This is a genomic window from Paenibacillus sp. JNUCC-31 (assembly GCF_014844075.1).
Taxonomy (GTDB): Bacteria; Bacillota; Bacilli; order Paenibacillales; family Paenibacillaceae; genus Paenibacillus.
Window position 1 is genome coordinate 2,191,513 of the sequence record NZ_CP062165.1, and the last position, 56,793, is coordinate 2,248,305.

The 56,793-nt window shown below is 46.9% G+C and carries 55 protein-coding genes, 15 tRNA genes and 2 rRNA genes (2 of these 72 cut by a window edge); 11 read left to right on the forward strand and 61 right to left on the reverse strand.

The window, feature by feature from the left end; all coding sequences use genetic code 11:
- The 5 genes in view from JNUCC31_RS09445 to JNUCC31_RS09465 are tightly spaced (at most 34 nt apart) and all read right to left on the reverse strand, a layout consistent with a single transcriptional unit that may run on beyond the window.
- Positions 1–272: the 5' end (the start) of a PspA/IM30 family protein gene (locus JNUCC31_RS09445; RefSeq protein ID WP_192270717.1), read on the reverse strand. It extends 436 nt beyond the left edge of the window; only the first 272 of its 708 coding nucleotides appear in the window; it begins with the start codon at positions 270–272; its stop codon lies beyond the left edge, outside the window.
- A 1-nt stretch (position 273) separates the two neighbouring features.
- Positions 274–774 (reverse strand): PspC domain-containing protein, encoded by a 501-nt coding sequence (locus JNUCC31_RS09450; RefSeq protein ID WP_192270718.1) that lies wholly within the window; start codon positions 772–774, stop codon positions 274–276.
- Between the two features lie 17 nt (positions 775–791).
- A complete protein-coding gene (locus tag JNUCC31_RS09455) occupies positions 792–1,028 on the reverse strand; it encodes a PspC domain-containing protein (RefSeq protein WP_062324036.1) in 237 nt (78 codons plus the stop codon).
- A gap of 4 nt (positions 1,029–1,032) precedes the next feature.
- Positions 1,033–1,704, reverse strand: a complete 672-nt coding sequence (locus JNUCC31_RS09460; RefSeq protein ID WP_192270719.1) for a PspA/IM30 family protein — start codon at positions 1,702–1,704, stop codon at positions 1,033–1,035.
- Between the two features lie 34 nt (positions 1,705–1,738).
- Entirely contained in the window at positions 1,739–2,047 is a 309-nt protein-coding gene (locus JNUCC31_RS09465; protein WP_192270720.1) for a LiaF transmembrane domain-containing protein, read from the reverse strand.
- Between the two features lie 517 nt (positions 2,048–2,564).
- On the opposite strand from JNUCC31_RS09465, the gene JNUCC31_RS09470 reads away from it, so the two are divergent.
- Positions 2,565–4,922 carry a helix-turn-helix domain-containing protein gene (locus JNUCC31_RS09470; protein WP_228469595.1) on the forward strand — a complete coding sequence of 786 codons (2,358 nt, stop codon included), beginning with the start codon at positions 2,565–2,567 and terminating at the stop codon, positions 4,920–4,922.
- A gap of 163 nt (positions 4,923–5,085) precedes the next feature.
- On the opposite strand, the gene JNUCC31_RS09475 is transcribed toward JNUCC31_RS09470, so the two are convergent.
- The 19 genes from JNUCC31_RS09475 to JNUCC31_RS09565 form a co-directional block, all read right to left on the reverse strand.
- On the reverse strand, positions 5,086–6,012 hold the full coding sequence (locus JNUCC31_RS09475) for a class I SAM-dependent methyltransferase (RefSeq protein ID WP_192270722.1): 927 nt from the start codon (positions 6,010–6,012) through the stop codon (positions 5,086–5,088).
- 248 nt (positions 6,013–6,260) lie between these two features.
- Positions 6,261–6,339: transfer RNA gene (locus JNUCC31_RS09480), tRNA-Leu, on the reverse strand.
- An 8-nt stretch (positions 6,340–6,347) separates the two neighbouring features.
- Positions 6,348–6,421, reverse strand: a tRNA-Cys gene (locus tag JNUCC31_RS09485).
- A gap of 6 nt (positions 6,422–6,427) precedes the next feature.
- A tRNA-Gly gene (locus tag JNUCC31_RS09490) sits at positions 6,428–6,502 on the reverse strand.
- Between the two features lie 4 nt (positions 6,503–6,506).
- Positions 6,507–6,581: transfer RNA gene (locus JNUCC31_RS09495), tRNA-Gln, on the reverse strand.
- 13 nt (positions 6,582–6,594) lie between these two features.
- Positions 6,595–6,667: transfer RNA gene (locus tag JNUCC31_RS09500), tRNA-His, on the reverse strand.
- Between the two features lie 28 nt (positions 6,668–6,695).
- Positions 6,696–6,769, reverse strand: a tRNA-Trp gene (locus tag JNUCC31_RS09505).
- Between the two features lie 7 nt (positions 6,770–6,776).
- Positions 6,777–6,862: transfer RNA gene (locus JNUCC31_RS09510), tRNA-Tyr, on the reverse strand.
- Positions 6,863–6,871: 9 nt separating this feature from the next.
- Positions 6,872–6,947 (reverse strand) — tRNA-Thr (locus tag JNUCC31_RS09515).
- Positions 6,948–6,967: 20 nt separating this feature from the next.
- Positions 6,968–7,043: transfer RNA gene (locus JNUCC31_RS09520), tRNA-Phe, on the reverse strand.
- Positions 7,044–7,135: 92 nt separating this feature from the next.
- Positions 7,136–7,213: transfer RNA gene (locus JNUCC31_RS09525), tRNA-Asp, on the reverse strand.
- Positions 7,214–7,240: 27 nt separating this feature from the next.
- Positions 7,241–7,314 (reverse strand) — tRNA-Met (locus JNUCC31_RS09530).
- Positions 7,315–7,334: 20 nt separating this feature from the next.
- Positions 7,335–7,410, reverse strand: a tRNA-Val gene (locus tag JNUCC31_RS09535).
- A 67-nt stretch (positions 7,411–7,477) separates the two neighbouring features.
- Positions 7,478–7,549: transfer RNA gene (locus JNUCC31_RS09540), tRNA-Glu, on the reverse strand.
- A gap of 6 nt (positions 7,550–7,555) precedes the next feature.
- Positions 7,556–7,647 (reverse strand) — tRNA-Ser (locus tag JNUCC31_RS09545).
- Positions 7,648–7,650: 3 nt separating this feature from the next.
- A tRNA-Asn gene (locus tag JNUCC31_RS09550) sits at positions 7,651–7,726 on the reverse strand.
- Between the two features lie 66 nt (positions 7,727–7,792).
- Positions 7,793–10,840, reverse strand: a 23S ribosomal RNA gene (locus JNUCC31_RS09555).
- A 338-nt stretch (positions 10,841–11,178) separates the two neighbouring features.
- Positions 11,179–12,726: ribosomal RNA gene (locus JNUCC31_RS09560) — 16S ribosomal RNA — on the reverse strand.
- The 16S and 23S rRNA genes sit together here with 15 tRNA genes alongside, the layout of an rRNA operon.
- A gap of 458 nt (positions 12,727–13,184) precedes the next feature.
- Positions 13,185–14,069: a nucleotidyltransferase-like protein gene (locus JNUCC31_RS09565; RefSeq protein WP_228469596.1), complete on the reverse strand. Its 885-nt coding sequence runs from the start codon at positions 14,067–14,069 to the stop codon at positions 13,185–13,187.
- A 122-nt stretch (positions 14,070–14,191) separates the two neighbouring features.
- Here JNUCC31_RS09565 and JNUCC31_RS09570 point away from each other — a divergent pair, with 122 nt between their 5' ends.
- Positions 14,192–14,596: a YgzB family protein gene (locus JNUCC31_RS09570; protein WP_192270723.1), complete on the forward strand. Its 405-nt coding sequence runs from the start codon at positions 14,192–14,194 to the stop codon at positions 14,594–14,596.
- A gap of 371 nt (positions 14,597–14,967) precedes the next feature.
- Here the strand turns inward: JNUCC31_RS09570 and JNUCC31_RS09575 are convergent, their stop codons facing one another.
- The 17 genes from JNUCC31_RS09575 to uptA all read right to left on the reverse strand — a co-directional run bounded on the left by JNUCC31_RS09575 (position 14,968) and on the right by uptA (position 28,628).
- Positions 14,968–16,698, reverse strand: coding sequence for a glycosyl hydrolase family 18 protein (locus tag JNUCC31_RS09575; protein WP_192270725.1), 1,731 nt, complete (start codon positions 16,696–16,698; stop codon positions 14,968–14,970).
- A 141-nt stretch (positions 16,699–16,839) separates the two neighbouring features.
- On the reverse strand, positions 16,840–17,262 hold the full coding sequence (gene perR / locus JNUCC31_RS09580) for a peroxide-responsive transcriptional repressor PerR (protein WP_024631328.1): 423 nt from the start codon (positions 17,260–17,262) through the stop codon (positions 16,840–16,842).
- A 174-nt stretch (positions 17,263–17,436) separates the two neighbouring features.
- Complete coding sequence (locus tag JNUCC31_RS09585) at positions 17,437–18,837, reverse strand: DUF4097 family beta strand repeat-containing protein (RefSeq protein ID WP_192270727.1); 1,401 nt, start codon at positions 18,835–18,837, stop codon at positions 17,437–17,439.
- Between the two features lie 26 nt (positions 18,838–18,863).
- On the reverse strand, positions 18,864–19,457 hold the full coding sequence (locus JNUCC31_RS09590; RefSeq protein ID WP_192270729.1) for a hypothetical protein: 594 nt from the start codon (positions 19,455–19,457) through the stop codon (positions 18,864–18,866).
- 146 nt (positions 19,458–19,603) lie between these two features.
- A complete protein-coding gene (locus tag JNUCC31_RS09595) occupies positions 19,604–20,314 on the reverse strand; it encodes an MgtC/SapB family protein (protein WP_192270731.1) in 711 nt (236 codons plus the stop codon).
- 146 nt (positions 20,315–20,460) lie between these two features.
- Positions 20,461–20,931, reverse strand: coding sequence for a GNAT family N-acetyltransferase (locus JNUCC31_RS09600; protein WP_192270733.1), 471 nt, complete (start codon positions 20,929–20,931; stop codon positions 20,461–20,463).
- A gap of 127 nt (positions 20,932–21,058) precedes the next feature.
- On the reverse strand, positions 21,059–22,498 hold the full coding sequence (gene gatB / locus JNUCC31_RS09605) for an Asp-tRNA(Asn)/Glu-tRNA(Gln) amidotransferase subunit GatB (RefSeq protein WP_192270735.1): 1,440 nt from the start codon (positions 22,496–22,498) through the stop codon (positions 21,059–21,061).
- Positions 22,499–22,524: 26 nt separating this feature from the next.
- Positions 22,525–23,982, reverse strand: a complete 1,458-nt coding sequence (gene gatA / locus JNUCC31_RS09610; RefSeq protein WP_192270737.1) for an Asp-tRNA(Asn)/Glu-tRNA(Gln) amidotransferase subunit GatA — start codon at positions 23,980–23,982, stop codon at positions 22,525–22,527.
- Positions 23,983–24,009: 27 nt separating this feature from the next.
- On the reverse strand, positions 24,010–24,297 hold the full coding sequence (gene gatC, locus JNUCC31_RS09615; protein ID WP_192270739.1) for an Asp-tRNA(Asn)/Glu-tRNA(Gln) amidotransferase subunit GatC: 288 nt from the start codon (positions 24,295–24,297) through the stop codon (positions 24,010–24,012).
- 230 nt (positions 24,298–24,527) lie between these two features.
- Positions 24,528–24,911 carry an ATPase gene (locus tag JNUCC31_RS09620; RefSeq protein WP_192270741.1) on the reverse strand — a complete coding sequence of 128 codons (384 nt, stop codon included), beginning with the start codon at positions 24,909–24,911 and terminating at the stop codon, positions 24,528–24,530.
- Between the two features lie 129 nt (positions 24,912–25,040).
- Positions 25,041–25,274 (reverse strand): hypothetical protein, encoded by a 234-nt coding sequence (locus JNUCC31_RS09625; protein ID WP_192270743.1) that lies wholly within the window; start codon positions 25,272–25,274, stop codon positions 25,041–25,043.
- Entirely contained in the window at positions 25,267–25,602 is a 336-nt protein-coding gene (locus JNUCC31_RS09630) for a DUF5345 family protein (protein ID WP_192270745.1), read from the reverse strand. Before JNUCC31_RS09630 ends, JNUCC31_RS09625 begins: the two co-directional genes overlap by 8 nt.
- A complete protein-coding gene (sigY, locus tag JNUCC31_RS09635) occupies positions 25,589–26,131 on the reverse strand; it encodes an RNA polymerase sigma factor SigY (RefSeq protein ID WP_192270747.1) in 543 nt (180 codons plus the stop codon). Before sigY ends, JNUCC31_RS09630 begins: the two co-directional genes overlap by 14 nt.
- Before the next feature lie 108 nt (positions 26,132–26,239).
- Positions 26,240–26,491 carry a hypothetical protein gene (locus tag JNUCC31_RS09640; protein ID WP_192270749.1) on the reverse strand — a complete coding sequence of 84 codons (252 nt, stop codon included), beginning with the start codon at positions 26,489–26,491 and terminating at the stop codon, positions 26,240–26,242.
- A gap of 311 nt (positions 26,492–26,802) precedes the next feature.
- Positions 26,803–27,435, reverse strand: coding sequence for an MBL fold metallo-hydrolase (locus JNUCC31_RS09645; RefSeq protein ID WP_192270751.1), 633 nt, complete (start codon positions 27,433–27,435; stop codon positions 26,803–26,805).
- Positions 27,436–27,441: 6 nt separating this feature from the next.
- Positions 27,442–28,011, reverse strand: a complete 570-nt coding sequence (locus tag JNUCC31_RS09650; RefSeq protein ID WP_192270753.1) for a thioredoxin family protein — start codon at positions 28,009–28,011, stop codon at positions 27,442–27,444.
- 2 nt (positions 28,012–28,013) lie between these two features.
- Positions 28,014–28,628: an undecaprenyl phosphate transporter UptA gene (gene uptA, locus JNUCC31_RS09655; RefSeq protein WP_192270755.1), complete on the reverse strand. Its 615-nt coding sequence runs from the start codon at positions 28,626–28,628 to the stop codon at positions 28,014–28,016.
- Positions 28,629–28,788: 160 nt separating this feature from the next.
- On the opposite strand from uptA, the gene JNUCC31_RS09660 reads away from it, so the two are divergent.
- A complete protein-coding gene (locus tag JNUCC31_RS09660) occupies positions 28,789–29,136 on the forward strand; it encodes a dehydrogenase (RefSeq protein ID WP_192270757.1) in 348 nt (115 codons plus the stop codon).
- 121 nt (positions 29,137–29,257) lie between these two features.
- On the opposite strand, the gene JNUCC31_RS33235 is transcribed toward JNUCC31_RS09660, so the two are convergent.
- From JNUCC31_RS33235 to yyaC, 5 genes are all read right to left on the reverse strand, one after another.
- Positions 29,258–30,613, reverse strand: coding sequence for an O-antigen ligase family protein (locus tag JNUCC31_RS33235; RefSeq protein WP_323374369.1), 1,356 nt, complete (start codon positions 30,611–30,613; stop codon positions 29,258–29,260).
- Between the two features lie 1,195 nt (positions 30,614–31,808).
- Positions 31,809–33,095: a class I SAM-dependent methyltransferase gene (locus JNUCC31_RS09670; RefSeq protein ID WP_228469597.1), complete on the reverse strand. Its 1,287-nt coding sequence runs from the start codon at positions 33,093–33,095 to the stop codon at positions 31,809–31,811.
- A gap of 88 nt (positions 33,096–33,183) precedes the next feature.
- Positions 33,184–33,873 (reverse strand): DUF6483 family protein, encoded by a 690-nt coding sequence (locus JNUCC31_RS09675; RefSeq protein ID WP_192270763.1) that lies wholly within the window; start codon positions 33,871–33,873, stop codon positions 33,184–33,186.
- 242 nt (positions 33,874–34,115) lie between these two features.
- Positions 34,116–34,907, reverse strand: a complete 792-nt coding sequence (locus JNUCC31_RS09680; RefSeq protein WP_192270765.1) for an alpha/beta fold hydrolase — start codon at positions 34,905–34,907, stop codon at positions 34,116–34,118.
- A gap of 83 nt (positions 34,908–34,990) precedes the next feature.
- On the reverse strand, positions 34,991–35,527 hold the full coding sequence (gene yyaC / locus JNUCC31_RS09685; protein ID WP_228469598.1) for a spore protease YyaC: 537 nt from the start codon (positions 35,525–35,527) through the stop codon (positions 34,991–34,993).
- 160 nt (positions 35,528–35,687) lie between these two features.
- On the opposite strand from yyaC, the gene JNUCC31_RS09690 reads away from it, so the two are divergent.
- The gene (locus JNUCC31_RS09690; RefSeq protein ID WP_062325819.1) at positions 35,688–35,912 is read left to right on the forward strand and encodes a DUF1128 domain-containing protein; all 225 of its coding nucleotides are present in this window, start codon (positions 35,688–35,690) and stop codon (positions 35,910–35,912) included.
- A gap of 192 nt (positions 35,913–36,104) precedes the next feature.
- Here the strand turns inward: JNUCC31_RS09690 and JNUCC31_RS09695 are convergent, their stop codons facing one another.
- A complete protein-coding gene (locus JNUCC31_RS09695) occupies positions 36,105–36,830 on the reverse strand; it encodes a pirin family protein (protein ID WP_192270767.1) in 726 nt (241 codons plus the stop codon).
- Positions 36,831–36,973: 143 nt separating this feature from the next.
- Positions 36,974–37,993, reverse strand: coding sequence for an asparaginase (locus JNUCC31_RS09700; RefSeq protein ID WP_192270769.1), 1,020 nt, complete (start codon positions 37,991–37,993; stop codon positions 36,974–36,976).
- 180 nt (positions 37,994–38,173) lie between these two features.
- On the opposite strand from JNUCC31_RS09700, the gene JNUCC31_RS09705 reads away from it, so the two are divergent.
- From JNUCC31_RS09705 to JNUCC31_RS09720, 4 genes are all read left to right on the forward strand, one after another.
- Entirely contained in the window at positions 38,174–38,869 is a 696-nt protein-coding gene (locus JNUCC31_RS09705; RefSeq protein ID WP_192270771.1) for a phosphatase PAP2 family protein, read from the forward strand.
- A gap of 134 nt (positions 38,870–39,003) precedes the next feature.
- Positions 39,004–39,261: a GlsB/YeaQ/YmgE family stress response membrane protein gene (locus JNUCC31_RS09710; protein WP_053778976.1), complete on the forward strand. Its 258-nt coding sequence runs from the start codon at positions 39,004–39,006 to the stop codon at positions 39,259–39,261.
- 65 nt (positions 39,262–39,326) lie between these two features.
- On the forward strand, positions 39,327–39,734 hold the full coding sequence (locus tag JNUCC31_RS09715; RefSeq protein WP_192270774.1) for a YtxH domain-containing protein: 408 nt from the start codon (positions 39,327–39,329) through the stop codon (positions 39,732–39,734).
- Between the two features lie 94 nt (positions 39,735–39,828).
- On the forward strand, positions 39,829–40,179 hold the full coding sequence (locus tag JNUCC31_RS09720; RefSeq protein ID WP_379386122.1) for a DUF5665 domain-containing protein: 351 nt from the start codon (positions 39,829–39,831) through the stop codon (positions 40,177–40,179).
- A 24-nt stretch (positions 40,180–40,203) separates the two neighbouring features.
- Here the strand turns inward: JNUCC31_RS09720 and JNUCC31_RS09725 are convergent, their stop codons facing one another.
- The 11 genes from JNUCC31_RS09725 to JNUCC31_RS09775 form a co-directional block, all read right to left on the reverse strand.
- The gene (locus JNUCC31_RS09725; RefSeq protein WP_192272906.1) at positions 40,204–41,253 is read right to left on the reverse strand and encodes a magnesium transporter CorA family protein; all 1,050 of its coding nucleotides are present in this window, start codon (positions 41,251–41,253) and stop codon (positions 40,204–40,206) included.
- A gap of 104 nt (positions 41,254–41,357) precedes the next feature.
- Positions 41,358–42,131, reverse strand: a complete 774-nt coding sequence (locus JNUCC31_RS09730; RefSeq protein ID WP_062325832.1) for a sigma-70 family RNA polymerase sigma factor — start codon at positions 42,129–42,131, stop codon at positions 41,358–41,360.
- Positions 42,128–42,580, reverse strand: a complete 453-nt coding sequence (gene rsbW / locus JNUCC31_RS09735; protein WP_062325833.1) for an anti-sigma B factor RsbW — start codon at positions 42,578–42,580, stop codon at positions 42,128–42,130. The genes JNUCC31_RS09730 and rsbW overlap by 4 nt, the downstream gene beginning before the upstream one ends.
- A gap of 18 nt (positions 42,581–42,598) precedes the next feature.
- Positions 42,599–42,937 carry an STAS domain-containing protein gene (locus JNUCC31_RS09740; RefSeq protein ID WP_192270778.1) on the reverse strand — a complete coding sequence of 113 codons (339 nt, stop codon included), beginning with the start codon at positions 42,935–42,937 and terminating at the stop codon, positions 42,599–42,601.
- Positions 42,938–43,023: 86 nt separating this feature from the next.
- Positions 43,024–44,697, reverse strand: coding sequence for a response regulator (locus JNUCC31_RS09745; protein ID WP_192270780.1), 1,674 nt, complete (start codon positions 44,695–44,697; stop codon positions 43,024–43,026).
- A 16-nt stretch (positions 44,698–44,713) separates the two neighbouring features.
- Positions 44,714–45,586 carry a CheR family methyltransferase gene (locus JNUCC31_RS09750; RefSeq protein ID WP_192270782.1) on the reverse strand — a complete coding sequence of 291 codons (873 nt, stop codon included), beginning with the start codon at positions 45,584–45,586 and terminating at the stop codon, positions 44,714–44,716.
- A gap of 70 nt (positions 45,587–45,656) precedes the next feature.
- On the reverse strand, positions 45,657–49,382 hold the full coding sequence (locus tag JNUCC31_RS09755) for a response regulator (protein WP_192270784.1): 3,726 nt from the start codon (positions 49,380–49,382) through the stop codon (positions 45,657–45,659).
- Positions 49,379–50,548, reverse strand: a complete 1,170-nt coding sequence (locus JNUCC31_RS09760; protein WP_192270786.1) for a PP2C family protein-serine/threonine phosphatase — start codon at positions 50,546–50,548, stop codon at positions 49,379–49,381. Before JNUCC31_RS09760 ends, JNUCC31_RS09755 begins: the two co-directional genes overlap by 4 nt.
- A gap of 343 nt (positions 50,549–50,891) precedes the next feature.
- On the reverse strand, positions 50,892–51,236 hold the full coding sequence (locus JNUCC31_RS09765) for a YflT domain-containing protein (RefSeq protein WP_192270789.1): 345 nt from the start codon (positions 51,234–51,236) through the stop codon (positions 50,892–50,894).
- Between the two features lie 95 nt (positions 51,237–51,331).
- Positions 51,332–51,916 carry a hypothetical protein gene (locus tag JNUCC31_RS09770; RefSeq protein WP_228469599.1) on the reverse strand — a complete coding sequence of 195 codons (585 nt, stop codon included), beginning with the start codon at positions 51,914–51,916 and terminating at the stop codon, positions 51,332–51,334.
- A 15-nt stretch (positions 51,917–51,931) separates the two neighbouring features.
- The gene (locus tag JNUCC31_RS09775; RefSeq protein WP_192270793.1) at positions 51,932–52,444 is read right to left on the reverse strand and encodes a DUF948 domain-containing protein; all 513 of its coding nucleotides are present in this window, start codon (positions 52,442–52,444) and stop codon (positions 51,932–51,934) included.
- A 222-nt stretch (positions 52,445–52,666) separates the two neighbouring features.
- On the opposite strand from JNUCC31_RS09775, the gene JNUCC31_RS09780 reads away from it, so the two are divergent.
- Together JNUCC31_RS09780 and JNUCC31_RS09785 are read left to right on the forward strand one after the other, a co-directional pair.
- A complete protein-coding gene (locus JNUCC31_RS09780) occupies positions 52,667–52,831 on the forward strand; it encodes a DUF1328 domain-containing protein (protein ID WP_017692264.1) in 165 nt (54 codons plus the stop codon).
- Between the two features lie 404 nt (positions 52,832–53,235).
- Complete coding sequence (locus tag JNUCC31_RS09785; protein WP_192270795.1) at positions 53,236–53,706, forward strand: hypothetical protein; 471 nt, start codon at positions 53,236–53,238, stop codon at positions 53,704–53,706.
- Positions 53,707–53,803: 97 nt separating this feature from the next.
- Here JNUCC31_RS09785 and JNUCC31_RS09790 read toward each other — a convergent pair whose 3' ends face one another.
- Complete coding sequence (locus JNUCC31_RS09790) at positions 53,804–54,691, reverse strand: cation diffusion facilitator family transporter (RefSeq protein WP_062325852.1); 888 nt, start codon at positions 54,689–54,691, stop codon at positions 53,804–53,806.
- A gap of 292 nt (positions 54,692–54,983) precedes the next feature.
- Here JNUCC31_RS09790 and JNUCC31_RS09795 point away from each other — a divergent pair, with 292 nt between their 5' ends.
- On the forward strand, positions 54,984–55,172 hold the full coding sequence (locus JNUCC31_RS09795) for a hypothetical protein (RefSeq protein ID WP_062325854.1): 189 nt from the start codon (positions 54,984–54,986) through the stop codon (positions 55,170–55,172).
- 169 nt (positions 55,173–55,341) lie between these two features.
- On the opposite strand, the gene JNUCC31_RS09800 is transcribed toward JNUCC31_RS09795, so the two are convergent.
- Positions 55,342–56,793 carry the 3' portion of an ABC-F family ATP-binding cassette domain-containing protein gene (locus tag JNUCC31_RS09800; RefSeq protein ID WP_192270797.1) on the reverse strand. 174 nt of this gene lie beyond the right edge of the window, so 1,452 of the gene's 1,626 nt are visible here — the last part of the coding sequence; the start codon falls outside the window, past its right edge; the stop codon is at positions 55,342–55,344.

Genomic DNA, 56,793 nt, shown 5'->3' on the forward strand with positions numbered 1-56,793 from the left:
AGCAATTTGCGTGCCACTTCTTCCTGACCATTAGCAAGTGCAGCTTCTGCTTGGGATTCACGTTGTACCGATGTACGTTCTGCCTCGTCCAGACGTTGTTTCATGCGACGCTCGTTCGCCATTTGTTTGGCAACCGTTACCTCAGCCTCATGAATTTCAGCCTCCATATCACGCAGGTACTGGTTCAACATTACAATCGGGTCTTCCACTTTATCCAACATATCGTTTACCGACGCTTTAGTCATATCCTTAATCCGTTTAAATACTCCCATTTTACTTTTCTCCCTTCTCGTAACGAGATAATTTTTGGCGAAGCTCTTCAACTTCTTTTTTCAATGCTTTTTTCTCAATATCTTTCATCATGGAATCCAGTTCACTTTCTTGCTGTGAGCCTGTTCCAAAGGCGTTGTTGTTATAAGAACGTGGACCAGGCTGAGGTCTGTTGTTATATCCTGGGCCGGGACCAAAGTTTCCAGGACCTTGATTAGGGTTGTTTTGAAAAGGACCTCTTGGCGGCTCGTGATCAAAGTTATTGTATCCTCTGCCAGCGCCAGGACCCGGGCCATAGCCGTATGGATCATAAGGTGGATATGGCTCTTTCGGTACCACCAATGCTGCGATAAAGTAGATTAACAACGACGTGCCGCCAGTTACGAAGATACTGATAACAAAGATGATACGCAGCAAGGTTGAATCCATGCCGATCGACTCGGATATCCCACCACATAATCCTGTCAGCATCCGGTCACGCGTTGAGCGGTATAATTTGCTCATCTGCTTGCTCCTTTCGTTTACTTGTATCCTCTTACGTGATCCGCACCATAAGCATATGGATCAGCGTGATAGGATTCTTTTGGCACGACCAATGCAGCGATGAAGTAGATCAGCAATGATGTACCTCCCGTAGCGAAAATACTGATGAAGAAAATGATACGCAGCAGCGTGGAACTAAATCCGAGATTTTCAGAAATGCCGCCGATCAACCCCGTCAGCATACGATTACGCGATGAGCGGTAAAGTTTATTCATTCGTCTACTCCTTTCTGTCATTGTTAAGTTTTTGCTTCAGTCGCTCCAGTTCTTTGTCCAGCGCAGAGGATGACATGGTGCCAGATGTTCCTGCCCCATCCTGACTCATACGTCGCAAATCCCGAAGACTTTGTGCCTCATATTCGAGATCAGATACCTGATCGTCCAGCCGGTTGAACATACGAGGTACATTCTGACCGTTGTAATGACCTCTCTGATTCATTCGTTGCTGCAATTGGATCGTTTGCATACGAGCATAGTAGTATTGACGTTTGCTGTATACATTTTGATACTCCACTTTCAGTTGGTCGATCTGTTCATCTAGTTCCTGTAATGCTGCATTGCTTTGTGCGTACAATTCATTGTATTGCTCCATTTTTTCCTCGTGGAGAATTTTCTCCTGTAAAGCAAGTTTGGCCAAATGCTCCTCGCCTGCTTTCAAAGCCATGGAAGCCTGTTCTTCCCGTTTGTGTACCATACCTGCTGCCTGATCCGCTTGTTGTTTCATTTGTCTGGTATGGCTTGCATATTGATGACGAAGCTTCTCGGCTTCACCGATGTCTTGGCGGGTCGAGACCAGAAACTGATCAATCAGTTTGACTGGGTCCTGACTTTGCTCCAAATGTTCATTTAAAGTAGCTACGGTAATATCCCGCATTCGACGAAATACACTCATTTTAATCTGTCCTCCTTTTCATGATCGTGAAAGCTTAGTAACGGCCACGACGACTTCGATTATTACTTAACATGGAGAATCCGAAGATGATTAACCCGATTGCGATGATCGGTCCGATCAACCAGGCCAGTTTGCCAAGCAGGGAGAGGATACCGATGAAAAGAACAATCCATCCAAGCAGTACATTTCCTCGTTTAACTCCGTAGTATCCAAGTGCAATCATCAGGACCGGAATCAGATAACCCATTAAGTGTCCCAGTAGCGGAGTTAACTTTCCGAAGAGGAGAAGTGCACCCAGCGCAATCAGTACAACCGCCCAGCCATTTCCTTTATTCCATCTCATAATTGTTGTTCACCACCCTTTCGGTTCGTTAATTTTGGTTTGATTGTTTGTTCGTTTGTTTCTTGTTTAACCTTATGTCCTTATTCTAGGGGAAACTGCGACTTTTCAAAACAGACCGTGGACGGTTTTTCATCCTAGACTCAGGTCGGGGATCAGGTTGGACCTTTGACTATCCCTGGATCAGACCGTTGACCACTGCACGGAAATAAAGGCCTTAGCTGTGTCTTTTCCCCCTTCCTCAAGCCCAGTTCACCCCGTATGATATGACGTCCATACCTCTTATCTACGTTATCCCCCCGACTGACGTTTCCCAGTACACCATCCATAAAAGCCAAAAAGAATTGAAATACAATCGGGCATGTTCTTCACCTTAATTTTCAACTGGACATTTATTACTTTTTTATCCAAATAAACAAAATTTAGATTGTTCTATATGTAAGCGTTTACTAAAATAGGAAGTGTGACTACTTCAAATGTCAGGAGTGAACCTGTGCGATCATTCAGCTATTTACATAAAATGATAGTCTTCGGAATCTTGTTAAGTACCCTTCCCATTCTGTTAACGGGAATCGCAGCTTTTATCTATTCTTCAAAACAATCGGAGCTGCATCGTGCTCAAGCCAATAAACAACTGTTAATCCAAATGCAAACCAATGTGGAGCATAAACTTGCAACCGTAAGCTATATGCTCGATCAGGCCGTTCGATCACCGGACACGCTCCATTCGCTAACTTCTTCATCATCATCGGCCCAAGGCATCGGGCCTTTGTTTGCTGAAAAGTTACAGACCGAATTCAAGAATATGAGGTCATGGGAGCCTCTAATGGATATTACACTCGTTAATCAGACCCAGGATTGGCTTATCGATCATGCTGGCCTATACCTTAATACTGATTTTCCCTTAACTCTTCCCATGAAGGACTTGTTATCGAACACGCTCACTTCCGGCTGGCAGCTCACCCCCTCCTCCATTTTTAACAACGAGGAGCGCATAATGAACTCAGGATGCATCTATCATATTGCACTTGCCAGATCGATACCCAATGTAGATGCTTCTTCCGATGCGGCTCTAATTGCTGGAATTCCTGCATGTTCACTGCAAAAACCACTGGAAGAGGATTCTCTGGACAGTTCTGCCGCTGGACTTATCATTCTGAATCGTGAACAACGTATTATGGTTCATCCCGATCCCAGTTATATTGGACAGCCTCTGGCCACAGCAGGAATATGGGACAACGATTCGAGGGACAACTTTAGTGAATTGTTATCTATGCGTGCGTTAGCTGCCTCTTCAGGTCAACGTGAGGTACGTATTGCAGACACTGATTACTCGTTGTCCTATACGCACTCTTCTCTAAAAGGATGGACCTATATTCTCATTTCGCCTACAAACATCCTTACCCATGAGTATGTTCAGATCGGGTTACACACCATGTATATCAGCGTTGCTATGCTACTTCTTTCACTGTTGCTATCATGGATCGGATCGAGGCGAATGCACATCCCAATTCGTCAACTTCTTATACAACTTGGTGACAAACGATGGTCCAAAGGTCATTATAAAACCATTTCTATATTTCATATGGATGAATTCGAGCAAATCAGAGCTGGCGTTTCACAACTGTCGGCATCCCAATCTCAGCTTGAAAACAAATTAAATCAATATAAGTTGCAGATTCATACTCATTTTCTAATCAACCTGCTTCTGGGCAAAAATGCACCAGCCACTATTCATGATTCACTGGGGGAATATGGATATGAATCACATCTTAAAGAATGGCAACAAATAGCCGTTGTGACAGTGCAGGCAGATCTCTTGAATCACACCAAATATAATGCCAAGGATCGGGATCTTCTGCTATTCGCCATTCAAAATATACTGGAGGAGAGCATACTTGCTGAACAACAGCTGCTCCCTGTTGTATATGAACACGCCGTCGTCACGATCCTCGGTACCTCTGAACAAGATCATGTTCGTTTTTCAAAGCAACTGTATACGTTAACAGAACAACTACAACATCAGATCAGGGAGATCCTTAACCTTCAAGTAAGCATTGGATTTAGTCAGCCCCATACCTCCCTATTGCAAATACCGCAGGCCTATACAGAGGCCCTTGAAGCGCTCAAGCATCGCATGAAACTGGGCACAGGCATTATCTTTCAATTTGAAGCAATTGATCATCGTACACCCACTTGGTCACTGCATTATCCCGAATCACTGGAATATAAGCTCATACAGGCTATCCAAAGCGCAGATGAAGCATACTCCGCCTCTCTTCTCCACCAGTTGCTTCAAGTACTGTTTGGCGTAGAATGTACACCAGAAGAATATCAGGTAGCGCTTAACCGATTGCTGACACATATTTTGCAGATAATGCAGGAATCTGGTATACGACTGGGACAGATCTCCCAAGGCCATGGATCAATTTTCAATGAACTTCATGCTCTACAGTACGCTGCCGAGGTAGAACAATGGTTTAACGACCATATTATCAACCCGATCATTCTCATATTAAAGGAAAGACAGTATGCCCAATATCAACATATATCCGAGAAAATGATAGCCATGGTTCAACAAGAGTACGATAAAGATCTGACGTTGGAGGAGTGCGCATCAAGACTTCACTACAATGCAAACTATCTAAGTAGTGTATTCCGTAAAGAGACAGGCTGTGCATTCAGTGAGTATCTGACGAAGTACCGCTTCAGTATGGCTAAAAAGTGGCTGGATGAAAGCGACCTAACGGTTAAGGATATCGCCGCACGCCTTTGTTATAATAACCCCCAGAACTTTATTCGTTCTTTCCGAAAATGGGAAGGGATTACGCCTGGACAATACAGAGAGCGTAAGCAAAAAGCTGATCTGTGTCCTTGAAGAAGTAAACAGGACTTTTGGGGATGAAGTAAACGTGGTCTATTTATAGAAGAAGTTAATGTTGCTTAGCGAAAGAACGTTGTTCTATATATAACCATCAAAAAGGGAGCAGTATAATTGCTCCCTTTTCACTTCATCTATAATGTTTATTACAGCATATGATTTACTGCTCTTGGGTACGTACAACTTTCATATTCGGTTGCTCCAATTGAATCAGAATTTTACCGAACTTCCCTCCGCGTGAGAATGTAACCACACCCTCCTTGTAAGTGTCTCTTACATATTCCTCAGCCAGGGCAAGAGAACCTTCACCCGTTGGCAGTTCGTGCGTGCTAAGCCATTCCTGTAGCTTATCAACAACTTCCTCAACAGACATCTCAATATAACTTGTTTCTTTGGTGATTAAGGTGGTATAAGAATAATCTTTCAGGTATAGCAGCTGTTGTATATATCCCATATCTCCCGCGTTATATGCTGGGTAGACACCCAGTACCTCTTTAAGATCATCTATTAGTGAGTGCTCTCTCGCTCCGGCCATCGTGCTAATATAAACATATTTTCGGGCAGTGCTGATCGCCTGTTCAATCGTTTCCCAATTCGACATCGCCGGGCACATGGATGCAAATGCGAAGTCATATTTCTTTTCCCAGTTCTTTTCCTGAATCGATATATCCTCGAACCGTTCTGACACAATATCTATACTGGATTGTAAGGACGGTGGAATCGTCTCTTTCATTAATGAATTGAGCAGTTTCGATGGTTCTACAGCTGTAACCGTTGCTCCTCTGTTTGCAAAGGGGATGGTAAAGATACCTGAGGCTGCTCCAATGTCCAATATCGATAAATCATTAAGATCTACTCCCTGATTTTCAATCCATCCTATAATGCGTTCAGATCTTTGCTTTCCCTGTTCAGTAAACGACTGTTGATGATATTCCCTGGCCCATCGTTCAAATGCTTCTTCTTTGTCCGGTGAGGAACTCTTCTGTTTGTATTGTGATTCTGTCGACTGATTCTTCCACGCTTCCTCCCATGCAGCCAGATCGAATAAAATTTCAGCATACTTGGATACTTCTTTTTCCTCAGACACGTGCTTCACTCCTTTTCTTTAATAAGCATAGAATTAAACAATAACGTTTAATAAACTCAAAACAAAGAACTTCAGGGAGCTCTAATATCTTTAATAAATCTAAACAAAGACTTTACTTATCTACAATATACCTAATCAGACTATACGTCAATATATAAGAAAATGCACCTTTGTAACACAAACGGAAACGAAATAACCAAAAAAATAGACCTACAAATTGCAGAAGCAATCTGTAGGTCTATTAGATATACCGGCGAGAGGACTCGAACCTCCACGGTTTCCCACTCGATTTTGAGTCGAGCGCGTCTGCCATTCCGCCACGCCGGCATATATACTGGAGGCGCCACCCAGATTCGAACTGGGGATAAAGCTTTTGCAGAGCTGTGCCTTACCACTTGGCTATGGCGCCATATTTTGGAGCGGACGACGGGAATCGAACCCGCGACCCTCGCCTTGGCAAGGCGATGCTCTACCGCTGAGCCACGTCCGCATAATGGCTGGGGATATAGGATTTGAACCTATGCATGACGGAGTCAAAGTCCGTTGCCTTACCGCTTGGCTAATCCCCAAAAAAAACAAAGGGGCGATCGAGGGGAATTGAACCCCCGAATGCCGGATCCACAAACCGGTGCGTTAACCACTTCGCCACGATCGCCATAATACGGTATGTTCTAAAAATTAATTGGCAGGGGCAGCAGGAATTGAACCCACACCAACGGTTTTGGAGACCGTTGTTCTACCTTTAAACTATGCCCCTATAAAACTGGTGGAGGATGATGGATTCGAACCACCGAACCCGTACGGGAGCAGATTTACAGTCTGATGCGTTTGGCCACTTCGCTAATCCTCCAGGATTACATGGTGCCGGCGAGAGGACTTGAACCCCCAACCTACTGATTACAAGTCAGTTGCTCTACCAGTTGAGCTACACCGGCGTATGAAGTTGTAGTTATAATGGTGGCTCGGGACGGAATCGAACCGCCGACACGAGGATTTTCAGTCCTCTGCTCTACCGACTGAGCTACCGAGCCATAATAAAGTTTAATCCTGAAACGTTACACTTTATCTAGGGCGTCGGCCATATATCAGATCTAGTGAACAGCTTCCTCATGTAGAGCAAAAATGGCGGAACCGACGGGATTCGAACCCGCGATCTCCTGCGTGACAGGCAGGCATGTTAGGCCAACTACACCACGGTTCCAGATCACTTTCTTGAAAGAAAGTATAATTGCGGGGGCAGGATTTGAACCTGCGGCCTTCGGGTTATGAGCCCGACGAGCTACCGGGCTGCTCCACCCCGCGTCGTTATTTAAAAAGCTATATGGTGGAGGCTGAGGGGATCGAACCCCCGACCCTCTGCTTGTAAGGCAGATGCTCTCCCAGCTGAGCTAAGCCTCCGAACAACACATTTATGATCTTATCATAAAACTGCTGTGAAAATCAACTTCTTTTTTGAAGTTAAATATGACCCGTAGGGGATTCGAACCCCTGTTACCTCCGTGAAAGGGAGGTGTCTTAACCCCTTGACCAACGGGCCTTACTATGGCGGAGAGAGAGGGATTCGAACCCTCGAGACGCTTGTGGCGCCTACACGATTTCCAATCGTGCTCCTTCGGCCAACTCGGACACCTCTCCATATGGCTCCCCGAACAGGGCTCGAACCTGTGACAACTCGATTAACAGTCGAGTGCTCTACCAACTGAGCTATCAGGGAATATGCTTCAGAGATTATTCTCTGAAAACTAGATCCGAAACGAAACCTGCGATTACAACCTGCAATTTGGATAAGCCCTCGACCGATTAGTACTGGTCAGCTCCATGCATTGCTGCACTTCCACCCCCAGCCTATCTACCTCGTCGTCTTCAAGGGGTCTTACATACTGGGAAATCTCATCTTGAGGGGGGCTTCACGCTTAGATGCTTTCAGCGCTTATCCCTTCCGTACATAGCTACCCAGCGGTGCTCCTGGCGGAACAACTGGTACACCAGCGGTACGTCCATCCCGGTCCTCTCGTACTAAGGACAGCTCCTCTCAAATTTCCTACGCCCACGACAGATAGGGACCGAACTGTCTCACGACGTTCTGAACCCAGCTCGCGTACCGCTTTAATGGGCGAACAGCCCAACCCTTGGGACCTACTTCAGCCCCAGGATGCGATGAGCCGACATCGAGGTGCCAAACCTCCCCGTCGATGTGGACTCTTGGGGGAGATAAGCCTGTTATCCCCAGGGTAGCTTTTATCCGTTGAGCGATGGCCCTTCCATGCGGTACCACCGGATCACTAAGCCCGACTTTCGTCCCTGCTCGACTTGTAGGTCTCGCAGTCAAGCTCCCTTATGCCTTTGCACTCTTCGAATGATTTCCAACCATTCTGAGGGAACCTTTGGGCGCCTCCGTTACTCTTTAGGAGGCGACCGCCCCAGTCAAACTGCCCACCTGACACTGTCCCCGCACCGGATTACGGTACCAGGTTAGAACCTAGATACGATCAGGGTGGTATCCCAACGGTGCCTCCACGCAAGCTGGCGCTCACGTTTCAAAGGCTCCCACCTATCCTGTACAGATCGTACCCAAATTCAATATCAAGCTGCAGTAAAGCTCCATGGGGTCTTTCCGTCTTGTCGCGGGTAACCTGCATCTTCACAGGTATTAAAATTTCACCGGATCTCTCGTTGAGACAGCGCCCAAGTCGTTACGCCATTCGTGCGGGTCAGAATTTACCTGACAAGGAATTTCGCTACCTTAGGACCGTTATAGTTACGGCCGCCGTTTACTGGGGCTTCGGTTCACAGCTTCGGATTGCTCCTAACCGCTCCCCTTAACCTTCCAGCACCGGGCAGGCGTCAGCCCGTATACTTCGCCTTACGGCTTCGCACAGACCTGTGTTTTTGCTAAACAGTCGCTTGGGCCTTTTCACTGCGGCCCCTCGTGCTATTCACACTACCGGGGCACCCCTTCTCCCGAAGTTACGGGGTCATTTTGCCGAGTTCCTTAACGAGAGTTCTTCCGCGCGCCTTAGAATTCTCTTCTCGCCTACCTGTGTCGGTTTGCGGTACGGGCACCATCACCTGGCTAGAGGCTTTTCTTGGCAGTGTGAGATCATGACCTTCGCTACTATAATTTTCGCTCCCCATCACAGTCCAGCCTTAACGATGTGCGGATTTGCCTACACATCAGCCTCACTGCTTAGACGGACATCCATCAGTCCGCGTCACTACCCTGCTGCGTCCCCCCATTGCTCATAACGGCTTACGGTGGTACAGGAATTTCGACCTGTTGTCCTTCGACTACGCCTTTCGGCCTCGCCTTAGGTCCCGACTTACCCTGAGCGGACGAGCCTTCCTCAGGAACCCTTAGGCTTTCGGCGGATCAGATTCTCACTGATCTTTTCGTTACTCATACCGGCATTCTCACTTGTATAATGTCCAGCGCTCCTTACGGTACACCTTCAACCCTTATACAACGCTCCCCTACCCCTGGATCGACTTCACTCCAGCTTCGAAGTCCTGTGTTTATCCCCTGGGAAGCATTTGGTCATCCAAGATATCATCTCTTGTCAGACAAAAATGTCCTTGTGGTAAACACCGCCTCAAAGAAGCAGTGAAGTCGATCCAAGCCATAGCTTCGGTGGTGTGTTTAGCCCCGTTACATTTTCGGCGCAGAGTCACTCGACCAGTGAGCTATTACGCACTCTTTCAATGGTGGCTGCTTCTAAGCCAACATCCTGGTTGTCTGTGCAACTCCACATCCTTTCCCACTTAACACACACTTGGGGACCTTAGCTGATGGTCTGGGCTGTTTCCCTTTTGACAATGGATCTTAGCACTCACTGTCTGACTCCCGGAAGTAAGTCTATGGCATTCGGAGTTTGACTGAGCTTGGTAACCCTTGCGGGCCCCGCACCCAATCAGTGCTCTACCTCCACGACTCTGTTTTCCGAGGCTAGCCCTAAAGCTATTTCGGGGAGAACCAGCTATCTCCGAGTTCGATTGGAATTTCTCCGCTACCCCCACCTCATCCCCGCACTTTTCAACGTGCGTGGGTTCGGGCCTCCAGTGCGTGTTACCGCACCTTCACCCTGGACAGGGGTAGATCACCCGGTTTCGGGTCTACGTCCACGTACTACATCGCCCTATTCAGACTCGCTTTCGCTGCGGCTCCGGCTCTTCACCTTAACCTTGCACGGGAACGTAACTCGCCGGTTCATTCTACAAAAGGCACGCCATCACCCCTAAAACGGGCTCTGACTTTTTGTAAGCACACGGTTTCAGGTTCTATTTCACTCCCCTTCCGGGGTGCTTTTCACCTTTCCCTCACGGTACTGCTTCACTATCGGTCGCTAGGAAGTATTTAGCCTTGGCAGATGGTCCTGCCGGATTCATACGGGGTTTCACGTGCCCCGCACTACTCGGGATCCGTCTCGGAGGGAACCAACTTTCAATTACAGGGCTTTTACCTTCTTTGGCGGGCCTTTCCAGACCTCTTCGTTTAACCGGTTCCTTTGTAACTCCATGTGAGACGTCCCACAACCCCAGAGAGCAAGCTCTCTGGTTTGGGCTTCTCCGCGTTCGCTCGCCGCTACTGACGGAATCACTATTGTTTTCTCTTCCTCAGGGTACTTAGATGTTTCAGTTCCCCTGGTATGCCTCTACACAACCTATGTATTCAGTTGTGAGTAACTGGAAATTACCCCAGCTGGGTTTCCCCATTCGGACACCCCCGGATCAAAGCTTGCTTACAGCTCCCCGAGGCAGTTTCGTTGTTCGCCACGTCCTTCATCGGCTCCTAGCGCCTAGGCATCCTCCGTGTGCTCTTAGTAGCTTAACCATATCGCTCGTGTTCGAGCTGTCGCTCCACTTGTTTTGGACTGCGTCCAAAGCCAAAAGTCGCTCCATTTCGATCACTCGCTCATGCAATCTACCGTTTTTATTGAAACTTGTTTACACAAGTTCAGCTAAAAAGGAATGTTCTAATTCGCATTTTTCGTTTCGATATCTAGTTTTCAAAGAACAAGCTCCATGCAAAGCAAGCTGTTTGAGAGTTTGAGCTCTCAAAACTGAGCAACGAGTGAGTGAAAAGCTTTACGAAGTAAAGCTCGCTTCGGAAGCATGCTTCCTGAAGACTTGTATTTGAATGTTTCCGTTACAGGAAACGATTCTCCATAGAAAGGAGGTGATCCAGCCGCACCTTCCGATACGGCTACCTTGTTACGACTTCACCCCAATCATCTATCCCACCTTCGGCGGCTGGCTCCTTGCGGTTACCCCACCGACTTCGGGTGTTATAAACTCTCGTGGTGTGACGGGCGGTGTGTACAAGACCCGGGAACGTATTCACCGCGGCATGCTGATCCGCGATTACTAGCAATTCCGACTTCATGCAGGCGAGTTGCAGCCTGCAATCCGAACTGAGACCGGCTTTTTAGGATTCGTTCCACCTCGCGGCTTCACAGCCCGTTGTACCGGCCATTGTAGTACGTGTGTAGCCCAGGTCATAAGGGGCATGATGATTTGACGTCATCCCCACCTTCCTCCGGTTTGTCACCGGCAGTCACCTTAGAGTGCCCACCCGAAGTGCTGGCAACTAAGATCAAGGGTTGCGCTCGTTGCGGGACTTAACCCAACATCTCACGACACGAGCTGACGACAACCATGCACCACCTGTCTCCTCTGTCCCGAAGGAAAGGTACATCTCTGTACCGGTCAGAGGGATGTCAAGACCTGGTAAGGTTCTTCGCGTTGCTTCGAATTAAACCACATACTCCACTGCTTGTGCGGGTCCCCGTCAATTCCTTTGAGTTTCAGTCTTGCGACCGTACTCCCAGGCGGAGTGCTTAATGTGTTAACTTCGGCACCAAGGTATCGAAACCCCTAACACCTAGCACTCATCGTTTACGGCGTGGACTACCAGGGTATCTAATCCTGTTTGCTCCCACGCTTTCGCGCCTCAGCGTCAGTTACAGCCCAGAGAGTCGCCTTCGCCACTGGTGTTCCTCCACATATCTACGCATTTCACCGCTACACGTGGAATTCCACTCTCCTCTTCTGCACTCAAGTCACCCAGTTTCCAGTGCGATCCGGGGTTGAGCCCCGGGATTAAACACCAGACTTAAATGACCGCCTGCGCGCGCTTTACGCCCAATAATTCCGGACAACGCTTGCCCCCTACGTATTACCGCGGCTGCTGGCACGTAGTTAGCCGGGGCTTTCTTCTCAGGTACCGTCACTTGAGAGCAGTTACTCTCCCAAGCGTTCTTCCCTGGCAACAGAGCTTTACGATCCGAAAACCTTCATCACTCACGCGGCATTGCTCCGTCAGGCTTTCGCCCATTGCGGAAGATTCCCTACTGCTGCCTCCCGTAGGAGTCTGGGCCGTGTCTCAGTCCCAGTGTGGCCGATCACCCTCTCAGGTCGGCTACGCATCGTCGCCTTGGTGAGCCGTTACCCCACCAACTAGCTAATGCGCCGCAGGCCCATCCCCAAGTGACAGATTGCTCCGTCTTTCCAGTTCTCTTCAGGCGAAGAAAACAACTATTCGGTATTAGCTACCGTTTCCGGTAGTTGTCCCAAACTTGAGGGCAGGTTGCCTACGTGTTACTCACCCGTCCGCCGCTAACCATCTGAGAAGCAAGCTTCTCATCAAGTCCGCTCGACTTGCATGTATTAGGCATGCCGCCAGCGTTCGTCCTGAGCCAGGATCAAACTCTCCAATAAAGTATTGAAAAGAGCGATTAGCTCATTTTGAATCTGACGAGATTAAAATCTCATTTGCGCATTGAAATCATACGGTCCGAAGACATGTACCGATTTCTCAGCGTCGATCTTGCAAGCAAGATCGTTACTCACTCGTTGTTCAGTTTTCAAAGATCAAACATCAATTCGTTGCTGTTTTTCGCATCACTGTGTTTTCAGCGGCGACTTTTATAATATATCATGCTTCGTTTGTTTTCGTCAAGAACTTTTTTTTAATTCTTTTGTTAAAGCTTTAAGTTCTTCACTTTTCCTCTGCAGAATTTATCGTTTGTTGGCGACTAGCTCGTTTGAGGAACGAAATATAATGTATCATATATCCCGAGTCAGAGTCAACATCTTTTAATAAATTATTAAACAAACAAAAAAGGAAGGTTTCCCCTCCCTCTTTCAAGCAATATAATGGCACACTTCATGACTGCTTACGTCTCAATCCAATAACGGATCTCCCGTCCATCTCCTCCGATAAAGGATGGCCATCCTGCCGATTCTTTTACTATAGAACGAAACACCAGCTTGCGAAGGATAAGCGGCAGATCTTCCCGTACAAATCTTAACTGAGAGTGATGAACGAGTTCTTCCATGCTCCACGGTTCCCTCCGACTTCCTAACACACGAAGGAGCAATCCGGAGCAATCGTTCATTTTGGACATCACCGAGAATTCGCAAGCAAGAAGTACGAGCTCGACTCTTTGTTCCAGTGTCTCCGAACTAACCGTAAGTTCCTGGTAGAGTTTCCATAAGGCACGGTCCAAACTCTGAACATGGGTCCAGACAGCATGGTCCGGGTATATCCCCCGTTCAATCAGTACGATTCTCGCCCAGTTCCCCAGAGCCTCAAGAACATTATAATAAGCATCTACAACGTGGCCCTCTTGAATGTAGCGTTTGGCCTCTACATACATTCTCAAGAAACTGGCAAATTCATGTAGCAATTTCTGCTCCCGCAAATCGGTTCCAAAAACAGTTAGTTCCTCTCGCAAATTGCTCAAGGCGCTATCCGCTTCCCAGATAATCTCGCCTTCAATCAGACACTGTAAAATGTTATTGTTATCTCCTGTGATTACATTGTGCTGCAGCTCATTACGGCTTACATAGATCATTTGATAACGAAGATCACCATATTTGTAGTGTCCAACCTGTGATGACATCCATTGGTCGGTATTATGCACAACAAGTACGAGCAATTCAAAATCCTGGATTAGGGAGCCGTGGAATCGATCTCCCGGGTGGGAATAAGCGATAGCCCCAACTGCCCCTGTCTCTTCCGACTGTTCGGACAAAAAAGCAAGGTTCTTTAGTTCCACGATTCCCTCCATACAATTCATGGCAGATAAGCGCCAAGTCAGTTATAATGTAATTCTACATGCAGACTGAAGTTTCCTTCTTTTCCAGGTCCAATACTACTCATACGATAGGAGCATTTTTCATGATTTTCAAATCAGCAAAAATTAATGCTTTTCGCACTTGGGGACTCCTGCTTACCATGCTAGGCATGGGCCTAATGGTACTGGGAACTGCCGGAATTGTGTTCTGGGGGCATGCAGGCAAAGTATTTGCTGCTGTGGGACTTGTCATTGGACTGATTGCCATGATGGCCAGTCTGGCCATTTATTTCTGGGCTGGAATGCTCTCCACAAGCGCGGTACAAGTGGACTGTCCGGAATGCGGCAAGTTAACCAAAATGCTCGGCAAGACGGATCGTTGTATGTTCTGTCATACCATCCTCACCCTGGATCCGAATCAGGCCAATACAAACGGTCCACAACTGAAAGCGCCTTCTACTTCAGCTTCTCCTTCTGACACAGACCACGGAGTGAGTTCCAACGGCTAGATATTCTTTAATCCAAAACTCAATAGAGAGCAAAAAAAGGCCCGGTATCTCTACCGGACCTTTTTGACTTGGCCTATAAGCCTCATCCTTGTTACTGAGATGCTAGTTAAGATACTAAGTTAAGTTAAAAGTCCAACGGCTCTTTCTGAAAACTAGATATCGAGACGATAAATGCAATTTATAACATTCCTATTAAGAAATGAGTACTTGTTTCGGTTCAAGTAACCGATGAACAATGATCCGAAAATGAACTTGTGTCAAAACAAACAAATCGATATAAGGTAGATTGCGTAAGCGAGTGATCGAAATGGAACGACTTTTGGATTTGCGCAAGCAAACCCTGGGGAAGAGACAGCTGGAACACGAGTGAATTATTTCTGAAGTCCGGCCTGTTTCAGCGTATCCCAAGCCGAAGCATTGGCAAAACTCCGATTCCATGCAGCTACACCGCCCAATTTCAAGGAATCAATCAAATCAACACGAGCCTGAAGAGAAACAGCATCTTCTATCCAAATTTTCTTGGTGGCTCCATCCTCGGCATATTCCACATAATTCTGCCCGCTTTCTTTATCCAAGACAGGTTTGAGCTTCTTCTCTTTGATCAGTTCTGCAATGGTGTTCATGCCTACCGCTTTGGACGACACTTTCACTTCTCCCTGGTCATTGGCCTCTTCTGTCCAGATTCGAGTATACAGCGGCACAGCCATAATCAATTTGTTCGCTGGTACTTCATCCTCATCCAGAATTTTTCTCATCGAAGACTCGGTCCACGGAAGCGAGGCAACCGAACCGGCCTTTGGACTTGCGGCCCAGTGCTCGTCATACGCCATAACGACAATATAATCGGCAAAAGCCCCCAGCGAGCGACGATCGAGGAAAGCAGACCACATCTCACTGTTCGATTTTGGAGTCACATCCACCGAAACCATCAAACCATGAATACGCGCCATTGCCTTAATTTCACGCACAAATTGAGTGATATTGGGTCCATCATCTGTGTAGACGTTCTCAAAATCGATATTAATCCCATCCAATTGATACGTTTGAGCGTATTCCAGCATCTGTTCAATAATATGCGTACGCGTCTTGTAGGAAGCCACGGCTTCTTTCGTGACATCCGGGTCAAAGCTGTTATCCATCAATCCCCACACTTCCATGCCGGAACGGTGAGCCCAGTTGACATATGCTTTATCTCCCTTGCCTTTTACGTTACCTTGTCCATCAGTAATATGGAACCACGTAGGGCTGACCACATTAACTCCAGGCATTTTGTCGATCGAACCCACATCAGGCTGCCGATTATATACCGCTTCCCAAACCAGATTCACGGGTTTATTCTGCCACTTTTTCTCCGCTGCGGTCAAAGTGAATTTGGGCTTGTCCAGTTCCTTTTTCTCCGTAAGGGCCACATATTTATTATCCACATATCCGGCATAACCATTATCCAATTGTACAAAGCTCTGGCCATCCCCCGTTTGCCATACCCTTACACGTGTGTCCTGCTCCATATCGGCAAGGATAGGGGAGGATTCTCCACCTCGCTTGTATAACGGGATCGTTTTGTCTGCCTTTGTAGACAAGGTATCAATCTCTGCATACTGAATATTGTCTCCTCCACGCATCAGTAGTACAGCACCCGTTGTAGCATCTTCCTGTGTCACGAGGCCGTATACTTCTTTCAGAGGTTTAAGTGGAATATAGGCTTCTCCCCCTATCACCTCCGGTTTAACTGTCATGGGATAATCCCGATGATTAAGTTCCGCCTTCGTACTTCCTTCCTTCATATGGAGCACTCGCTGCGGGGTAGCGATAATGATATCCCCCGTGTCTGCTTCATAACGTATTCCGGAATCAACCGCATCTTGCAGTACCGTTACAGGCAGCTTGAGCTGATCTCCCGTCCCTGAAGCTTCACCATCCATCAATTGTCCGTCCACAAAAATAGGTTGATTCATCCCGATCCAATCGGGGTCCTCGTGAATCTGATTAAGCCAAACATTCGTTATTAGCCAATAAGCCCCGCCTGCAATAACACAGGCACCCAAAAATCCAGGCCAGAACGAGCGCCGCTTCTGGCGTGTATATCTGCTTTTTCTACTCAAACGTCTACCTCCGTTAATCATGCTGAACCATGAAATGTGTATCCTGCTGACCATGCAATCTATTCTATCATCCTATAAAACAAAAAACGTGAAGAATCCATATTATTGAATTCTGCACGTTAATATTGTAAATCAACTCTCTTAATCCCTGCAACTTTTACAAACCCCATATACTTCCAACCGATGCCCATGTACTTCAAATCCAGTACTTGACTCTGCCTGAAGTTCTACGCTCTTTAACGAGGGGTAGCTGAAGTCTTCAATTTTGCCGCATTTATCACAAATTACATGGTAATGATCCGTCACATTGGCATCGAAGCGGCTTGAGTTATCTCCGTATGTCAATTCCCGAACCATGCCGGCTTCTAAAAACATCTTCAAATTGTTATATACAGTCGCCACGCTCATACTGGGAAACTGGGGTTCAAGCGCACGGTAAATTTCATCGGCTGTTGGATGCCCCATGGATTCCATCAGATAGTTCAATATGGCATGACGCTGGGGTGTAATACGGACACCGGTCGTTTTCAGATGCTCCAACGCATGTTGGACACGTGTTGCCATAAAACCCACCGCCTTACCTTTCATTCTCTTCGAAGACACAACAAATGACCACTTTGCCTCTTCATTCAGAGTTGATCTTCGGCTGAAACAACGGCATAACATCTTTCCTGCCATGTAACCTTGCCATTTTATATTTATTGTACGGCGATTGCAAGTTTATTGTCAACGCGCCAGTCAGGGATCTTCTGACGTATTGTCCTGGGAATTTTGCCCGTCTTCGTTCATCTGTTCCAGGTTCTCACCTGTACCGTCTGAATTTGGTGTAACTACATTGGCCGAAGGTACAGCCGGGTTTCGATCAATCGCAAGATCACTATTGCCTTCAACTTTAACGGTATATTCTCCTTCACCAAGCTGACCCTCAATTGTTTTATTTTGCACTTTAAACGGCAGGTCCGTTCGCAGATCTCCATAACTGCTGGACCCACTCAGGCTGTAATCGCCCCGTTCGGGAAGCAATATGTTGATTGCTCCTACAGCGCTATATACATCCCAGTCACCGCCTACTTTGGCAGATATAATGCTGATACTGCCATTAAGAGATTGGGCTTTGACCGCCAGACTTGCACCATCCACATTAATATTTCCATTCCTTGTCTCTGCTGTAATCTCTCCAACGGAGTCTGATATGTTGATGCTTCCGACTTGTGTCGTGAGATCCACATTCCCTGAAATGCCACGGGCTTTCATGTCTCCCCGGTTACTATCCAGGTCCACATTTCCGATCGCATTAGCCACAATAACATCACCATTTAACGTTTTACCCGAGATATCTCCTACAGCGTTCGTAATTCGTATACGTCCATTCCCTGTCTCTGCAAAAATCGTACTAATGGCTTCTGGACGATTCAGCAAAATGGCTCCATTAGACGTTCGAAGATCCAGATTGAAACGGCGATCATCCGGAATCGTGATGGTAATGTTCATTCGTGGCTGTGTTTTCTCGTTCTCTCCATATGTTTTGCCTGTAGCCTTGATATGAATCACTTTAGTACCATCCGCCTCAACAAAAGAAGCATCCGCAACTGCTTTGGCCTGGACTTCCGTTGTCTGGTCAACCCAAACGACTGTACGTACTTCAATTTCTTCCGTGTCCCCGCGCTGTACCGAGATATCGCCGTTCACTCCCTCAAACACAATATCCGAAGTATCCATGCCTACAGGAACCCGAATCGTCCCCTTATCCTCCATGTATCCCGCAGCCTGACTATAGTCCATGGACGCCGCGCCCAGATTTAGACTTACTCGGTTCCATAAATGCATGTAGTGGTCCTGTTCTGTAACGATAAATACAGATGCCGCCAGAACAAGCGAAGTGAGGATGCCTTTGGCATCAGGCCTGAATCGTATTTTACTTTTCTCACCTTGGTTGTCTGAAACTTCTCTTCCTCTTCTTCGTGTCACTAAGAACAACAGTATGTATTCCACACCTAACACAATGAGCAAGAGCGGCCACCAATCGACCATCTCATATACATAGTCCGTTCCCCACCGTTTATCCAAAATTAACAGCACACCGACGGCTACGATTAAGGCGGCAGCCGTATAGCGGCCAACCCGGACTTTACGGTTCATCGCCTTCCCTCCTCGAATCGTTCACACTAGATTTTTTTCTTGCGCAACATAACCCAGATCTCGCGTCCGAAAAGCAGTAACCCTCCTGCAATCATCAAAACGGCAAACGTGTATCCGCCATACATAGCGAGCAGCTCCTTAAACCAACGCGGTTTCCGGAAAAATAATATCATTAGCGATCCGCCTACTATAAGAAGCAATCCAAACGAAATGCCTTTCTCCCAAGCCATCATGGCTTCTCCAACAGTGCGTTCATTAGGCGTTGGCTTGTCCGAACTGCCCTGGGTAATCGCTCTTCGCCTGCGCATCATTACCCAATCAGCAGATTGTAAGACATCGAACACATTGTAAAAGTAAATCATCGGGATAAACAATGCCAACAGGATAAGCAGAGGTACATTAATCTGTATTCCAATCGTTGAGAAGTACAAGAGCGCTGACAAGTCCAGAAGTACAAGCAGCGTGAAGGTCAGACCTCTCATATACAATCGGAGATAAATATGGCCGAGGCCCGGAATAACCGCACTGAGCAGCCCCGCAACAAATTTGTGAGTTCGGTTTCGAACAGGGTTAACTTTCGTGCCGCCCGATATATTGTTCGACTGACGTTTGCGTTTCATAACATACTCCTTTCTTCTTCGCTAACGTTCCCGTTCTTTATGCATTTGGTTAGATGTTACCCTAAAGAACCGCAAGAGTAACTGGAAGAAATATGGATATGAGCAAAAACCCTCCGCACCAAGGTCCTCAGAGGGTTGCATTTCATCTATTCAATCGATACTTTTGTTACATGCTCCCACTGCCTTAGTTTGGATACGAGCTGTACCGTACTGAACTCATGCGGCATATAAACATGCAATACGATTTCAACTTTACGTTCAACGGCTACCATCTCTGCGTACGCCAAATCTTGCTCATTTACTGTAATTTTACGGATTCTGATCTTCTCCTCCTCCATAAATGAAGATACCTGTTCCAGAAAACCGGGTTCAGACAAGGTATGCAGTGTAACGACATGCAGTTTGTTCCCTCGGATGTACCTTAGCTCCAGTTTGTTGAACACCCAAAGATTCAGGAGTACCAGAACAGTTGACACGATAGAGGCAAAAAAGAACCCAGCGCCTGCAGCCAGCCCGATCGCCGCAACAACCCAGATGGAAGCTGCAGTGGTCAGTCCTGTAATGGATTTTCCGGTAAAAAGAATCGTCCCCGCTCCCAGAAATCCAACACCGGTAATAACAGCTGTAGCCAGACGAGCAGGATCAATCCTTACGTTTAATTCATTCGCAAAATCTTTAAAACCATAAATAGACAACATCATAATCAGTGCAGAACCAAGGCATACCAGAATATGAGTACGCAGGCCTGCTGCATGATTCGAACGTTCCCTTTCCAAACCTACAAGCCCTCCAAGCAGCATAGCCAGCAATAATCGCAGTAAAATATGCCACTCATCGATTAACCAGGGATTACCCAAAGCCGGTGTTCCTCCTCCAAGTTGTTCACATTATTCATCTTTATTCTCGAAAACACTTCATAATACCTGAAGCCGCTTCAATTAGTAGAACAACAGGATCAAAACGGGTTATTTGTCTCGTTGTTCCATCCAGTTAATGATTTAAATCATTTATGCAATGAATCCTTATGAAATGTTGTTAATTCCACACCTGGTGCAATCTGTACAACTTCCACTGGTTTAAAACCAAATTTGGTATACAAGTTCACGGCTGGTTGATTCAAAGTTCCTGTGGAAACAATATACCGCGGAAGATCCGGATATTGTTCAAACACATGTGTCATCAAAGCAACAGCGATTCCCTTGCGAAAATGATCCGGATGCACCATCATTCGTGTAATGGTCAGTGTATTCGTCTCTTCCTCCGCTACTGCGACAGCCCCCATCAGTTCGCCGTCTTCATCAACATAACCATAAAAGGTCTCCCCGCAATTCTGCAGTGTTTCCATCGTATCCAGCAAAGGTGGAATATCCTGAAAGCCGATAATCTCAGCCTCTAACCAATAAGCCACATGTTGCAGCCTCCATAACTGTCCTAGCGTCTCCAGATCACTCAATGATAATGATTGAATCCTCATATCAATTCCTCCGTCTCCTTATGTTACAAAACGATATCCAGAATAACGAATATCATTCGTGCTTCAAAATAACAAAAAGAGGCTGTCACAGGGACGAGCCTCTTTCTGTCCGGCCTCACCGGATGGATTAGCGGTTCAGTACATCTGTAAGCAGTTGGTTGGCTAGTCCAGGGTTGGCTTTGCCTTTGCTTTCTTTCATGACTTGACCAACAAGGAATCCAATGGCCTTCTGTTTACCAGCCTTATAATCCTCTACGGATTGTGGGTTGTTCGCAACAACCTGCTCCACGATGGCGAGAATGGCACCCTCATCACTAATTTGAACCAGACCCTTCTCTTCAACGATCTGCTGTGGAAGCTTGCCGCTCTCCAGCATTTCCTTAAATACGGTCTTGGCAATCTTGCTGTTAATTGTGCCTTTCTCCAGCAGCCCAATCATCTCGCCCAAACCTTGGCCTGTTAGCGGCACCTGAGTTAGTTCCAGGTTGCTGGTGTTCAGGTAACCCAGCAAATCGCCCATGATCCAGTTGGATACGGCTTTTGCATCCTTGGTGTATTTCAGACTGTCTTCAAAAAGATCGGCTACAGCTTTAGAAGAGGTGATAACCTCCGCATCATAACTAGGCAGTCCATAATCCGCGGTATAACGAGCTTTACGCTCGTCTGGAAGCTCCGGTATGGAGGCTCTGATCCGTTCTTTCCAGGCTGCGTCGATATGCAGCTTCACCAGATCCGGGTCCGGGAAATAACGATAGTCATGCGCCTGCTCTTTACCACGCATGGACAGTGTTTTTCCTTGAGCCTCATCCCAGCGACGAGTTTCCTGAACGACTTCACCGCCGTCATCCAAAATTTCAGCTTGGCGATACTGCTCATACTCCAGACCACGCTGAACGCCGCGGAAGGAGTTCATGTTTTTCAACTCGGCTCTCGTTCCCAGCTTCTCCTGTCCATGTGGACGCAAACTGATGTTGGCGTCACAACGCAGGGAGCCTTCTTCCATTTTCACGTCCGACACATCGCAGTACTGCATGATCGCACGCAATTTCTCCAGATATGCACGCGCTTCTTCCGGAGAAGAAATCTCAGGTTCAGACACGATTTCCACCAACGGGGTACCCACACGGTTGAAATCGACCAATGAAGCATAGCCGCCATCCACGTGGGTAAGCTTCCCTGCATCTTCTTCCAGATGAAGACGCGTAATGCCGATTCGCTTCGTTTCACCGTTGACTTCAATATCGATCCAGCCGTTCTCACCGATGGGTTGATCGAATTGCGAGATTTGGTAAGCTTTCGGGGAATCGGGGTAGAAGTAGTTTTTGCGGTCAAACTTGCTGACATCAGCAATGGTGCAGTTAAGAGCCATGGCTGCTTTCATCGCATAATCTACAGCTTGGCGATTCAATACCGGCAATACGCCTGGATGTCCGAGACAGACAGGACAAGTATGTGTATTTGGCGGAGCTCCAAAGGCGGTGGAGCAGCCGCAAAAGATTTTGGAATTTGTATGCAACTCGACATGGACTTCAAGTCCAACGACCGTTTCATATTTAGATGCGGACATTTCTATATTCCTCCGTTCCAGGCAGTCTACAGCTGCGGACGCTGCTTGTGGAATTCCGTATTTTGTTCAAACGCATGCGCTACGCGCAATACAGTCGTTTCATCAAAGGCTTTACCGATAATCTGCATGCCGACAGGCAGCCCATCCGAGAATCCGCAAGGGATGCTCACTGCAGGTACACCAGCCAGGCTGACAGGGATAGTCAGAATGTCGTTGAGATACATCGTAAGTGGATCATCGACTTGGGAACCGAGTTTAAATGCCGTTGTTGGCGCTGTTGGTCCAATGATGACATCATATTTGGCAAATACGTCGTCGAAATCCTGTTTGATCAACGTACGCACTTTCTGAGCTTTCAAATAATACGCATCGTAGTAACCCGAGCTGAGTGCATAGGTTCCAAGCATGATGCGTCGTTTCACTTCGGGACCAAAGCCTTGACTACGGGACTGGTGGTACAGATCCAACAGGTTTTCCGGGTTGTCTGCACGAACACCATAACGCACGCCGTCGAAACGAGCCAGGTTCGAAGAGGCCTCCGAGGAAGCGAGCAGATAATACGTAGCCACCGCATATTCGGTATGCGGAAGGGATACTTCTTCCCATGTTGCGCCGAGTCCTTCAAGGACTTTCAGAGCGGACAGGACGGTTTCTTTAACTTGAGGATCCACGCCTTCACCCATGTATTCCTTCGGAACAGCAATGCGGAGCCCTTTGACATCTCCTGTCAATCCGCTTAAATAATCCGGGATATCCACTTTTGCAGACGTTGAATCTTTGGCGTCATAACCAGCAATGGCTTGCAGCACATAGGCAGAGTCCTCGACATTTTTCGTCAAAGGTCCAATCTGATCCAGCGAGGATGCGAATGCAACCAAACCAAAGCGTGAAACAAGTCCGTAAGTCGGTTTCAAGCCGACAACGCCGCAATAGGATGCTGGCTGTCTGATGGAGCCCCCTGTATCTGATCCCAATGTGAAATATGCTTCTCCTGCCGCAACAGCCGCAGCAGATCCACCACTTGATCCGCCTGGAACACGATCGAGTGCCCATGGGTTACGTACAGGATAGAAACTTGAATTTTCATTGGAGCCGCCCATGGCGAATTCGTCCATATTCAGTTTTCCGATAGTTACAGTATCCGCAGCCTTCAGCTTCTCGACAACTGTTGCATCATATACCGGGTCGAAGTTGCGCAGAAACTGGCTTCCGCACGTTGTACGCAACCCGTTCGTAACGATGTTATCCTTAATGCCGACTGGCAATCCAAAAAGCAAACCTTTCTCCTCGCCGCTGACGAGTCGATCATCCAGTTGATGAGCACGCGCACGTGCTTGTTCTTCATCCAATGCCAGATACGCCTTAACCTTCTCATCATGCGCACCGATATTCTGATATGCCTGATCCACCAGATCGCTAACCGATAACTCCTTGGCATGCAGCTTGTTATGTATCTCCGGCAACGATTGTTCAAATAAACTCACGGTTTTCGTCCTCCTTCCGGTTATCCGTTATTCCATTACAGCAGGCACTTTGAACTGCCCGTCTTCTTCTTCCGGTGCATTTTGCATCACCTGTTCAATCGACAAACTTTCCTTGGTCTCATCATCACGCATCACATTGCTAACGTGCAGAACGTGAGTGGTTGGCTCGATGTCATCGGTGTCCAGCTCATTCAGCTTCTCTGCATATTTTAAAATCGCGTTCAGCTGACCTGTGAGGGTTTGTTCTTCTTCAGCAGTCAAATTGAGCCGGGCCAGCTTGGCCACATGCTGAACGTCATTATTCGAAATACTCATTTCCGGATGCCTCCTTCATTCGTTCTAATTCCCGAGACCGCCTGAAACGAATCGTTCGTTTAACGGGCTAAAGTCCCAAGATAACTTTTTCATTATAGGTGAGATAGTTCGACAATTCAATGCAAATGACCCGAGTTACCGAATATGCAAAAACCAGGATAATAAGGGCTTCAACATTCCCATGTTCGAATCTAATCAAAAAAGAGCCGGCATCAGCCGACTCTTAAACTCTAAATCCATGCACGCAGGTTAACCTGCTTTATAAAATCCGCCTGTGACATAACATCGTTCGCGGTTTCTTCTTCCTCTTCCACAGCTTCGAAATCTCCGTTCATCAAATGATGAAACAGTTTCTCATTGTGTGTCGCAAGGGCGTAATCTATCAACGCTTCTCGCTCGACCCGCTCAGCTTCCTGCTTCAGCAGAACCTCTTCTAGATCGACGTCGCCGGATGGAACAAAAAAGTTCCGATTCACCTGCGGCACTCGAAGCACGTAATCGAACGCATTGTCCGGATTCCGGTCATAAGCGATGATGAAACCATATTCCCCCACAGGAAGATTCTGCTCAAATGCATCCGCGACGATGACAACCTTCTCTCCTAATCGCAGCATCGTCTAACCTCCTGGTAGTCTATCTTTTTATTATTTGTATAGTCTACTAGAAAAGAATAGCGATGTCTACGATTACTAGAATTAAACAAAACATTTGTGCAAAATCTTTTTTTCATTCCGTAAATTCTATCATTTACCCGATGTTTGCCTAGGGGGTTTGCGATCTGTTCGCACCACAATAAACCAATATATGATCAAAGGCGTTGGGAATCCGGTAATTCCCCACAATCCCCATAACCAGGGAAAACGGCCACGCCTCCGCGCATCCTGAAAAATCCATGTTCCCTGAATCAGCAAAAGAATGGCAATCAAAATCATCCATACGAGAGGAATCTCGTTCAATGAATAGTGCAGATCATTCATGGCGGGTCTCCTTCCGGCGTCTTCCTGTCCAGATTGCTACCACGGCAATCGCAGCTCCCAGACTGAGCGCCTGAATACCCAAATATAGAACTGGCGCCGAATGGAATAGCAGCACACCAAAAGCGATAACGAACAAGCCAACAATCCAGAACATGATCATTTCGATTCGATTGGCTCTTCTTCTGACTTGCCGTCGCTCCCTGACTTGGGCTTCAAGTGAAGCTAATGAAGGGATGTTTACAGGCTCATACGCATCATCCAGCACACTCATCTGCTGTTGCATCCGTGCCACGATTTCTTGTTCATCATGTTCATCAGATCTGCTCATGTTCATCCAGCTCCTTTCTCAACTGACGAAGACCATACGCCGTTCTTGATTTAGCCGTTCCGGATGGAATCCCCAGCATTTCTCCTATTTCATCATATCCATAGCCATAATAATGCTTCAGAAGTACGGCAATACGATGTTCTGGTGTTAACCTAGTCATGGCATCCATAACGTCTGTCCATTCCTCATTCCTGATGTCAAACTGCCAGCGTAATTTTCGTACAGCCTGATTTCGTATGGATTCCAGCCAGATCTGTTCTCTTCTCCTGCGTCTTGTCTTGTCGATATATATACGGGTGGCAATCGTAATCATCCATGACGAAAAGGCAGACGAACCATCATACCTGTGGATATTTTCCATACATCGGATCATCGTATCCTGTACTGTCTCCTCCGCAACATTGGGGTCCATCGTTACTTTGACAAGATACTTATATACAAAAACGTAGTGACGCTGAAGCAGTTCTGCCAGTGCTGCGTCATCTCCCTGTATCGCTCTCTGGACCTCTTCCAGTTCGGCTGCTTTCATCTGGATCATCACCTGCTTTCCGCTCAGTCTAATGTTATTACGACAGGCTCTGCAGAAACGTTCAATATGGTCAAAAAAAAAATCTGAAGCCGACAATTTCCCGGGCAATCAGACTTCATTTCGGTAATCTTGCAGTTTGTCGAACCACCGTTGGTTGCGGGCTCCGCTTCTGAATAAACGACTTCTCCATATATTCTGCTGTTGATCCTTAATTTGATTCATCTCTTTATTCATGTAGTTATGTAATTGAGAAGGCTGAGTAATGGATTCTATTCTGTTACTTTCTGTTATTCGACGGTATTCTTCGCTGATTAGATGTTCGGCACGTTGTCCCAACTGGATCACTCGCTTTTTCTCCACTTCTAATTCCTCGCTCTCTTATCATCTCAAGCTTATTATAATTCGACTAACTAAATGGACTAGAACGATCTTCTATAGATACTTGTCAACGAGCTATATGTAAGGTTAAACGAGATGTAACATTGATAAAAAAGCCTGAAAACAAAAAAAGAACGCAAACCGGGTATAGACCACAGTCTGCGTGCTTCGCAAGTTAGGGTGTTTCTTTTCACTGCTTCAGTTAGATGTTGACTTAATGCTTGTAACAACTAATTGCTATTCTAATGAAAAAGTTGTCACTTGTCCAGACTTTCTTCACATAAATTGTCGGATCATCTTGCAGACACATAAGGATTGTTCTTTTTCTCATAACCAATTGTCGTTTTTGGGCCATGACCCGGATACACTTTGACCTCATCCGAGAAGGTGTACAGCTTGTTCTGGATCGAATCAATCAGATCCCGTTCACGGCCTCCGGTCAGATCCGTTCTGCCCACCCCCATACGGAACAGAACATCACCTGCGAACAGATCATCACCGCATAACAGACTTACACTGCCTGGTGAGTGTCCGGGTGTATGGTACACTTTGAACGTCTGACCAATAAAGCTCAAAGTCTGCCCTTCGTCCATGGCATATTCAGCCGGATCTGTCGAAAGCGGCGGGGTAGCCTGCGGCCAGTTCAAAGAACCATTCAATTTCGGTGTCGTGAGCCAGTCACTCTCCAAGTCATGCAAATAAACGGGACAGCCTTTTAATTTGCGAATTTCATCGACACCGCCCATATGATCAAAATGCGCGTGAGTCAGCAGGATCGCTTCAATCTCCAGATCCTGAATGGCTTTGAGCAACGGGCCCGGATTCATTCCCGGGTCAATGATTACAGCTTTACCGGGATCATCCCCCTGCAAAAGATACGCATTGGTCTGGAGCGGTCCCAATGAAAAGGTACGAATGTTTAGCATATCGGCTTAGTAACCCGAAATCAGTTCACGCAGCTCGCGGATAATAGCTGCATTTGACTCCGTTCCTTCCCCATAACGTTTCCCTATCTCTTGACGTGCAGCAGCCAGATTATCCTGATAATCTGCGGCTTCACGGTCCGGATTGAGACGTTTGAATTCAATCATAACCTCCTGCACATGTTGTGGACGAGGCCCCCATTGGCCCAGCACATGTCCGCCTGTATCTGCAAAAATGACAACAGGGACTGAGCGTCCGCCCATCGTAAGGAACTCATCCATCACTTCAGGATGATTTTCCATAATAAGAACTTCTGTCGGAATGCCGGAGATTTCCAATGCCTGGAACACAACCGGAATATTGCGTACCACATCACCACACCAGTCAGCAGCCAGAATTAACACACGCAAATCATCGCGGTGATTCAAGCTTTCAAAAAATTCACGATCATCCTCGCTCGGCCATACAAAGTTGTCATAGTTTGCCTGAAATTCACTTTGGTTCTTGGTCATGCTCTCAATGAATTCTTTCGGCGGCAGGCCTTTACCGAATTTGTGAGACAAGTTTGGTTTTCCCATAACTAGACACTTCCCTTCTTTTTACGAACATTCATCCATTTAATCAGTACATAAATAATCATAAGTGCCAGAGCAACAAGCAGAATCGGCATAATATAAGGTGCCGCTTTTTCGTTGATATGTTGCCATTGATCTCCAAGTATCATCCCTAAATATATAAACAATGCAGACCAAGGTATAACAGCGAGGGTTGTCAGTAAAATAAATCGACCCGTATGCATTTTGGATATCCCCGCAGGAATCGATATGGCATGTCTTACGACCGGAACAAAACGCGCCGTGAAAATGACACCTGTACCATACTTGCGGAACCATTCTTCGGAATGGTCGATGTGCTTTTTCTGGATCAGTATGTATTTTCCGTAACGTTCAAGTACAGGCCTTCCACCATAACGGCCAATCCAGTAAATAAATAGCTGGGCTATGACACCGCCCACGGTACCAAAAATCATTGCACCGAAAAAATTAATATGGCCTTGTGAAACGAGAAAACCTCCATATGCCAATACAATTTCACTTGGAATAACTTCAAGCATTAATCCAAACATAATTCCAAAGTATCCAAGGCTCTGAATCCAATCGAATAATTGATTGACAATGTTATGAATAAAGTCCATCTCGACCCTCTTTCTTCATCCTGATTGGCAGTGCCTCTCCGCACCATGGATGTTCGTCCCTATTTTATCACAGGCCTCTATCCGTTGCTACTTCATCCATTTGGGATAGTGTCCCGAAGGCAGCGGTTCGCATATGGTATCGGGAGAGGAGCGTGAGAAGATGTCACCCAAATTAACACCCGGTACTCCCCCGGTAAAACATAACACTCCAGGCCAGAAACTGCCTTCCGCCCGCGGAATCCGCAGGGCTTGCAGCAAGGAGTTGTATCGAACTGCCAAAAAGCTAAAGGTATACATTTCGCCCGAACTGATGAAGCAGGCAGAAGAACTGTATTATGGTAAGGTCATCGCCAATCTGCTCTGGATCGGTGAACATCGGGATAATCGCAAGAAATTATGCGAATGGTGGAATGCCGATGTCAGTGCCGATATTGCAGCTCTATGGGGTGTGGAGCTGGAACCTCTGCAAGGAGCATTTCAGCAGGCTTTCGGCGGGTATCGCCTGTAGATTGGCGTAATGGATAGGTTGACAACAAGGTAATGGTCTTCATGTTGCTGGATCTGAGTTGTACCTGAGCTGAGGCTTGCTTGAGCTATACTTTGGTTGATCACTGCGTGAGGTCAAATATTCATGGACTCCGTCTGGTCAAATCTGAAGCAGGCGGACCAGAAGCCAACATGACCAGATTGCCCCCATGACGTAATGCTTCATCTTCAAGTCCAAAACGCCGATCATTTCTCTCTTGCCCTGCTGCCACTTCTTCAGCCAGCTGTCTATACCGTTCATATATTCGTACTCCGGCAGCAGCGGTCTGTTTTGCCCGATCTGTGTATCCTGCTGCAAGTTCCAGACGTGATGCTTGTTCCATGCAATACAAAGCCAGGGACTGACTTGAGGCATCATAACGGTTCAAGGCGATGGATCGCTCAAAATATTCCCCAGCCTGCTCCCCCAGGCCGGATCGTGCAGCCCATAGACCTAACTCCTGATAGAGTTGAGGGTTAACCGGGGAATGGTACAGGCTTTTGAGCAATATGATCTCAGCTTCTTTGGCAGGCAGTATGCGTGACAGAGAGAGGACAATATCCGCCCTGTATGAATTGAATTTATGCGCCGAAGCAAGCAACGTCTTTTGCTCAGTGCTTCCTGCAGCTTTGGAAATGGCCATACGATATTGATGTTCTGCTGCCCATTGGTGGCCAGCCAGCCAGGCTGTTCCGCCAAGCCAGAACAAGATGAACAATCCGGTTAGTATCGGAGACCACAGACTCAACTGGGGGGAAATACGGGGGCGTTTGTTGTAAGCCTCGACATGCTGTTGAGGTTGTGACGAATGGGCCCAGCCCCCTATCCAAATAAACATCATCCAGAGGAAGGTGAAACTCCAGTCAAAGTCCATTGCGCCATGAAGTACAAAAATAAGAAAGACAGGCAATAGGTGAGGCGCGAACCTCCACATGGTCCGCAGGGTAAAAAGAAACCAACCCGCGATAAGCAATACACCGATCACGCCTGTATCGAGGGCGAGATCAAGGATGCCGTTATGAACCTCGCCTCCGACATAAGGCGAGGATTGGATGGCGCGAAACATGTTGCGCCATGTATCACCCCCGTGGCCCAGCCATGCGGCCTCGGTCCAGAGCTTCAGGGCGTCCCGCCACAGCTGAAGGCGGGACAGCCCTGTGCCGACACCAGCCGCCATGCGGTCGGCGGTGGAGGCCACGGCCAGGGCTGCGGCGGTGATTCCCGCCAGCCCCGTGGCCGTGAGGGCAGTGGCGCGCTCACGAGCGCCGCTGTGCCACAGACGGCACAGCAGCAGCGTGCCGAGCAGCGCAGCTGCCCATGCCCCGGCCAGGGCCAGCAGGCCGGGCACGGGTGCAGGCGCCAGCTGGGCAGCAGCCAGCTGGCGGAAAAGCCAGGCCGCGCACGCCAGTGGCGCGGCCATGGCCAGCAGCAGCGGCAGGCGGGCACCGCGCCGCTGCAAAGCGAAGGCGGCGATCGCGGCGCAGCCGGTCGCCAGCCAGGCGCCGCGCGACTCGCTCAGCAGGAGCGCAGCTTGCGCGGGCATGAGCGGCAGCACTGCCGCGATGAGCCGCCCGGCCGACAAGGGTCGGGCCATGGCGCGCGCGGCGGCGGCCAGCCGCTCCAATGCGTACATGCCGACAACGGCGCCGTACGCATTGGGGTATTGCAGCAATCCGCCGAGCCGGGCTCCGGCGGAGCTGATCTCGGGGTCAGCGGTTCGCATGACCCCATAAGGCAGCGGCAGCACTCCACATGCGGCAAGCAAGCCGCTTAGCACAAGCAAGCCGCCTGCCAATTGCCAGCCGCAGGCAAACCATCTCGCTCCGTTCTCGCGTGCGGCCAGCAGCGCAGTAAGCACCGCAAATATCGCCAGCAGGCTCCAGCGCAGCATCTCATCCAGGCTGCCCTGTAAACTTACAGAACCTACCCATGCATGCAGGCCAAACCAGATGGCCATACCCAGCGGCCAGATGAACCAGTAGATATGGTTGTGACCCATAAACTGAAACACCGAATTTGTTTTATCATCACTTTCCATCCGCTGTGCAATCCTCGCAGGTCCATTCCTTTTTTGCAAAATGAGACATATGATCAACAGTATCCATGTACTCCCGGATGCCACCAGAACTAGGGAATATACGTCCGCAGGATAGTACAGCCCCTTCTTCAGACAGGCGAGCAACAATAAGATACATGCGAATGCACCCAGTACGAGGGTCAATGCAGATCCCAATCTCCCCTCCCTATCAGATATGTTGGGAGCTTTTAAACCCTTAACCCTCTCCCATGTGGCCGTCCTTTTCGATTCCATGCGCTCCACTTTTCTACCTCCTTTCTCTCTTACTTTTACAGAGCAACTTCCGGCCTCCCTCATCAGAAAAACAAAAAAGACAGAAGCTCCCGTTCATAGGGTCTTCTGCCTGATTTACATTAGGCGTTGAACTGCTTTTTTTGGAAGCACTATGGCAAAACTGTGCGTTACATGAATCTTCCTTGATGGGACCCTCGTACCAGTATGTCCCGTCAAAGAGGACGGCAGACGATTTGCTTCAATCCCCAAGTACAAACCATGCATCTGTACCTCAATCTTTTTTACCATCTACCATCCGAATATCATCCATCTTTTCATAACATTCGCCTGAACCCCATCTAATTTAGCAATGATCGCAATGGGTCGAATCATTGACGGCTTCTTTAATGGATTCACCAGTGGAAGTGGCCTGGTTAGAGTCTGTTACCGTGTTCTGCACCGCTTCTACTGGATGGGTACCGCCCGGAAGCAAATCGGCGCATGCTCGCTCCAAATAAGGATCTGCATGAATGAAATCACGGAACGCGGTATATTCGTTCCACATGTCAGCCGTTTGGCCTGCCTGGCCGCGTACTGCACGGATCAAAATATTCTTCGGTGTATGTTCCATATCGATAAATTCCAGCAATTGCGTTTTGTATCCCATCAGATCGAGCAGTTTAGCCCGGATGGCATCCGTTGCCAATGCAGAGAAACGTTCCTTCAGAATACCATGCGACAACAACGGATTCATCACAGTAGACTCAATCTGGTCAAACAGCTCATGCTGGCAGCACGGTACAGAAAGAATGACCGAAGCCCCCCAACGAACGGCTTTCTCTAGTGCGGCATCGGTAGCTGTATCACAGGCATGCAGCGTCACGACCATATCCACTTCGTTTAGTTCATCGTAATCGGCAATGTCTCCGACAAGAAACTTCAGATCACCATAATGAAGCTTGTTCGCCAGATCATTGCAATGTTCGATGACATCGGCCTTCAGATCGAGCCCAATAATCTGGAGTGATCTGCGCTGCTGTACGGACAAATAATGATATAAAGCAAAGGTCAGATACGACTTTCCGCAGCCAAAATCAACAATGGTGAGTGGGCGTTCCTCCGGCAAGTGGGGAATGACATCCTGCACCATTTCGAGGAAACGGTTGATCTGTCTAAACTTGTCATACTTGCGGGCCAGCACACGACCTTCTTCATTCATGATCCCCAGCTCAACCAGGAACGAGACGGGAACTCCCTCTTCCAGCACATATTGCTTTTTGCGATTATGCGAGAGGTCCACCGCAATCTTAGAAGGGGACTTGGTCAGTATGGACACTTTATATTTTTTGCTGATCAATATTTGATAGTCTGCATCTGTTGTACAGAGCAGCCCTTGACGAAACGTCTCTTCGAATAGCAAAGTCATGCGTTCTGCCGCTTCAGCCGGAGTCAAATTCTCGTGCAGCACTTTGTTGTTATAGTGAAATGCGAATTGATAGTGTAACTGGTTCTTCAGCGTTACCGGCTTGACTTGCACTTTGGTATACGAGACATTGTCCCGTCTGCGCAGCTGGCTCCAGGTCGCTGAGATCAGCGAATTCTGTTCAAAGATGTCTTGTATAAGCTTTCGCAATGAATCCACGGGGTACATCTCACTTTCGATTTGGTTTGGTCAACCGTTACCATACCACAATTCCGTTCCCTCTCCAAGTTAAGGCTAAGGCGCATATTCCAATCCGTTAACGGCTCAGCTCAGCAAGCCCCTCTTCGACTTCCTCACGGGGCAGGCCCCCTTCTTGCAGCTGCTGGTCTTCAAGCAGTATTAATCTTTCGTAGAATGCCTGCACATCATCGCGATAATGAACGGGATGTTCATCGTCTACCTGCAATAGTCTGTACCAGCTGTTCTCTGCCTGATCATAACGCCCCTGCTGTTCCCGATACAATGCAAGCTGTTTTTCCGTTCGTGCAGGCAGTTCATATCCTCTAATTTGCGCTAATATCCCTTCGACTCGACCCGGGGCATCCAGCAGCTTCGGATTGGCCCCATTGTGGAGTGCATACAGATAAAAGTGAAGTGCTCTCATCAATCGAATAAGTGCTTCATCCTCTGACTCCAGCTTTTCTTGGTCGTCTATGCCCTCTACTTTGGCCTTTTCATGATATATATATGCCTCTTCCTCAATAAGCCTGGCGGCTTGCTGCAGATTGTCCACTTCTATGACACCACGAAAACGGAACATTTCAATGACATCCTCCGCAGGCAGTGAGTTCAGCAAAGATAAATTTAAGCCAAACTGTCTACGCAGCAGCTCGTCCAGTTCGGACAGAGCCTCCGTATGTTTGCGCTGTTGTTTGAGTGTAAATACTTTGCCGATCGCTTCGGTCATTTCCTCCATCATGCGGAGCAGATAATCTTTCCTGAACATCCTAAATGCCCCCTCATTGTTCGATCAGTATACATCCCAGTTTCATTTTCATGATCCATTCTCATTATTTTAATTCATGCCATGACAAAAAGCCAAAACACGGCTTCATCCATGCTCTGGCCTGTGACCAATATAACATAACCCCTGCTGTTCATGAGTGAACGCTGCAGGGGTCATGCAGGTGCCAAATGATCCCTAGCGTAGGCTAAGTCATCGCACCCCCTATTTATATTCCAAAAAAATCACTTCGATAAACCCGTCAAAAATGCTTTAATGACCCGAACTAATTCTTCCGGAGCTTCATACATGCTCATATGGCCTGCTCCAGGAATCACGGCTTGCACGATATGCGGTTTGTCACTTGTAAATGTACGTTCCGGCGGAATGACGGCATCTTTCTCTCCGGCAACCAGCAGAACCGGCAGCGGCGTAGCAGACAATACATCACGGCGATCCGGCCGTTCCCGCATAGCGAGTGCAGCTCCCGCCGCCCCTTGCGGCGCAGTCTGGTAACCAATCTCTTTCACACGACTGACTTGTGCCGATAACGACTCCACATGTTCTGGTGCAAACAGCCCAGGAACCAATCCGTCTACAAAGTGGACAATCCCCTCCGTTTGAATGGTGGATACGGCGCGGAGTCTTTTCTCCTTGCCTTCTTCACTGTCCGGATATGCTGTGGAATGAATCAATCCGAAGGCGTTCAGTCGTTCCGGATGACGCTGTGCGATGGAGAGTGCAATATATCCACCCATGGAGTGTCCCAGCAGGACGGCCTTTTCCACCTTCAACTCGTCCATTAATTGCAATACGTCATTGCCCATCTGATCGATGGTATATGTACCTACAGGTGCATCCGTTTTACCATGTCCACGCAGATCGGGTACGATGCAACGATAGGATCGTGCAAGCTCAGGTACAACTTCATCCCAGTAGGATGAACTGCCGCAGTATCCGTGGAGCAAAATGAGTGCTTCTCCCTTACCTTGTTCGGCATAACAAATCGTCGTTCCGTCACACATCACTTTTTCCATATAAATCCCTCTCTCTGCGCGAATTAAATTAATTTCAAGTTGTATATTATTAAGCCTACATCTCATTAATGAAACGAATATTTTTATTCCAAGGCTTCGACAACAGCCTCAGCAATCGTTCGGGACATACCCATAACGAAATGAAGGGAGGTCATCTGCAGAATGGAATAAGGTCTGGGGCCATTGGCATTGACTACGGCCGCCACGCTATAGTGCCCTACCGGAGGCAGCTTGCCGTTAACTGATTTGGCCGGAACAAGTGCATGATCCGCGAGATAATAAGTCCCTGTTGCCTGTTTCGGACCCAGACAGGCATCAATGGCGATGATAGCATGATGGGACGGGACCAGCGCCAGCCTTTTCTCCAGCGAATCTGCATCACAAGGTGAAGCCAGCGTCCCCACGACGTGTTTTACTCCGTGCTCCTGTAGCAAACTTCCCGTCAGAGGACCCAGTGCATCCCCTGTCGAACGGTCCGTCCCAATACATACGAAGGTGATTTCATGCGGTGAATGAAGCTGAACGATTTTTTTGAAGAATACGACCAAGTCTTCACCCTGGACACTTCTGCCGGTTTCTCTGCTCTGGTGTCGGACCATTTCCCGCTTATACAATGACAATCTGTCTTCTCCCCTTCTCACCTGTACTCCCTACCAAGATTTATTTGTTGTATTCCTCATTTTACCCGAAGCTCCGATTCCCCGCAAAAGCATTGGCCTGGGCTTGTCCAATCATGATACAATAACAACAGTTTCCGATACGGAAGGGATGAACATTACGATGGATTTAACACAAGCAAGCGCAGCCAATATGGAATATATGATTGAAGCGATTAAAACCAAGTTGCGGATGGCCAGTGGAGCTGCCATGCAGGCTTCTGCTTTCCCACTCGACAAGTATGAAGATCTGTTTGATCTGTATGAGATGGTTCTGGGCAAGGAACATCTGAGCATCTCTGAGGTCGAAGCTGTTGCTTCCGAACTGGGTAAACTCCGCAAGTCTTAGAGCGACATTGCTCATGGACTTTTGTCAACCCTTTGATGAAGTCATACTAGAGAAACCGGCACAAAAGGACCTGTTCTCCACATTACAGTGGACACAGGTCCTTTTGTGCGTTCTTATTTTTCAAGACTGCTCGTATAGTACAGACTGCGTCATGCTTTAAGGCATATTCATCGGTTGGCTCTCCCTCTGTCATTAGGGCAAATCAACCAGTACAAATTCAGCGGGCTCGCTGCCTGTAGCTGTAATTTGCAGATCACAACTTTTGCGAATTCGCGCAGCATCTCCCGGCTTGAGATTGAAGTTGCCATCCGAGCATACGATCTCGATATGACCACGGATCAGAAAGAGATGTGTGCGCCTATCTTCATGTTGAGGGTACATTAATTTTTTCCCGGATTCCAGTTGAGATAAATAGCAAGTCACATCTTGTGAGATAGACAATGCCCCCTCTGCTCCTTCGCTCTCTTGTCCCGAAACAATCGGACAAAGACGGTTCAGATACTCCTGTTCCTCTATACGACGATTGGTATACGAGGGCTTCAGCATGCGGTGGGATGGCAGAAACCACATCTGCAGGAAACGTACAGGTTCATCCTCGGATGGATTAGTCTCTGAATGCTCCACCCCGGTACCCGCACTCATGACCTGAACCGTCCCCGGTTCCAACAATTGTTCCGTTCCCATACTGTCCGTATGTTTCAGCGTACCGGAGATCACATAACTTACAATCTCCAAGTCATGATGCGGATGTCGCTTAAAGCCTTCCTGCGGCATCAGCGTGTTGTCATTATGAGCCAATAAACAACCAAAATGGGCATTGCTTGGATCATCATAGTCCGCAAAGGAAAAGCTGAATTCGCTGTGTATCCAACCTCGATCCGACGTGTGCCTTTCTTCCGATGTCACTACTTTAATCATGTTCATCCACCTCCAAGGGTTTAGAGCTGCCACACCTTCGCAGCAGTTCATGCGTGTATATTTAGAATTTATAGATCAATACCAGTTGGTATGTCATCTTTACCCGCAGCCTGGAAATTCTAATCACGCCCCTTGCTTATAGGTTATAGGCTTTCTTCAGGTGAGTGAAGCTTGAATTCGCTGTCTGCTCGACCCACGACTTTACCCGCGTCGTTCCGAATGTCAGGTGGGTATACTTCTGCCAATCGTTCAATGGTTTTCCGATTGTTATATCCGATCTGCTCCAGGATGGATTGGGCAATCCAAGCCCATTCTTCTTCCGAACCGTCAAGTACTTTGAATGAAATTCCAAGACGTTCCTTTTTCAGGGCAAAACCAAACACACCCTTGAATCCGCCCTTGGCAACAATGTTGCTGTCTTCAAGCAGCACCGAATCCACACGCCCTGTCCCTCCTACCATTAGAGGATATTCGTGCATGGCTGCAGTAATGGTCTCTACCGCAGCACGTGTGGACGAATCTTCGATCAGATCCGGACAGGCTAGCTTCAGATATGCATTCGACAATGCCGACAACGGCAACGAAAATACCGGAAAGCCGCAGCCATCCGTCCCCAATTTAATCTCTCTCTCCTCAATACCTGCCATATAAGCCATCGTCTCCAAAATTTCACGTTGCACTGGATGTTCTGGTTCAGCATAAGTGTCCAGATCGGCCTGTTTCATCTGAGCGTAACCAAGAATACCCAGATGTTTTCCCGAACAATTGTGCAGGATACGACGCTTCTCTCCTTGACCACGCAGCCATTGGTTCCGGCTTTCTTCATTTAGGGGATAACTTGGTGCACAGATCAGGCATTCTTCTCCCAATCCTATTTTGCTTTCCAACTGCTCCAAAACTTGAATATGCATCGGTTCCGATCGGTGCGAGGAAGACATAATGGCAATCTCCTGAGCTGTCAGCCCATAATGCCCGGCAATACCAGCCCGAATCCCAGGAATCGCCTGAAAAGGTTTGGCGGATGAACGGGTAAACGCTCTAAAATGAGGGTCGCCGGCTGAATATACAACATTGCCGTTCTCATCCGTAATGCTTATGTGTCCGTAATGGGCGCATTCCATAACGTCCGCACGGTATTCTTTAATTAACAGGGTACTCTCCATGCGAGTTCTCTCCTTTATTCTCCCGAATTCATCTCTGCTTTGCGTCACGACGCCGCATGGGATATCTTAAATAGTATAGTACAAAAACGACGTTTTTACAGTTTTTTCGACAGGCCATCCGGGTAATCTTTTATCAAACTCTACCTACCCGATCCCCATTACAAAAGGAGATACTCATCTATGCTGCACAAAACGTATTCATCCTTATCCGGGCCATATCGCAAAGATCCGATACGCCACCTGCTCATCTGGGCAGGTGCAGGAATTATAGCCAGCGCTTCGGTTGTATTTATATTGGCAGCTCTGGGAGCGTTATTGGGCACCAATATGGTCATTTCATTGGATAACCAGATCCAGCAATGGTTCTATCTGAACTCGGAATCACGTCTTCAACTGTTTCCGTTCATTTCCTTCATTACTGCCCTTGGCTCATTCAACATTTCAGCCATGGCAGCACTCGGCTTCTGTATACTCTTCATGTCGCAACGAGGTCCCCGTTTCCTCATATATGGATATGCGTTATTAAGCAGTTTTGCCATGATGTGGATCGTCAACACCTTATTGAAGGAAATATTCAGGAGGGGCAGACCTGAGCTGGATCATCTGTCGGTTGTTCACGGATACAGTTTTCCCAGTGGACATGCGATGATTTCGATGGGTTTTTACGGAATGCTTTTTGTCATCTGGACGCTTGAACGGCACCAACGGGCATCTGGAATTGCTTTGCCTGTCTTCTGTGGAATGTTGTTCATATTGCTAATCGGTATCAGTCGTATCATGCTGGGGGTGCATTATCCAACCGATGTCTTTACTGGATTCGCCGCTGGTCTGGCTTGGATCTTCTGCATGGTTAAAGGGATAAATCGCGCTGTCTGAAGAATGACATTTTCTCATTTCCGGTTCGTTCATCCTCACTTTGGTTGTTTCACCTGAAAGCCCCGCGTTTATATACGAAGTAAGCAAACGCGAACAGACAACATCCTACATCAAGCATAAAGGAGGCGGTTGTTATGTGGGGTATCATTATCAGCATTGTGATGGCAGTCATTATCGGTGTAATCGGTGATGCACTTGCTGGTCATAACATGCCCGGAGGCATTATCGGTGCAATGATTGCCGGATTTGTCGGAGCCTGGCTGGGAGCACTCTTGCTTGGCAACTGGGGGCCGGTCATTGGTAACTTTGCCGTGATCCCTGCCATCATTGGAACAGCACTCTTTGTCTTTTTGCTGGGGCTTGTGTCCAGACTGTTCAGACAGGCTGCCTGATCGGTCAACAAGGTGTTCGTTGTTTCGTTATCCGTTTCTTAAATTTGAAGAAGGAGTGATTTGACATGAATAAAGCAGAAGAACAATATCCTGTACAAAGCGGTTCAACTTTCGCCAAAGGAATTTTCATTGGAGGTTTGCTTGGAGCAGCTGCAGCGTTACTCTTCGCCCCTAAACCCGGACGCGAATTACGTGGTGACCTTTCCGAGAAAGTCGGCATGGTTACAGATCGTACGAAGGAAGTTGCAGCAGTTGTAGGCGATAAAGCCTCCGAACTGGCTAAAACCGTTTCTTCCAAAACTTCTGATATTGCGAAAACGGTAAATCAAGGCCGCAATGACGTTATGGAATCCGTGAGAAAAGCTTCGGCTGATGTAGCGAATGAAGCTTCCAAAGCATCGGACGAAGTGGCTGCCGCTTCCGTAGAAGCAAAGGAAGATACACGTAAAGAATTGAACTCGACCAGCTTGTAAGGCAGGTTATCGAGTAACCAATAGCCAGCTGGAATACAGCTGGCTATTTTTTATCCACTGCGATTAGAGGAGGAAGAACATGAGCAAAGTCACAATGAACGGCAATACCCCCATCACTGGAGGAAAACCCGTACAACAGTATGATACAAGCGACCATCCTTTTGAATTACGTCATGAGGTGAAAAGGCTAAATACCCGGCTGGATCAAATTGCAGACAGTCTGGAAAAATCTCAGATCAAGGATATTATCGAAAACTACAGTAGTCCCAAAAAACGCATCATTACTAATTTCACAGCGGGTATGGCACGTGGTTTGGGTTTGACGGTAGGAACCTTCGTGGTTCTTGGTCTGCTCGCTTTTATTCTCAGTCAATTCGTGAATATGCCGATTGTAGGACAATATATCGCTGACTTACTGGGCTATATTGAAGACTATAAAAAATAAAAGGCACAGGCGAGGTCTGTAAAGTCATCGCCTTCGTTTGACACGGGAACTCTTCTCTGTTTCTTTGGCCGCCGACTGGGAGGACTGCACTTTGAGCAGATCCCCTGTCCATCCTCTCATCATCATCCATACATACATGCCGATCATGCTAATGATTATGAGTGCAAGGACCAGCACAACCCCCCACGTTTTGTCGATCCAAGGCAAATTCTCGAAGTTCATTCCCCATATGGCTCCTGCAGCCGTTGCGGGCGTGAATACCGAGGTTACAAGGGTCAGCGTCTTCATAATATCATTGCCCCGCACTCCTGAAATGGCATTATCAATGGAGATCAGTGTATCAATCTCTTTCTCATAATGTTTGAATAACCGCTCCATTCGTTCAATCCGATGCTTGAGCTGTTGGAAAAAGCGGTTCTCTTTCATTTCATCCAAATAGGCTTCCTTGGTCGCTGCCATTAATTCGGAATAAGGAATGAACAGATTGCTCCAATACAGCAGCTCAAATCTGGCCACAAGAATCTGATCCATTAGTGTGCGTGCATTGCGGGATTCCATCTTCCGTTCCAAATCACGCAAATTCATCTCAAAATGGTCCATTCCGACATGGTAATAATGCAATATGGCGCGAAACAGCACAAACATGCCATCCCGAGCTTCATTGCATTGTTGGAGCATAGCCGAACGTTCACCTGTATTCATAATACCTCTTGTATTATCATCTAAATTCAGGGTAACCAGTCTGTTTTGATCCACGTAGAAGAACATCTGGTTATCTTTGCGTTGGTCGTCTCTCTCATTCTTAACGGCATATAATAATGATCCGAATATTACAGGCTCCGTGCCATTCATGAAGCGGACGGACAGGTAATTGGACTCTACCTCCGGTATTTTGCGAAGCCAGTATTGCATTTCTGGAAATACGCTCGTTAGTTCTTCCAAGGCATCGGCCATACTTTCCTGATCAGGTACCACCCAATCCCACCATTCCCACTGGTCTGAATAAGTGAACTTGTCCCGACGCGCCTCCAGCTTGACTTTATCCACAATCACAACATCCACTCCTGCATTCATTCTGTTCATTAGTATCTCGTTAATCTCAAAAAAGGACACGTGATTCCAATGGAATGCATACGTGTCCTTCTATGCCGTGCTCAATATCGTCACCGATCTACATCTCATAACAAAGAAGCATTCGACATAATCTGTTTTAATTTTTCAGTGGCTCGCTTTTGAATCCGGGATACACTCATCTGGGATACCCCCAGTTTCTGAGCGATTGCCCGCTGTGACTGACCATCCTGAAATGCCAAAATAAGCACTTTTTGTTCCTGTTCCTTCAACTGTCCCAATGCCTGTTGCAAGTCCATCCGCTTCTCCACCGAATCGAAGTCATTCACATCTGCACTGATCAGTTCACCCAATGTGGCTGCACTCTCATCTTGTGATAATGGAGAATCCAATGACACATAGTGATAACATTCCCGACCAGCCAAGACTTCAATGGTTTCCTCTGGAGTCAAGTCAAGGTATTCAGCAATTTCGTTCACACCTGGTGAACGCTCCAGCTTCACTGTTAATTCGTCAATGGCATGCTGGACAAGCGCACCCTTTTCCTTAATTCTTCGGGGAACCTGAATATACCAGGACTTGTCCCTCAAATAATTTTTCATATGACCGATCATGCTCTTCATGGCATAAGGTTCAAACGGAATACCGAGATTGATGTCGTACTGCTTCAGCAGTCGAATCAAAGCCATCTGCCCGGTCTGATACAAATCCTCATACAGATCGGGTCGATTCCGCGCAATTTTACCTGCCGCCATCTTCACCATCGGTTCATATTTGCGGATAAGAACTGTCGCAATTTCGTTATCCTGGGTCTGCTGGTATTCCCAGATCAAACCTATCGCTTCAGACATGGACTCTGGGGGAGTCACTTTTTCATTCATACTTTCTCCTCACTTCTTGCAAGACGTTTTACGAGTACCACTTTCGTACCTTTGCCCGTCTCACTTTCCACACTGACATCATCCATCAGAGCTTGCATCAGGTAGAAACCAAGTCCACCGATTTGGGCATCTGACAGTTCTTTGTCATGAAGACCAGCACGTGATACTGCCGGATTGATGTTCTCGAAGCTTGCACCTTCATCCTTGACGGTAATGGCCAGCGTATCGCTATCCACTTCGAACACAACCTCAACCATGCCGCCTTCGTGTGAGTAAGCATACAGTACAGAGTTATTACAGGCCTCGGATACAGCAACTTTCATATCCTCAATGTCCTCATAAGAAAATCCCATTTTGGACGCAACACCGTATAGATTGAGTCTTACAATATCAACGTAATCAGCTGTCGCCGGTAAATTAAGGGTGACTCTTTGAACTTCTGCATTCATTCCTTTTTCGATCCTTTCCTATTGGGAATTCTTCTGTGAGACAAAGAATTTGGCAATACCCGTCATATCAAAAAGTTTCTGAATTTGCGCAGGAACTTCCTGTACTTCAAAGCGAGCTTCCATTCCATGCCGTGCTTTCAGAACAGATAACAGGATACCAATCCCTGTACTATCAATGTACTTTAAATCGTTCATGTTAATGACCAAATCTTGTTCCTTGTTGTCCACGAGCGGCTCCATAACCAAACGGAATTCAGGAGCAACGGACAAATCCAGTTCGCCAGTCAGATACACCGTGCACATACCGTCATGTGTTTCTGTTCTTGCATTGAATTTTTCATTTTTATTTGTATTCATTAGACATCTCTCTCCTGATCAATGGTTTCTTTACCTAATAACCCATCTACAGCACGTATGAAACAAAAAACGAATTAGCAATTATTTCAATTAGCCTGATTCATGGCCGATGAATTGGATTTGTACACTTGTCTCTGTTCCTGAAATAGGGACAATTTCTGTTTAACATGTCCCATTTTCACCGGTTTACTAATGTAATCGTCCATACCTGCAGCTAAACATCGTTGCTGAATGCCATCCATAACATTGGCAGTCATCGCAACAATAACAGGTTGCTGGCCTTGAGGAAGGCTATCGCGAATTCTGCGGGTACATTCCAGTCCATCCATCAACGGCATTTGCAAATCCATAAATACATAATCATATTTTGGATTGGCCATAACCATATCCAGTGCCTTCTTGCCATCTTCGGCGATGTCTGCAACCAGCCCAAGCTTGCCAAGCATGATGGACATTAGTTTTTGATTGATAGGATGATCATCGACGATAAGCACACTTGGATCCATTTCAACATTTTTCGTTTCGGTGAGCTGATCTTCCCCCATGCCTGTTGTAAACTCAGTCTCTACATACCGCTTCGCCTGGATGGTAAATACAAACGTTGCACCACGCAGCTCACTCGTATCCAGATAAATCTGTCCACCCATCATTTCAACAAGTGTTTTGCATATGGCAAGACCCAGACCAGTTCCACCATATTTGCGCGTCATGGATGTATCCAGTTGGGAAAACGGCTGGAACAATCGATCGACTTTGTCTGGCGCTATGCCTATGCCAGTATCTTTTACTGCAAACTCCAACGTCATCCGCCCGTCCTTTTCCTCACTAACGGATACAATCAGATACACGCCGCCATGATCCGTGAACTTAATGGCATTAGCAATGAGATTCAACAAAACCTGACGAAGCCTTGCCATATCTCCGTAGATTAGTTCGGGTACCGTATCCTCCAGGAAATATTCCAGCTCAATATTCTTTTTGCCGGCTTCTACCGCGAAAAGTCTCAATACTTCACGAATGCAGGAAACCAGTTCGAATGGATGCTCTTCCAGCTCCATTTTGCCGGATTCCATCTTGGTGAAATCAAGAATATCGTTGATCACCGTGACGAGTGAATCCGCACTGCGACGAACAATATCAGCATACTCCTTCTGATCTTCCTTTAGATCCGTTTCCATCAATAGATCGACCATACCAATCACGCCGTTCATCGGTGTGCGGATCTCATGACTCATCATGGCGAGGAATTCGGTCTTCGCATTTGCAGCGATTTCCGCTTCCTCTTTGGCCTGAATGAGCTGCTGATTCATCTTTTCCAGTTCCTGCGTCTTCTGGTGCAGCAGCATGGTTTGTGTTTTCAAACGCTTATTCGTGATAAACATTTCTACAAAGCCCTCGATTTTGGATTTCAAAATCTGAGGGATAAACGGTTTGACCATGTAATCAATGGCCCCGGCAGAGTATCCTGCAAATAAGTGCTCTGCCTCTCTGCTGTTTGCAGAGATGAATATAATCGGAACGTCTTTGGACTTATCACGCGCCTTGATTAACTTTGCTGTCTCAATTCCGTCCATCCCAGGCATCTGCACATCCAGCACAATGACCGCAAATTCGTCTTTAAGCAAACAACGGAGCGCCTCTTCCCCGGAGGTTGCCTTGACGAGCTTGTACTGTTCCGATTCCAGAACCGCTTCGAGAGCGAGCAGGTTCTCGGGGCGGTCATCTACCAATAATATATGGATTGGTTCATTGAGCCCCATGACTAGGCCTAACCCCCTATTTAATTTTCCGGTATATTTTTTCCGTCCGGTCTAACGGCTCGTAGGCATCACTGAATTCCGTAAAATGTATTGATTCTTTTGACCCCAGAACAAGAATGCCGAAGTGGCTCAAACTCTCATGAAATAGCCCGTGCACATGGTTCCGAAGTTCATCATTAAAATAAATCATGACATTACGGCAAAAAATCACATTAAACTCGTTAAATGACCGGTCTGTTGCCAGATTATGCTCGGCAAAAATAATATTTTTCCGTAAATAAGGATGAAACATAACGGAATTATATTTCGCTGTGTAATATTCCGAGAATGCCCGAGTGCCCCCGGCTTCCAGGTAATTTGTAGTATACAGTTTCATTTTCTCAATGCCATATACGCCTTCCTTGGCCTGTTGCAATGAGCGATCATTCATATCTGTCGCATATATTCTTGCCTTGTCGTACAGTCCTTCTTCATGCAGCATAATCGCCATGGAATAGACTTCTTCCCCTGTAGAGCATCCTGCATGCCATATCCGGATGTACGGATAAGTCCTAAGTACAGGAATAATCTCTTCCCGGAAGAAACGGAACAAGGTTGGATCACGAAACATTTCCGTTACAGGGATGGACAGATTCTGTATAAAACGATCAAAAACAGAACGGTCATGAAGCACTCTCTCCTGTAAACCTGAAATGGTCTTCAACCCTTCGGCATGTACATAATGCCAGATTCTGCGTCTTAATGACGGTAACGCATAGTTCCTGAAATCATATCCATATAAACGGTGCATACCTTCCAACAGCAACTCGATCTCGATCAGTTCACGCTCTTCATCTTGCGGCATGCGGATCGATTCTGCCTCCGCCTCGGTAGGTTCCCACGGTGTCATATTTTCTCTCCACTTCTTCATTTGTTACTTGCGTAATGTTGTATTGTCTTTCATTACCCAAACTAGAGGGTTACGAATACAGCCATACGCGCATTAAGGATAACAATTGATCCGTTTGAATCGGTTTTTTTACATAATCGGATGCTCCGGCCTCTATACACTTGCCTCGATCATCTTTCATTGCTTTTGCGGTCAAGGCGATAATGGGCAATTTCTCGAATTTCGGCATTTGTCTGATCCGTGTCATCGCCTCATAACCATCCATTTCCGGCATCATCATATCCATTAATACCAGATCAATTTCCGGGTTCTTGTCCAGAATCTCCAGAGCTTCACGGCCATTCTCTGCAAATGTCACATCCATGCGATAGCCTTCAAGCACACTTGAAAGAGCAAATACATTACGAATATCATCATCCACGAGCAATATTTTCTTCCCTTCAAACAAGGTCTCCTTGTTATGAAGCTTTTGCAAGATTCGACGCTTGTCCTCCGGCAGGTTTGCTTCTACCCGGTGCAGGAACAAAGTCGTCTCATCGAGCAACCGTTCAGGTGACTTCACGTCCTTGATGATAATGGACTCCGCATATTTGCGAAGCTTCATCTCTTCTTTGCTGTCCAGCTCTTTGCCTGTATAAATAATGATCGGCAGATCATTCAAATACTGATCATCCCGAATCTGGTCAAGCAACTCGAACCCGGTCATATCTGTCAGCATTAAGTCCAGAACCATGCAGTCATAGCGTTGACTGTGCAATTCATTCAAGGCCTCACTGCCGGTCGATACTGCTGTGATTACGACGTCATCGTGACCGATCAGTTCGATGATCGCCTTCCGCTGTATTTCGTCATCTTCGACAATCAATAAACGTTTCAATTGATTCTCTGTATAGGATTCGATATGAGAGAAAGCTTTATCCAGCGAATCTTTACTGGAAGGTTTTTTCAGATAAGCAATGGCTCCCATCATCAACCCCTGCTTCATATCATCAATAACCGAAATGACATGTACCGGGATATGACGTGTCGCCGAGCTGCTTTTCAGTTCGCCCAGGATAGCCCAGCCATCCATGACAGGCAACTGAATATCAAGGATTATGGCATCCGGCAAATATTGACGGGCCATTTCGAGCCCTTTGTCTCCCTGAAGCGCCACAATAGCTTTAAATCCTCTGCCTCTCGCCATGTCCATCAATATGTGCGCAAAATTCACATCGTCCTCAATAATAAGGAGAATCTTGTCACCTTCCGATAGGTTCTCCTGATCATCTTCCAGCTGTGAAGGCACAGAAGAGTTGGGTTGAGGCAGCTCCATGAACGAAACACTTTCCGGGTCTGGGTCAGGTGTGAGGATGGTCTGTCTGCCCGAGCGCATCGTTCGTGTGTTCCTTGCAGAATATGGGCTCTCCATGGAAGCAGCAGCTTCTCTCGCCGCTTCGTCTTCCTGAATAACTTCTTCGTGATTATCCGGCAGGAACAGCGTGAAGCTGCTGCCAACACCCTCGGAGGATTCTACCTGAATGGCACCACCAAGCAGTCGCGCAAGCTCGCGGCTGATCGACAGTCCCAGACCCGTCCCCCCATATTTGCGGCTGGTTGTGCCATCCACCTGCTGGAATGCTTCAAAGATTAGATCGGTTTTGTCCGAAGGAATTCCAATTCCGGTATCTTGCACGGTAAAGCCTACATATTCCTGATTCGTGTTCAGATACCCAGGCAGTTCTTCAGTTTTCATTTGCCGTCCAATCAGACTAACAGACCCCCGATTGGTAAATTTAAACGCGTTCGACAAGAGATTCCGCAGAATTTGTTTGACGCGATGACTGTCGGTGTATACCCATTCCGGCAAGTTGCTGTCGAACTCAATGTTCAGCTTAAGCTCTTTCTTATTCGCGATCGGGCCGAAATTTTGTTGAACAAAGCTAGTCAGTTCTTCCATTCGGACAGTCTCATAGTTGATATCCATTTTGCCTGCGTCTACCTTAGACAGATCCAATATTTCATCAATCATTTTCAGCAGATCCGCACCGGACATATAAATCGTCTGGGCATATTCCTGCTGTTTGCCACTCAGGTTTCCATCTTTGTTCTCTGACAATAGTTGGGACAGAATCAGCAAACTGTTGAGCGGTGTACGCAATTCATGCGACATATTCGCCAAAAATTCGGACTTATATTTACTGGTCATCGACAGCTGCATGGCTTGCTGTTCCAATTGTGTTTTCGTTTTTTCGATCTCATCGTTCTTCTCTTCCACTTCACGCACCTGTTCTTCTAACGCGCGAGTCTTGGCGATCAGCTCGGTATTAAAATGTTCCAGCTCTTCCTGTTGACGTTGAAGCAGTTCCTCTGAACGTTTAAGGGCTTCCGTCTGCTCTTCCAGATTTTCATTGGAGCGACGCAGTTCCTCTTGCTGTGTCTGGAGTTCTTCGGATTGAACCTGCAATTCCTCGGTAAGCGCCTGGGATTCACGCAGCAGCTCCTCCACCCGTAAACGGCGACGAACGTTGTTGAGAATAACGCCCAGATTCATGATCAGCTGCGAGAACAGCTGTGTATGCAGATTGGTAAACCCTTCAAACGAAGCCAATTCGACAACCCCGATCAGTTCGTCCTCAAATACGACAGGATAGATCATCACACCAGAAGCACGTGATGATCCCGTTGCTGATCCGATGTTTACATAATCGTCCGGAGTTTTTTCCATAATAATAGGGGTCATATCCAATGCGGCTTGGCCAATTAAACCTTCGCCAATACGGTAAACCTCTTTGCCGACATCTTCATTCTCTTCAAAGGCATAGGTGCCATACCGTCTCAGTTCGTCTGGATGCTTCTCTTCATCGATCAGGTATACTACACCCAATTGAGCTCCAAGCACAGGCGTGAACTCGCTAATAAACATCTGTGAGATCTGGCGAATTGAACCTATGCCTCGCAACAACTCCGGAACTCTGGCTATGTTCGAACTCATCCAGTTCTGATCTTGCTGTGCTTGTAAATAAGCTTTCTCCACTTCCAGTTTCTCTTCCAAACCACTGGAAACATCCTTGAACACACTGGCAATCTCACCGATCTCGTCGGTGGATTTGACCTGTATCCGTCTGATCGTGCGGTAACGCCCTTTACCAAAACTGGTAATCATCATGGAAACGGTATTGAGACCTCTTGTAATGCTTGGCAATACCCACATGATAACCCCGAGTGCAAGCAGCAACCCCGCAATCATAATGCCTACAGTGATCTGGACAGCACGGGTATATGCCTCGTTCGCCTGTTTGATTTCCGAATCAATCTCCTGATCCTGAAAACGCGAGAGTGCGTTTAAACTGTCTACTGCTTCTTTTTGTACTTCGAGCCCTGTTGAATTTCGAAAGTTATTAGCATCCTCCACGCGTCCTTGCGACACGAGACTGAGTTGCTTTGATGCGTATGCCCCATAGGCTTCCCAAGCCGTATTTACACGGTCAACCAATTGATGTTCGCCAGCGCTATCTGCGCGCTCACGTACTTCCTTAAGGGAGCGTTCTCCCCTCTCTTCCATTTTCTTCAGTTCACCATCTGCGGCACTGATTGAATTGTTAGGGTTAAGCAACAAGTTAGCTACCACTTTCGCTATATCATTAACCTCACCACGAACGGACGAGGTGTACCTGACTTTCAAGTATCGCTCCTGATACATTTGGTCAACCTGTTGATTGCTGCTGTTCAGTCGTTCGTAGCTCACAAATGTGAGCACGACCATGATGGCCATCAGAGCGGTAAAGCCAATCAGCAGTTTATTCCTGATCTTCATTCAGCTTCGGCCCCTTCATTTAAGGTAATCCATACCAGACATTTATCATCATCTCGCTCTTGCGGTATTTCATCGTCGAAGAACAACGCCTGCATGGCGGCTTCATCCCACTGGTGGGACCCCGCAAGTTGTTCCTTCATAAACGCCTGCTGCATCTCTTGATCACCTTGAACCGCTTCAAGTAATCCGTCCGTATAAAGTGCAATGTGACCGCCACCTTCGTAGTGAATGGTCTGTGGTTCAATCTCCATCTTGTCAAACAAGCCCACAGGGCAGCATACACTGTCAAACGTTGTCACACTTCCGTCTTGACGGAAAAAGAGTGCTGGCGGATGCCCGGCATTCACGTAATCAATACGTTTCTTCCGGGTGTCTACCACCAGATATATCGCTGTAAAATAATACTGTACCAACTGTTTTTCCAGATGCAACTGATTAAAGCGCCGATTCAGTTCCTGAATAACTTTCTCCGGATCGACATACGTTGTAACCGTGTCCTTCAGCACGGAAGCGATAAACATGGTAAACAGGGATGAAGATATCCCATGCCCCATCATATCCAGCAGCAAGACCCCATATCTGCCTTCACCAAGCGGATACCATGAATACAGATCACCCGCAAGTTCAAAAGAAGGCTTATAAATGGCATTGACGTGAAACAGCGGATCTTCAATAGCCGGACTCAAGACAGCATTCTGAACCATTGCCGCAAGTTTTAGTTCGTCCTGAATTCGCTGGTCACGCTCTTTATGCCAATCTTTCTCTTGCTTCAGACGAAGCGCAAGCCGAATTCTGGCCATCAGTTCCACTTTGTTTATCGGTTTGGTCACATAATCGGATGCACCGGCATCCAATGCCTCAGCCAATTTCTTGGAATCTCCGATCGCAGTAACCATAATAATCGGAATATCTTTAAGGTTTTCATATTTCTGCACAATACTGCATGCTTCGATGCCGTCCATTTCAGGCATCATCATATCCAGCAAAATCAGATCAATATCCGACGGTTTGGGACGAAGTTCGTTGCTTTCCTCACCAATTCCGAGGACTTCAAACATCTCCATGGCAGAACTTGCCGTTACAATGTCACGATAGTTCTCTTTTTTCAGAATTTCTCGAATGATAATGACATTCGTCGGATTGTCGTCAACAATAAGTATTCTCATTTCTATCTCCTTATCTGTGGCGTCCGGGTTTGTCGATTCTTATCAGGGCAGCTAACAACCTTAATTATACAAATTTCGCGTGCAAAACAACGGTAGACATAATAATTCCTAGTCTAACTATAATCGTAATCTAACAAAACTTCTATCTGTAAATGGCACCAGCAAGGGAGAATTGTTGCGTGTGGTACCCTGTTTTTGCCACGCTCTGATTTCACTCCCAAACTTGCAAAAACATAGATAAGGAATGGGGTGCTCCCCCATTCCTTATCTATGTTTTTGATTCAATACTCATTGATTCTGAAGCATGTCCTCTTCCAGAACACTTCAGCTTAATGTTTATCTTCTATTCTTTCTTTTTGGCAATGACGAGCACTTTACCTTTATCAAGTTCGCTCTCATAAAAATCTGCCTCAGCTTCGGTGAAGCCCATAGATACGATTTTGGCCCGGAGTTCATCACCACGGGAACGGAACAGATTTGCCAAGGAATCAAACATGCCTTCTTCTTTTATGCCAATTTCTTTGGCATCGGCAGTATCGGCAATTCGATCTGTACGATCCTTTTCATGGGCGAGAACGAAGATATGATCAGTAAGGTATCCGGTTATCTGCAATTCTTTCACCGCTTCTACCGCTTGGACTCCGTTTTCTACAACTTTTGCATAAGCTTGCGCATTGGTTGAATTCATCGTTTCCACTCTCCTCTGATTGATCTTCCATAACGAGCTTCTTTTAATATATAACCATACGATATCGGGTTGAAACGCTTCTGGATTAACCCATCCTAGGAAACCGATTCGTCAAAGAGATCTATTCCTTCAATATGATTGGAGCCTGGCTTCATATAAACTTTCAGCGCCTGACTTCCCCGGAGGAATACTTCTCCATCCTCTGCGACATAATACGGCTTGCCCAACGCATCTCGAATGGCCTCAATATTCATATCAATCCATTCCTGATTAAGCTTTAGACGTTTTTCGGAAGCATCAATATGCACATAATTGACCACACCTGTATCTTCACATAGCCCAACCGTTACACCTTTGAACTGATACTCTGGACAACCCAGGTAAGGATCATGTTTCTTATGAAGTGGTTGGCCTTTGGTAGATAAAATATCATCAATGCTGTCATCCAGAGAAATGTCATTCAGAGTCCGAAAATGCTGGACAGGTCCGGATCGATCAGCAGCCAGAATCACCTCTGGTGTCTCTTCTTCCACTACCGTCCATTGCATATCATGAGCAGCGGGTACCGCTGCCGGTTGAACGGAAAAGGGAGAAATTACGCTAAACATAACAAGCAGTAGTTTCATCATGATTCTCACCCTTTCATCAGGTTCATCACCGCTCTGAAGACTTCTATTCATTGCAAAACGGTTATGCTATTTCCGCATACGCTGCCAAACATTAGCCGCTACATCCACATATTTCAGCCAGTTCTTTTCACCCTTGGCATCATCATGATATGTGGCTTCATACGATTGAAGTGTCCGATCTGTCGGTGTAACAGGTGGGGTCTGAGACACACGCGTTACTTCCGAACGCTTGCTCTGCTCTGCACTGCTTCGTTTCGTCTGGAACTTGGCCATCAGAGTGGAGGACACCTGTTTGGCAGCCTCGGTTACTTCATTTAGCACCTCTCCCAGGTTATGAACTGATTCCATCACTGGGTCGATTTGTTTCATTTTGTGCTGCACATCAACCGTAATATCATTCGCATGCCTGACCGTCTGTTTAACTTCATAACTAAGCTCATCAATGGTCTTTTGAACTTCCTGCAGTGTCTGGGACACATTGTCGAGTGAACCCTGAGCGGACTTCAAGGTACGAATTAAAAAGAAAACAAGTACTGCAAAAGCAACCGCAATTAAAGCCACACTAATTTGATAGATCATAAAAGAACCTCGCTCTCCAGTAAAAAATCGGTTTTGTTATTGCTATAGTTACCCGACCCATTCCGCGACGAAACAAATGGGAACCGAACTGTAAAAACGATCTCGCCCGGAAAAATTTCGCAATGTTTCAACCCGAAATGCCTCGGTTAAAGAACAACTACACACGGCAGCGAGATGAACACTTCTCGCTACCAAGTCCTATAAACGAAAGGATGAATCCCCATGTTGAAATGGTCGGTACTATTTCTAATTATTGCGCTTGTTGCAGGTATTTTCGGATTTTTCGGTATTGTTGAAGCAGCTGCTTCGATTGCCAAGGTACTCTTCTTCATCTTTGTTGTACTGTTCGTTATCTCCCTGATTACGGGACGCAGCCGAATGCGATAAATGGAACTTTCCGAATATGAATAACAATCGATCCATACAAAAGCCTATCGTGCTTGCAAAAGCCGATAGGCTTTTGTGATTCACACCATATTTTTACATTAATCGTCCCCCAGAACATCGCGGCTATCATTATTATGTATTACACTCCCTTCTCGTCTATTCCATCGCTTTCCCCAGCTACTCATGAAAAACAGGACCATGATAATATTTCCAACCCGGTATTCTCCCACTGAAGTAGGATATTTAATGGTTCTCCTTATACCCACATATGCTCCAGTTGACACTGGAGCAAGTAAGAAAATATTGTTAAAATATTGTTATAATTTGTGATTCATAAGTAAGCTTGCTTGGTTACTTTTAACACAGGACAACAAATTACATACCTAACCGAGGAGGAAAAACAAATGAAAAAAATCGTAAGTATTGCCGCTGCTTTGACTTTGATGGGTTCCATGGCTGCTGCCGCAGGTGCTGAGGAAGCGGTTACTGGAACAGTAACTCCAGAGAAAGCCACTGAGGCAACAACACCAGCTACAACAACGACCACTCCGGCTATTGAAGTGAACAAACCTGCTGTGGACATTGTAGAAGGTAAAGCAGAGACGGTTACGGGCGCAACATACGGCACTGATGATGACAAAATTTTTGATGAACCAGTGGTGAAAGCTGGAGAAGAGGTTCTGGTTCCAACCATGCTGCTTAATCTTCTGGAGCGCACTTGGTTCTATGATGCACCCAATGGTAAGCCGATCGGTGCATTGGGTTCCCAAGTGATCGACACAACGGGTGAAGTCGTAGATGGATTCGACGGCGGTCAATGGGTGCAAGTTTACACGTGGAAAGGTAAAGCCTGGATCCACGTTGCTATTCAATAATATCGTATAATCGTTCTAACGATAAGTAAAGAGGACAGCGCTCATGCAGCGGCTGTCCTCTTTTTGATTCATAATCTTTGCTTCACTTTCAATCCGTTCAGGGGCTTTCTGTAACGCCTTCCATCTTCGGCTCTACATGCACATGAACATGCATTATATTGTGTGACCGTTTCAACCGTTCTTCCACCTGGTCACAGATCTGATGACCCTCAATCAGGCTTAAGCCTCCGTCCACTTCAATAACAACATCTACAAGAACATGACTGCCATGTACACGCGCTTTTACATCCTTGATCATTTCCACTCCAGGCACCCGAGCCACAGATGATCTGAGGTCTGTAAGTTCCTTCTGATCAAATCCGTCCGTCAGACGATGCGTTGAATCGCGGAAAATCTCCCAGGCTGTTTTACAGATCAACAGACCTACAGCAATTGCAGCTACTTTGTCCAACCAGGGTAGTCCGAATTGTGCACCTATGATTCCGATCGCCGCCCCTATGCTGACCCAGGCATCCGAACGATTATCCTTGGCCGCAGCCATCAGGGCCTGACTGTTGATTTGTTTGGCGAGACGGTGGTTGTAACGGTACACGCCCAGCATGACTACCGCGCAGACAACCGCAACCGCTGCTGACCACAGATTGGGTGCTACGAAGCTCCCTTCATACCATGAACGAACAGCTTCAACCATCACTTGCAGCCCAACCATAGCCATAATAAACGAGGCAATCAATGCAGCAACCGTTTCAGCTCTAAAGTGACCATAGGCATGATCGGAATCGGGCGGTTTCTGGGATATTCGAAGTCCAATCAGTACAGCAACCGAGGCAACAATATCCGTGACGTTATTAAAACCGTCTGCCAGCAAAGCGCTGGAAGCGAATAAATATCCACAGATTAATTTAAAGGCAGACAGGATAAGATAGGCCGTGATGCTGACCCATGCCCCTCGTTCCCCTTTGCGTATTTCTTCATATGCGTTCAAACCGGGCGACACTCCTTTTACGTTTCGTATTACGGTTTTTCCATGGTACCAAATGCGTACCGTGTGGGTCTACAGAAACAGTGTTGCCAGGCTGCATTGCTGTAGGGAGGCCGAAACAAAGTTGCCAGACCGCAGGGCTGTAGGTGAAGTGAAAGAATGTTGGCCCAGTCAAAAAAGTGAAAGATTCCAGCATTTTATCAGGTTGCCCTTGTGGCGCTTTTGTAAAACGTATAAAATGAGTACATCCCGTCCAATCTGGACGGCTTACTGTACGACCGGGAGGGAAACAACGATGAGCGATAATACTGAACCGAAAAAGATCAGTTTGCAGGATGCCATACGTCAGAAACTGGCGCAGAAGAAAGAACAGGCAAACACGGGTAATCAATCCAGTGCCTATTTTGAAGGCGGACCCAAAGCGATGAAAAGCCAAAACAACAAGAAGCCTAACAATCAGCGCCGCCGTACTGGCGGGTCCTAGATCGAAAGAACCTCTTGAAGAAGAGGTTTCTACACGTGAAGGATCACCTTGTATGATCAAAAAAGAACCGCAAGGCTCGTATGGAGAGCTTGCGGTTCTTTTTTGATCTTTAAGAAAAACGTATAGTTAACCAGGTTAACTATACACAATGTAAACAGATTAGCTTATCTTAAGCTTCTACCGGGTACATTTTGTTACGCAATTCTTTAATTTCGTCACTTTCCAGATACTCATCATAGCTCATTTGGCGGTCAATAATGCCATTTGGCGTGATTTCAATAATCCGGTTCGCGATGGTTTGAATGAACTGATGGTCATGGGATGTAAACAGCATGGTACCGTCAAAATCAATCATACCGTTGTTCAGTGCGGTAATGGACTCCAGATCCAAGTGGTTCGTTGGCTCATCCAGGATGAGGGCGTTGGCGCCAGTTTGCATCATTTTCGCCAGCATACAGCGAACTTTCTCGCCCCCGGAGAGTACACTTGCTTTCTTCAGGGATTCCTCACCTGAGAACAGCATACGGCCCAAGAATCCACGCAGGTACGTTTCATCCTGATCTTTGGAATATTGACGAAGCCAATCTACGAGACTCATATCTACCCCGTCAAAATATTTGGAGTTGTCTTTCGGGAAATAAGCCTGGGTTGTGGTAATGCCCCAAGTGTATTCGCCGCTATCCGCTTCTGTTTCGCCCATAAGGATATCAAACAATAACGATTTGGCATTGCCATTCGGGCCTACAAAAGCAATTTTATCCCCTTTGTTGACCACAAAGCTAATATCATTCAGCATGTTCACACCATCAATCGCCTTGCTGATCCGATCTACAGTCAACAATTGCTTACCCGCTTCGCGTTCAGGTTTGAAGTTGATGAACGGATATTTACGGTTCGATGGACGAAGATCATCCAGCGTGATTTTGTCGAGCTGTTTTTTCCGGGAAGTCGCTTGCTTCGATTTGGAAGCATTCGCCGAGAAACGTTGAATAAAGGCTTGCAGCTCTTTAATCTTCTCTTCTTTTTTCTTGTTGGCATCACGCTGCAAAGCAAGTGCCAGTTGGCTGGACTCGTACCAGAAGTCATAGTTACCTACGTAGAGCTGGATTTTACCGAAGTCGATATCCGCAATGTGTGTACACACTTTGTTCAGGAAGTGACGGTCATGGGATACCACAATAACGGTACCTTCATAGTCCATGAGGAAGTTCTCCAGCCATTGAATGGATTCGAGATCCAAGTGGTTGGTAGGCTCATCGAGCAGCAGGTTGTTTGGACGTCCAAACAAGGCTTGTGCCAGCAGGACACGAACTTTTTCGTTACCGCTCAGATCCACCATCTTCTTCTCGTGCATATCACGATCAATACCGAGACCAATCAGGAGTGCCGCTGCATCCGGCTCTGCATCCCAGCCATTCAATTCAGCAAACTCACCTTCCAGTTCACCTGCGCGCAAACCATCATCTTCCGTAAAGTCCGCTTTGGCATACAGCGCGTCCTTTTCCTTCATGATGGAATAGAGGCGGCTATGGCCCATAATTACGGTTTCGAGAACCGGAAACTCATCATATTCAAAGTGGTTTTGCTTCAAAACGGCCATGCGTTCGCCCGGGGTGATGTG

Bases quoted from the DNA above. Each gene is read 5' to 3' on its own strand.
- JNUCC31_RS09690 (WP_062325819.1), top strand. From the start codon at position 35,688: ATGGATTTAACACAAGCAAGCGCAGCCAATATGGAATATATGATTGAA.
- JNUCC31_RS09470 (WP_228469595.1), top strand. From the start codon at position 2,565: ATGATAGTCTTCGGAATCTTGTTAAGTACCCTTCCCATTCTGTTAACG.
- gatB (WP_192270735.1), bottom strand. From the start codon at position 22,498: ATGTCCGCATCTAAATATGAAACGGTCGTTGGACTTGAAGTCCATGTC.
- JNUCC31_RS09695 (WP_192270767.1), bottom strand. From the start codon at position 36,830: ATGATTAAAGTAGTGACATCGGAAGAAAGGCACACGTCGGATCGAGGT.
- JNUCC31_RS09620 (WP_192270741.1), bottom strand. From the start codon at position 24,911: ATGCTGCGATTAGGAGAGAAGGTTGTCATCGTCGCGGATGCATTTGAG.
- JNUCC31_RS09785 (WP_192270795.1), top strand. From the start codon at position 53,236: ATGAAAAAAATCGTAAGTATTGCCGCTGCTTTGACTTTGATGGGTTCC.
- JNUCC31_RS09765 (WP_192270789.1), bottom strand. From the start codon at position 51,236: ATGAATTCAACCAATGCGCAAGCTTATGCAAAAGTTGTAGAAAACGGA.
- JNUCC31_RS09450 (WP_192270718.1), bottom strand. From the start codon at position 774: ATGAGCAAATTATACCGCTCAACGCGTGACCGGATGCTGACAGGATTA.
- JNUCC31_RS09775 (WP_192270793.1), bottom strand. From the start codon at position 52,444: ATGATCTATCAAATTAGTGTGGCTTTAATTGCGGTTGCTTTTGCAGTA.
- JNUCC31_RS09760 (WP_192270786.1), bottom strand. From the start codon at position 50,548: ATGAGAATACTTATTGTTGACGACAATCCGACGAATGTCATTATCATT.
- JNUCC31_RS09675 (WP_192270763.1), bottom strand. From the start codon at position 33,873: ATGTTCAGGAAAGATTATCTGCTCCGCATGATGGAGGAAATGACCGAA.
- JNUCC31_RS09455 (WP_062324036.1), bottom strand. From the start codon at position 1,028: ATGAATAAACTTTACCGCTCATCGCGTAATCGTATGCTGACGGGGTTG.
- JNUCC31_RS09770 (WP_228469599.1), bottom strand. From the start codon at position 51,916: ATGAATAGAAGTCTTCAGAGCGGTGATGAACCTGATGAAAGGGTGAGA.
- JNUCC31_RS09570 (WP_192270723.1), top strand. From the start codon at position 14,192: ATGATTTTCAAATCAGCAAAAATTAATGCTTTTCGCACTTGGGGACTC.
- JNUCC31_RS09725 (WP_192272906.1), bottom strand. From the start codon at position 41,253: ATGAATGCAGGAGTGGATGTTGTGATTGTGGATAAAGTCAAGCTGGAG.
- rsbW (WP_062325833.1), bottom strand. From the start codon at position 42,580: ATGAATGCAGAAGTTCAAAGAGTCACCCTTAATTTACCGGCGACAGCT.
- JNUCC31_RS09460 (WP_192270719.1), bottom strand. From the start codon at position 1,704: ATGAGTGTATTTCGTCGAATGCGGGATATTACCGTAGCTACTTTAAAT.
- JNUCC31_RS09710 (WP_053778976.1), top strand. From the start codon at position 39,004: ATGTGGGGTATCATTATCAGCATTGTGATGGCAGTCATTATCGGTGTA.
- JNUCC31_RS09740 (WP_192270778.1), bottom strand. From the start codon at position 42,937: ATGAATACAAATAAAAATGAAAAATTCAATGCAAGAACAGAAACACAT.
- JNUCC31_RS09720 (WP_379386122.1), top strand. From the start codon at position 39,829: ATGAACGGCAATACCCCCATCACTGGAGGAAAACCCGTACAACAGTAT.
- JNUCC31_RS09600 (WP_192270733.1), bottom strand. From the start codon at position 20,931: ATGAGGATTCAATCATTATCATTGAGTGATCTGGAGACGCTAGGACAG.
- JNUCC31_RS09715 (WP_192270774.1), top strand. From the start codon at position 39,327: ATGAATAAAGCAGAAGAACAATATCCTGTACAAAGCGGTTCAACTTTC.
- perR (WP_024631328.1), bottom strand. From the start codon at position 17,262: ATGGCAACACGTGTCCAACATGCGTTGGAGCATCTGAAAACGACCGGT.
- JNUCC31_RS09630 (WP_192270745.1), bottom strand. From the start codon at position 25,602: ATGAGCAGATCTGATGAACATGATGAACAAGAAATCGTGGCACGGATG.
- JNUCC31_RS09670 (WP_228469597.1), bottom strand. From the start codon at position 33,095: ATGTACCCCGTGGATTCATTGCGAAAGCTTATACAAGACATCTTTGAA.
- JNUCC31_RS09730 (WP_062325832.1), bottom strand. From the start codon at position 42,131: ATGAATGAAAAAGTGACTCCCCCAGAGTCCATGTCTGAAGCGATAGGT.
- JNUCC31_RS09585 (WP_192270727.1), bottom strand. From the start codon at position 18,837: ATGAACCGTAAAGTCCGGGTTGGCCGCTATACGGCTGCCGCCTTAATC.
- uptA (WP_192270755.1), bottom strand. From the start codon at position 28,628: ATGGACTTTATTCATAACATTGTCAATCAATTATTCGATTGGATTCAG.
- JNUCC31_RS09645 (WP_192270751.1), bottom strand. From the start codon at position 27,435: ATGCTAAACATTCGTACCTTTTCATTGGGACCGCTCCAGACCAATGCG.
- gatC (WP_192270739.1), bottom strand. From the start codon at position 24,297: ATGAGTATTTCGAATAATGACGTTCAGCATGTGGCCAAGCTGGCCCGG.
- JNUCC31_RS09700 (WP_192270769.1), bottom strand. From the start codon at position 37,993: ATGGAGAGTACCCTGTTAATTAAAGAATACCGTGCGGACGTTATGGAA.
- JNUCC31_RS09745 (WP_192270780.1), bottom strand. From the start codon at position 44,697: ATGGGGCTCAATGAACCAATCCATATATTATTGGTAGATGACCGCCCC.
- JNUCC31_RS09750 (WP_192270782.1), bottom strand. From the start codon at position 45,586: ATGACACCGTGGGAACCTACCGAGGCGGAGGCAGAATCGATCCGCATG.
- JNUCC31_RS09755 (WP_192270784.1), bottom strand. From the start codon at position 49,382: ATGAAGATCAGGAATAAACTGCTGATTGGCTTTACCGCTCTGATGGCC.
- JNUCC31_RS09650 (WP_192270753.1), bottom strand. From the start codon at position 28,011: ATGGGAAAACCAAACTTGTCTCACAAATTCGGTAAAGGCCTGCCGCCG.
- JNUCC31_RS09705 (WP_192270771.1), top strand. From the start codon at position 38,174: ATGCTGCACAAAACGTATTCATCCTTATCCGGGCCATATCGCAAAGAT.
- JNUCC31_RS09795 (WP_062325854.1), top strand. From the start codon at position 54,984: ATGAGCGATAATACTGAACCGAAAAAGATCAGTTTGCAGGATGCCATA.
- sigY (WP_192270747.1), bottom strand. From the start codon at position 26,131: ATGAAAGCAGCCGAACTGGAAGAGGTCCAGAGAGCGATACAGGGAGAT.
- JNUCC31_RS09780 (WP_017692264.1), top strand. From the start codon at position 52,667: ATGTTGAAATGGTCGGTACTATTTCTAATTATTGCGCTTGTTGCAGGT.
- JNUCC31_RS09625 (WP_192270743.1), bottom strand. From the start codon at position 25,274: ATGAATGATCTGCACTATTCATTGAACGAGATTCCTCTCGTATGGATG.
- JNUCC31_RS09465 (WP_192270720.1), bottom strand. From the start codon at position 2,047: ATGAGATGGAATAAAGGAAATGGCTGGGCGGTTGTACTGATTGCGCTG.
- JNUCC31_RS09680 (WP_192270765.1), bottom strand. From the start codon at position 34,907: ATGGAAAAAGTGATGTGTGACGGAACGACGATTTGTTATGCCGAACAA.
- JNUCC31_RS09660 (WP_192270757.1), top strand. From the start codon at position 28,789: ATGTCACCCAAATTAACACCCGGTACTCCCCCGGTAAAACATAACACT.
- JNUCC31_RS09590 (WP_192270729.1), bottom strand. From the start codon at position 19,457: ATGAAACGCAAACGTCAGTCGAACAATATATCGGGCGGCACGAAAGTT.